This is a genomic window from Pseudomonas sp. G(2018) (genome assembly GCF_005502415.1).
Taxonomy (GTDB): domain Bacteria; phylum Pseudomonadota; class Gammaproteobacteria; order Pseudomonadales; family Pseudomonadaceae; genus Aquipseudomonas.
In genome coordinates, this window is the sequence record NZ_SCOO01000010.1 from 1 (window position 1) to 56053 (window position 56053).

The 56053-nt window shown below is 59.0% G+C and carries 57 protein-coding genes and 1 pseudogene (1 of these 58 cut by a window edge); 35 read left to right on the top strand and 23 right to left on the bottom strand.

Features of this window, described 5'->3' with window-relative positions; translation table 11 throughout:
- The first annotated feature begins 280 nt into the window (after nt 1-280).
- The gene (locus tag FFS64_RS12520; RefSeq protein WP_137805645.1) at nt 281-517 is read left to right on the top strand and encodes a hypothetical protein; all 237 of its coding nucleotides are present in this window, start codon (nt 281-283) and stop codon (nt 515-517) included.
- Between the two features lie 58 nt (nt 518-575).
- Here FFS64_RS12520 and FFS64_RS12525 read toward each other — a convergent pair whose 3' ends face one another.
- Both FFS64_RS12525 and FFS64_RS12530 read right to left on the bottom strand, forming a co-directional pair.
- Nucleotides 576-1964: an MBL fold metallo-hydrolase RNA specificity domain-containing protein gene (locus FFS64_RS12525; protein WP_256660446.1), complete on the bottom strand. Its 1389-nt coding sequence runs from the start codon at nt 1962-1964 to the stop codon at nt 576-578.
- 97 nt (nt 1965-2061) lie between these two features.
- The gene (locus FFS64_RS12530; protein WP_137805647.1) at nt 2062-2982 is read right to left on the bottom strand and encodes a universal stress protein; all 921 of its coding nucleotides are present in this window, start codon (nt 2980-2982) and stop codon (nt 2062-2064) included.
- A 574-nt stretch (nt 2983-3556) separates the two neighbouring features.
- Here FFS64_RS12530 and FFS64_RS12540 point away from each other — a divergent pair.
- Nucleotides 3557-3982, top strand: a complete 426-nt coding sequence (locus tag FFS64_RS12540; RefSeq protein ID WP_137805648.1) for a potassium channel family protein — start codon at nt 3557-3559, stop codon at nt 3980-3982.
- A 50-nt stretch (nt 3983-4032) separates the two neighbouring features.
- Here the strand turns inward: FFS64_RS12540 and FFS64_RS12545 are convergent, their stop codons facing one another.
- Complete coding sequence (locus FFS64_RS12545) at nt 4033-4917, bottom strand: universal stress protein (protein ID WP_137805649.1); 885 nt, start codon at nt 4915-4917, stop codon at nt 4033-4035.
- Nucleotides 4918-5318: 401 nt separating this feature from the next.
- Here FFS64_RS12545 and fnr point away from each other — a divergent pair, with 401 nt between their 5' ends.
- Together fnr and FFS64_RS12560 are read left to right on the top strand one after the other, a co-directional pair.
- Complete coding sequence (gene fnr / locus FFS64_RS12555) at nt 5319-6077, top strand: fumarate/nitrate reduction transcriptional regulator Fnr (protein ID WP_372242172.1); 759 nt, start codon at nt 5319-5321, stop codon at nt 6075-6077.
- A 23-nt stretch (nt 6078-6100) separates the two neighbouring features.
- A complete protein-coding gene (locus tag FFS64_RS12560; protein WP_137805652.1) occupies nt 6101-7084 on the top strand; it encodes a zinc-dependent alcohol dehydrogenase family protein in 984 nt (327 codons plus the stop codon).
- Here the strand turns inward: FFS64_RS12560 and FFS64_RS12565 are convergent.
- Entirely contained in the window at nt 7074-7988 is a 915-nt protein-coding gene (locus FFS64_RS12565; protein ID WP_137805653.1) for a universal stress protein, read from the bottom strand. The genes FFS64_RS12560 and FFS64_RS12565 overlap by 11 nt on opposite strands.
- A 223-nt stretch (nt 7989-8211) precedes the next feature.
- Here FFS64_RS12565 and FFS64_RS12570 point away from each other — a divergent pair, with 223 nt between their 5' ends.
- Nucleotides 8212-8775, top strand: coding sequence for a GNAT family N-acetyltransferase (locus tag FFS64_RS12570; protein ID WP_137805654.1), 564 nt, complete (start codon nt 8212-8214; stop codon nt 8773-8775).
- A 54-nt stretch (nt 8776-8829) separates the two neighbouring features.
- On the opposite strand, the gene FFS64_RS12575 is transcribed toward FFS64_RS12570, so the two are convergent.
- The 4 genes from FFS64_RS12575 to FFS64_RS12590 all read right to left on the bottom strand — a co-directional run bounded on the left by FFS64_RS12575 (nt 8830) and on the right by FFS64_RS12590 (nt 12494).
- The gene (locus FFS64_RS12575; RefSeq protein ID WP_137805655.1) at nt 8830-9753 is read right to left on the bottom strand and encodes a universal stress protein; all 924 of its coding nucleotides are present in this window, start codon (nt 9751-9753) and stop codon (nt 8830-8832) included.
- A 100-nt stretch (nt 9754-9853) separates the two neighbouring features.
- Nucleotides 9854-11092 (bottom strand): DUF4010 domain-containing protein, encoded by a 1239-nt coding sequence (locus FFS64_RS12580; RefSeq protein ID WP_137805656.1) that lies wholly within the window; start codon nt 11090-11092, stop codon nt 9854-9856.
- Nucleotides 11093-11137: 45 nt separating this feature from the next.
- The gene (locus FFS64_RS12585; RefSeq protein ID WP_137805657.1) at nt 11138-11380 is read right to left on the bottom strand and encodes a hypothetical protein; all 243 of its coding nucleotides are present in this window, start codon (nt 11378-11380) and stop codon (nt 11138-11140) included.
- A gap of 40 nt (nt 11381-11420) precedes the next feature.
- Nucleotides 11421-12494, bottom strand: coding sequence for an NAD(P)-dependent alcohol dehydrogenase (locus tag FFS64_RS12590; RefSeq protein WP_137805658.1), 1074 nt, complete (start codon nt 12492-12494; stop codon nt 11421-11423).
- Nucleotides 12495-12767: 273 nt separating this feature from the next.
- On the opposite strand from FFS64_RS12590, the gene FFS64_RS12595 reads away from it, so the two are divergent.
- The gene (locus FFS64_RS12595) at nt 12768-13688 is read left to right on the top strand and encodes a universal stress protein (protein WP_137805659.1); all 921 of its coding nucleotides are present in this window, start codon (nt 12768-12770) and stop codon (nt 13686-13688) included.
- Between the two features lie 486 nt (nt 13689-14174).
- On the opposite strand, the gene FFS64_RS12605 is transcribed toward FFS64_RS12595, so the two are convergent.
- Nucleotides 14175-15380 (bottom strand): epoxide hydrolase family protein, encoded by a 1206-nt coding sequence (locus tag FFS64_RS12605; RefSeq protein ID WP_218571082.1) that lies wholly within the window; start codon nt 15378-15380, stop codon nt 14175-14177.
- 273 nt (nt 15381-15653) lie between these two features.
- On the bottom strand, nt 15654-16106 hold the full coding sequence (locus tag FFS64_RS12610) for an Ohr family peroxiredoxin (protein WP_137805662.1): 453 nt from the start codon (nt 16104-16106) through the stop codon (nt 15654-15656).
- A gap of 360 nt (nt 16107-16466) precedes the next feature.
- Between FFS64_RS12610 and FFS64_RS12615 the strand changes: the two genes are divergently transcribed.
- Both FFS64_RS12615 and FFS64_RS12620 read left to right on the top strand, forming a co-directional pair.
- Nucleotides 16467-17384, top strand: a complete 918-nt coding sequence (locus tag FFS64_RS12615; RefSeq protein ID WP_137805663.1) for a LysR substrate-binding domain-containing protein — start codon at nt 16467-16469, stop codon at nt 17382-17384.
- 104 nt (nt 17385-17488) lie between these two features.
- Complete coding sequence (locus FFS64_RS12620; protein WP_137805664.1) at nt 17489-17941, top strand: hypothetical protein; 453 nt, start codon at nt 17489-17491, stop codon at nt 17939-17941.
- 14 nt (nt 17942-17955) lie between these two features.
- Here the strand turns inward: FFS64_RS12620 and FFS64_RS12625 are convergent, their stop codons facing one another.
- Entirely contained in the window at nt 17956-18924 is a 969-nt protein-coding gene (locus FFS64_RS12625; protein ID WP_171017082.1) for a DMT family transporter, read from the bottom strand.
- On the opposite strand from FFS64_RS12625, the gene FFS64_RS12630 reads away from it, so the two are divergent.
- On the top strand, nt 18914-19945 hold the full coding sequence (locus FFS64_RS12630) for a LysR family transcriptional regulator (RefSeq protein ID WP_171017083.1): 1032 nt from the start codon (nt 18914-18916) through the stop codon (nt 19943-19945). The two genes, FFS64_RS12625 and FFS64_RS12630, sit on opposite strands and share 11 nt — an antisense overlap.
- A 49-nt stretch (nt 19946-19994) precedes the next feature.
- Here FFS64_RS12630 and FFS64_RS12635 read toward each other — a convergent pair whose 3' ends face one another.
- The 3 genes from FFS64_RS12635 to FFS64_RS12645 form a co-directional block, all read right to left on the bottom strand.
- Entirely contained in the window at nt 19995-20870 is an 876-nt protein-coding gene (locus tag FFS64_RS12635) for a hypothetical protein (protein WP_137805667.1), read from the bottom strand.
- Between the two features lie 54 nt (nt 20871-20924).
- Entirely contained in the window at nt 20925-22868 is a 1944-nt protein-coding gene (locus tag FFS64_RS12640) for a hypothetical protein (RefSeq protein WP_137805668.1), read from the bottom strand.
- Between the two features lie 187 nt (nt 22869-23055).
- A complete protein-coding gene (locus FFS64_RS12645; RefSeq protein ID WP_137805669.1) occupies nt 23056-24729 on the bottom strand; it encodes a tetratricopeptide repeat protein in 1674 nt (557 codons plus the stop codon).
- A 233-nt stretch (nt 24730-24962) separates the two neighbouring features.
- Here FFS64_RS12645 and FFS64_RS12650 point away from each other — a divergent pair, with 233 nt between their 5' ends.
- The gene (locus FFS64_RS12650) at nt 24963-25364 is read left to right on the top strand and encodes a hypothetical protein (RefSeq protein ID WP_137805670.1); all 402 of its coding nucleotides are present in this window, start codon (nt 24963-24965) and stop codon (nt 25362-25364) included.
- 119 nt (nt 25365-25483) lie between these two features.
- Nucleotides 25484-25774 carry a hypothetical protein gene (locus tag FFS64_RS12655; RefSeq protein WP_137805671.1) on the top strand — a complete coding sequence of 97 codons (291 nt, stop codon included), beginning with the start codon at nt 25484-25486 and terminating at the stop codon, nt 25772-25774.
- Nucleotides 25775-25783: 9 nt separating this feature from the next.
- Here the strand turns inward: FFS64_RS12655 and solA are convergent, their stop codons facing one another.
- Entirely contained in the window at nt 25784-26962 is a 1179-nt protein-coding gene (gene solA / locus FFS64_RS12660; RefSeq protein WP_137805672.1) for an N-methyl-L-tryptophan oxidase, read from the bottom strand.
- A 149-nt stretch (nt 26963-27111) separates the two neighbouring features.
- Between solA and FFS64_RS12665 the strand changes: the two genes are divergently transcribed.
- From FFS64_RS12665 to FFS64_RS12690, 6 genes are all read left to right on the top strand, one after another.
- Nucleotides 27112-27681 carry a chorismate mutase gene (locus FFS64_RS12665; RefSeq protein WP_137805673.1) on the top strand — a complete coding sequence of 190 codons (570 nt, stop codon included), beginning with the start codon at nt 27112-27114 and terminating at the stop codon, nt 27679-27681.
- Nucleotides 27682-27890: 209 nt separating this feature from the next.
- On the top strand, nt 27891-28295 hold the full coding sequence (locus FFS64_RS12670) for a hypothetical protein (protein ID WP_137805674.1): 405 nt from the start codon (nt 27891-27893) through the stop codon (nt 28293-28295).
- A 307-nt stretch (nt 28296-28602) separates the two neighbouring features.
- On the top strand, nt 28603-28893 hold the full coding sequence (locus FFS64_RS12675) for a type II toxin-antitoxin system RelB/DinJ family antitoxin (protein WP_137805675.1): 291 nt from the start codon (nt 28603-28605) through the stop codon (nt 28891-28893).
- Nucleotides 28859-29173, top strand: coding sequence for a type II toxin-antitoxin system YafQ family toxin (locus FFS64_RS12680; protein ID WP_137805676.1), 315 nt, complete (start codon nt 28859-28861; stop codon nt 29171-29173). The genes FFS64_RS12675 and FFS64_RS12680 overlap by 35 nt, the downstream gene beginning before the upstream one ends.
- 147 nt (nt 29174-29320) lie before the next feature.
- Nucleotides 29321-30052, top strand: coding sequence for an SGNH/GDSL hydrolase family protein (locus FFS64_RS12685; protein ID WP_137805677.1), 732 nt, complete (start codon nt 29321-29323; stop codon nt 30050-30052).
- 26 nt (nt 30053-30078) lie between these two features.
- The gene (locus tag FFS64_RS12690; RefSeq protein ID WP_137805678.1) at nt 30079-30507 is read left to right on the top strand and encodes a nuclear transport factor 2 family protein; all 429 of its coding nucleotides are present in this window, start codon (nt 30079-30081) and stop codon (nt 30505-30507) included.
- Here FFS64_RS12690 and FFS64_RS12695 read toward each other — a convergent pair.
- Nucleotides 30483-31056, bottom strand: a pseudogene (locus FFS64_RS12695) (LysR substrate-binding domain-containing protein). The gene FFS64_RS12690 and the pseudogene FFS64_RS12695 sit on opposite strands and share 25 nt — an antisense overlap.
- A gap of 431 nt (nt 31057-31487) precedes the next feature.
- Here FFS64_RS12695 and FFS64_RS12700 point away from each other — a divergent pair.
- The 7 genes from FFS64_RS12700 (at nt 31488) to FFS64_RS12730 (ending at nt 38488) form a co-directional block, all read left to right on the top strand.
- Nucleotides 31488-32942 carry a sensor histidine kinase gene (locus FFS64_RS12700; RefSeq protein WP_256660448.1) on the top strand — a complete coding sequence of 485 codons (1455 nt, stop codon included), beginning with the start codon at nt 31488-31490 and terminating at the stop codon, nt 32940-32942.
- 146 nt (nt 32943-33088) lie between these two features.
- Nucleotides 33089-33742, top strand: a complete 654-nt coding sequence (locus FFS64_RS12705; RefSeq protein ID WP_137805680.1) for a response regulator transcription factor — start codon at nt 33089-33091, stop codon at nt 33740-33742.
- A 98-nt stretch (nt 33743-33840) separates the two neighbouring features.
- Entirely contained in the window at nt 33841-34215 is a 375-nt protein-coding gene (locus FFS64_RS12710) for a response regulator transcription factor (RefSeq protein ID WP_137805681.1), read from the top strand.
- Between the two features lie 236 nt (nt 34216-34451).
- A complete protein-coding gene (locus FFS64_RS12715; protein WP_137805682.1) occupies nt 34452-35651 on the top strand; it encodes an NAD(P)/FAD-dependent oxidoreductase in 1200 nt (399 codons plus the stop codon).
- 97 nt (nt 35652-35748) lie between these two features.
- Nucleotides 35749-36009, top strand: a complete 261-nt coding sequence (locus FFS64_RS12720) for a transmembrane sensor/regulator PpyR (protein WP_137805683.1) — start codon at nt 35749-35751, stop codon at nt 36007-36009.
- Between the two features lie 268 nt (nt 36010-36277).
- A complete protein-coding gene (locus FFS64_RS12725) occupies nt 36278-37729 on the top strand; it encodes a sensor histidine kinase (protein ID WP_137805684.1) in 1452 nt (483 codons plus the stop codon).
- A gap of 48 nt (nt 37730-37777) precedes the next feature.
- Nucleotides 37778-38488 (top strand): AraC family transcriptional regulator, encoded by a 711-nt coding sequence (locus tag FFS64_RS12730; RefSeq protein ID WP_305955731.1) that lies wholly within the window; start codon nt 37778-37780, stop codon nt 38486-38488.
- A gap of 142 nt (nt 38489-38630) precedes the next feature.
- Here the strand turns inward: FFS64_RS12730 and FFS64_RS12735 are convergent, their stop codons facing one another.
- Nucleotides 38631-40064 (bottom strand): mechanosensitive ion channel family protein, encoded by a 1434-nt coding sequence (locus tag FFS64_RS12735; RefSeq protein ID WP_137805685.1) that lies wholly within the window; start codon nt 40062-40064, stop codon nt 38631-38633.
- Here FFS64_RS12735 and FFS64_RS12740 point away from each other — a divergent pair.
- The 5 genes from FFS64_RS12740 (at nt 40063) to FFS64_RS12760 (ending at nt 44137) form a co-directional block, all read left to right on the top strand.
- Entirely contained in the window at nt 40063-40551 is a 489-nt protein-coding gene (locus FFS64_RS12740) for a hypothetical protein (RefSeq protein WP_137805686.1), read from the top strand. The two genes, FFS64_RS12735 and FFS64_RS12740, sit on opposite strands and share 2 nt — an antisense overlap.
- A gap of 117 nt (nt 40552-40668) precedes the next feature.
- Nucleotides 40669-41043, top strand: a complete 375-nt coding sequence (locus FFS64_RS12745) for a response regulator transcription factor (protein WP_137805687.1) — start codon at nt 40669-40671, stop codon at nt 41041-41043.
- A 347-nt stretch (nt 41044-41390) separates the two neighbouring features.
- Nucleotides 41391-42428, top strand: a complete 1038-nt coding sequence (locus FFS64_RS12750; protein ID WP_137805688.1) for an iron ABC transporter permease — start codon at nt 41391-41393, stop codon at nt 42426-42428.
- Entirely contained in the window at nt 42428-43195 is a 768-nt protein-coding gene (locus tag FFS64_RS12755) for a heme ABC transporter ATP-binding protein (protein WP_137805689.1), read from the top strand. Before FFS64_RS12750 ends, FFS64_RS12755 begins: the two co-directional genes overlap by 1 nt.
- A gap of 57 nt (nt 43196-43252) precedes the next feature.
- Nucleotides 43253-44137, top strand: a complete 885-nt coding sequence (locus tag FFS64_RS12760) for a ChaN family lipoprotein (protein ID WP_137805690.1) — start codon at nt 43253-43255, stop codon at nt 44135-44137.
- Nucleotides 44138-44492: 355 nt separating this feature from the next.
- On the opposite strand, the gene FFS64_RS12770 is transcribed toward FFS64_RS12760, so the two are convergent.
- Genes FFS64_RS12770 through vgrG form a run of 3 tightly spaced genes read right to left on the bottom strand, consistent with a single transcriptional unit; the run spans nt 44493 to nt 48983 of the window.
- The gene (locus FFS64_RS12770; protein WP_137805692.1) at nt 44493-45131 is read right to left on the bottom strand and encodes a DUF2931 family protein; all 639 of its coding nucleotides are present in this window, start codon (nt 45129-45131) and stop codon (nt 44493-44495) included.
- A complete protein-coding gene (locus FFS64_RS12775) occupies nt 45128-45934 on the bottom strand; it encodes a hypothetical protein (RefSeq protein WP_137805693.1) in 807 nt (268 codons plus the stop codon). Before FFS64_RS12775 ends, FFS64_RS12770 begins: the two co-directional genes overlap by 4 nt.
- Nucleotides 45921-48983, bottom strand: coding sequence for a type VI secretion system tip protein VgrG (gene vgrG, locus FFS64_RS12780; RefSeq protein WP_256660449.1), 3063 nt, complete (start codon nt 48981-48983; stop codon nt 45921-45923). The genes FFS64_RS12775 and vgrG overlap by 14 nt, the downstream gene beginning before the upstream one ends.
- A 592-nt stretch (nt 48984-49575) precedes the next feature.
- Here vgrG and FFS64_RS12785 point away from each other — a divergent pair.
- Entirely contained in the window at nt 49576-49938 is a 363-nt protein-coding gene (locus tag FFS64_RS12785) for a DUF6124 family protein (RefSeq protein WP_137805695.1), read from the top strand.
- Between the two features lie 145 nt (nt 49939-50083).
- Here FFS64_RS12785 and FFS64_RS12790 read toward each other — a convergent pair whose 3' ends face one another.
- Nucleotides 50084-50473 carry a cytochrome c family protein gene (locus FFS64_RS12790; RefSeq protein WP_137805696.1) on the bottom strand — a complete coding sequence of 130 codons (390 nt, stop codon included), beginning with the start codon at nt 50471-50473 and terminating at the stop codon, nt 50084-50086.
- Between the two features lie 247 nt (nt 50474-50720).
- Between FFS64_RS12790 and FFS64_RS12795 the strand changes: the two genes are divergently transcribed.
- The 3 genes from FFS64_RS12795 (at nt 50721) to FFS64_RS12805 (ending at nt 52830) form a co-directional block, all read left to right on the top strand.
- Nucleotides 50721-51473, top strand: a complete 753-nt coding sequence (locus FFS64_RS12795; protein ID WP_137805697.1) for an SDR family oxidoreductase — start codon at nt 50721-50723, stop codon at nt 51471-51473.
- Between the two features lie 57 nt (nt 51474-51530).
- Nucleotides 51531-51935, top strand: a complete 405-nt coding sequence (locus tag FFS64_RS12800; protein WP_137805698.1) for a cupin domain-containing protein — start codon at nt 51531-51533, stop codon at nt 51933-51935.
- Nucleotides 51936-52188: 253 nt separating this feature from the next.
- Nucleotides 52189-52830, top strand: coding sequence for a phage infection protein (locus FFS64_RS12805; protein WP_305955732.1), 642 nt, complete (start codon nt 52189-52191; stop codon nt 52828-52830).
- A 107-nt stretch (nt 52831-52937) separates the two neighbouring features.
- Here FFS64_RS12805 and FFS64_RS12810 read toward each other — a convergent pair whose 3' ends face one another.
- The gene (locus FFS64_RS12810; RefSeq protein ID WP_137805699.1) at nt 52938-53768 is read right to left on the bottom strand and encodes an oxidoreductase; all 831 of its coding nucleotides are present in this window, start codon (nt 53766-53768) and stop codon (nt 52938-52940) included.
- Nucleotides 53769-53898: 130 nt separating this feature from the next.
- On the opposite strand from FFS64_RS12810, the gene FFS64_RS12815 reads away from it, so the two are divergent.
- A complete protein-coding gene (locus FFS64_RS12815; protein ID WP_137805700.1) occupies nt 53899-54804 on the top strand; it encodes a LysR family transcriptional regulator in 906 nt (301 codons plus the stop codon).
- A 105-nt stretch (nt 54805-54909) separates the two neighbouring features.
- Complete coding sequence (locus FFS64_RS12820) at nt 54910-55836, top strand: LysR family transcriptional regulator (RefSeq protein WP_137805701.1); 927 nt, start codon at nt 54910-54912, stop codon at nt 55834-55836.
- A 6-nt stretch (nt 55837-55842) separates the two neighbouring features.
- Here the strand turns inward: FFS64_RS12820 and FFS64_RS12825 are convergent, their stop codons facing one another.
- Nucleotides 55843-56053: the 3' end of a molybdopterin cofactor-binding domain-containing protein gene (locus FFS64_RS12825; RefSeq protein WP_137805702.1), read on the bottom strand. 1952 nt of this gene lie beyond the right edge of the window; 211 of the gene's 2163 nt are visible here — the last part of the coding sequence; its start codon lies off the right edge, out of view; it ends in the stop codon at nt 55843-55845.

Sequence of the window (56053 nt, forward strand, 5' to 3'; positions counted from 1 at the left end):
CCCCCCCCCCCCTTCAATGCCGACCTTTTTTCAGCGCGACGGGCGACTGTCGACACATGATTGCGCATTGACCCAGGTCAATCCGCACCGCTCGAAATCGAGTCCAAATAAACCTTGTCATCCCGGCGTATAGCGAAAAAAAGGAAAAAGCCGGGCACGCCAGTGAGCGCATCCGGAATCGGGATGAGCAGTACCAGGCCAGGATATGTTCAATGCCCAATTTTGCAGAATGCCAGAAGACCGGATAGACACTTCTGTGCTTTCAGAGGGAAAAAAAATAATGGAGAACATCGACACGCAAACAACCGAACAGCCCAACCATCGGCCAACGATCAACGCTTGCGCCGAGCTGTTCTTCGAGGCCGACCGGTTGAACGAGCGAGCCTACGCCATGTTGCGCGAGCCTGTTTCAACGCTGTCCATTCATGAGTTTTCCGAAGCGAAAAAGCGCGCGGAAGAAAAGTACCAACAAGCCTGGCAGCAGTGGTTATGCACCCAGGATACGAAGGATCGATAATCACTCGATGGCTGGCCGATCAGCCCCCGTCTCGACACTGGCCGGGGGCTGCTTTTTTTCAGCGTAGCGAGTTTTCAGGGGCGTTGATTGGGGTGAGGTCGACGCTATCGCGATACTCCGGCACCGAAACCGACCACCCAAGCTCCAGGCTGATACGACGGCGCAGCACATCCGATGCGTTTGGCTCGCCATGCACCACAAATGTGTGTTTGGGTGCTCGCTTGAACCCACGCAACCACTGCATGATTTCATCGGCGTCAGCATGCGCCGACAGGGTTTGCATCGGCACCACCTCAGCGTTTATCGGCACGTCCCTGCCATGGATGCGAACGGATGGACTGCCGGCAATAATTTGTGCCCCACGGGTGCCACCGGCCTGAAAACCCGGCATCAGCAGCGTATTGACGGGATTGGGGGCCAGCGCCTTGAGGTGATGGACCACCCGCCCTCCAGTCGCCATGCCGCTGGCGGCGATAATCACCGCCGGTGTGCGTTGCTGATCGAGTGCTCTGGAGTCCTGTACGGTTCGCACGAATTGCGCCACATGGCACATACCTTCGCAGTCCTCCAGGGACAATCTGTGCTCGCTGCGAAATCGCTGATACAGACACGTGACATCAGTGGCCATCGGGCTGTTCAGGTAGATGGGAATATCGGGAATCGCTCCTTTTCGTTTCAACTGATACAGGTGATGCATCAACAGCTGGGCACGTCCCACCGCGAACGACGGCACCAGCGTAATGCCTCGGCGCAACGCGGTACGGGTGATGACCTCAGCCAATTGCTCCTGTGGCGACTCGACTGGATGTTTACGGTCACCGTAAGTCGACTCCACCAGCAGGTAGTCCGCCTGCTCGACGGTTTCCGGAGCGAACATCAAAGGATCGTCAGGCCGCCCCAGATCCCCGGAAAACACCAGGTCCATGCCATTGGCGCTCACTTGCACCGTTGCCGCACCCAGGATATGCCCGGCGCATCGAAACTCGATGGCCATGTCCGGGACAATATTAACCTTGTGGTGCAACTGCACTGGCCGCAACAGTTTCAGGGCTTGCTCGGCATCTTGCTCGGTGTAAAGCGGCAGCGCCGGGCTATGTTTTGAAAAGCCATGCCGGTTGGCGAACTCAGCCTCTTCTTCCTGCAACCGGCCACTGTCCAGCAGCAGGATTTTCACCAGCTCACAGGTCGCCGGCGTGGCATAAACCGGGCCGCGATAACCATTGCGCACCAGTACGGGCAGATAGCCGCTGTGATCAAGATGGGCATGGGTCAGCACAATCGCATCCAGGTCGCTGACCGGAAGCTGGAACGGGTCGCGGTTGTGCAATCGCAGTTGCTTGTAGCCCTGGAACAGACCGCAATCGATCAGCACATGTTGGTCACGATGCTCCAGCAAGTACTTGCTGCCCGTGACCGTGCCCGCGGCACCCAGAAATGTGATTCGCATGGCCGTTTCCTTGATCATTCAGGGGAGCGCTATTGATTGCGCCTTTTGGCGCAAGGCCAGTTGATTTTTATCAACTGCAAGCTCGACAGTGTCCCTTTCAATCAGGTGGAGGCGAAGGTTTTACGATCATCAAACTGCACGGTGCCCGGTTCAACACACTCTCGACGGTACTGCCGATAAACCCGTTTTTCCCATCGGGATACCTCGTCCCCAACACCACCATGTCAAAGGCATTTTGTTGAGCAAAAAGGCCGATAACCTTATGGGGGGTGCCGGCCAGTGAATGTCGGCATGAAGCCTGGATGCAATAGCGTTCAGCAAGTACATCGAAGGCTTCTTGCTGGGCATCCTCAATCGCGTCCCTCAAACTGTTGGCCAGACTGCCTGTCGGCACGCTTCTGGACGCATCGTTCATCACTGACCAACGACTGACATTGAGCAGGTGCAGCGCGGCACCGCAACTGGCCGCCAGCGTGGAAGCAAGGTCGAGTATTCGGTCATTCACCCCCTGAGTCAGTTCTTCCAAATGGGACAGATCGATCGTCGCGAGAATTTTCAACGGCTTGGGGTGCGCGGCGCTGGTCACCAGGTGCAAATGCGCCGGACATTTGTGCAGCAAATGCCAGTCCAGGGGGCGATGAAAGGCCCGGTCGAGTGCCGGCACGTAATGAGTGTCCTTGATCACCAGATCCGGATGAAAGTCATTCACGTACTCAAGCACGTGCGTCACGCTCGATCGGGCCCAGACCACTTCAGTAGTCACCTGCAGGCCGATGCAACGTTTAAAGCGGGCTTGCTGTTCCAGCCAGTGCCGATGCACCTGTAAATACCCCTCCCGCGCCTGGGCCATTGCATCATGGTCAAGCAGACCCGCCACCGCCAGAGCCGGGACATAATCGAACGCGACAATATGCAAAAACGCACCGGTTGCACAGGCCAGTGCATACGCACGTTCAAACGCCGGAGTAAGGGTCATTTCGCCAGGGGCTATCAATAAAATGCGTTTGAGTTTGAGCATCACGTGCCTCTCCCTGAAACGGTTACCTGGAGTCCTGTCGGGGGCTTTCTGCAACGGACAAGCACCTGTCCATGATTTCCCCTTGGCGTAATCGCCGCTGGAAACGCTGTTGTTCAAGTATCTGGCGCTCACCGGTGGGCGCACTGATTTTTATCAACTAAATCAGTGGCAGTACGACCCATTTGCGTGTTCATAGGGACATTGTTGATTTACCTCAACGACTTTCCTGTGCCCAGGCGTAGAAAAATACTGACCGGCAATCACCGTTCGCCCTACCCGTCGGATTTCAAAGGGGACTTCATCATGAGCGACTTGAACCTGCGCACTATCTGGTCAATACCACGACACAGAGCCACGTCCAGCCAGGGACGTCGACCTGGGTAGTCGTGCCTTGATCGATGAAGCCTATGGGCGGGCCAAGGTTTGGCTCGAAAGTCGTCGGGCCGATCTGGACGCCGAGGCACATCTTTTGCTTGGAAAAGAACCCCTGACAGCCGAAGATTTTCCAGCGCTCATACTTATGCAGCGCGACCCCGATTCATCGTAAACACCCCTTGGAAGATGGAGTATGGCCATGCTGGCAGTCACGCTGATCAATACGCTGGTAGTCATCATCGCCGTAGTGATCCATTACGAATGTCTGTTACGCCTGAACGATTGGCTGCCCCGACTCAAACTATGGAGCCGCTTCAGAATTGTCGTCGGGGTATTCGGTGCCCTACTGGCCCACGCGATAGAAGTCTGGTGCTTCGCAGTGGTTTATTACCTGATGGTGCACGCCGGCAAATGGGGCGGCCTGACGGGCAACTTCGACGGTACGCTGATGGACTGCGTTTACTTTTCCTTCACGACCTACACGACGATCGGCTTCGGCGATATTTCACCGGTGGGCAACCTCAAATATTTGACCGGCCTGCAAGCCCTGACCGGGCTGGTATTGATCACGTGGACCGCATCTTTTCTGTTTCTTGAAATGCAGAAGTACTGGAAGCGCAAGTAAGCCTTTTTGCGCTCACGTAGGACTTAACTGTCACCAAGCCGCGACAGGCTCTAGACCGCTAGAACGCAGCAAGGCACCTGATAGAGGATGTGCTCGGTCGTACTGCCCAGGAGCTTGCCCATTCCATGGGACTGGACTTTTCCCATCACGATGACATCCACTTGATGTTCATTGGCAAACTCACTCAATACCCTGACCGGATGACCCTCGATGAGATGTCGACGATCGGAGGGCACGCCGTACCGACCGGCCAGCCTCAGGAAAGATTTTTCCAGATCCCTGCGAAGCGATTGGGTGAGTTCAGCGAGTGTGAGCCCCCCAAAGTCCGCCAGATAAGCGGCTGAGATATCACAGGCATACAGCAGATGCAGTTCGGCGTTGCATTGCATGGCAAGGCCGCGTGCCTGTTTGATGATCAGGTCGTTCAATTCGTTGTCGGCTGGCTCTATCTCCGATACTTCGACCGCTGCCACCACCTTGCGTGGCAGCACGAAGCTGCTGCCGCCCACCAGATAGACTGGTATCGGGCAGTGGCGCAGCAAGTACCAGTCAAGCGCGGTGAGAAAAGCCCGCTTGAGTGTTGACTCATGCTGGATCTGCTTGATCAACAGGTCGGGCTGCATGTCCGTGACATGATCGATGATGTCTTGTTTCATATCTTCGGCCCAGGTCACCTCCGTGGTCACCTCGATCCCTCTGTCACGCAGATTATCAGCCTGCCCCTGAAGCCAGTCGCGATGGTCCAGCAGGTAGTGCTTGCTAACCTGCTCGCGGGCGCCTTCTTCAAGCATCGAAAGGCCTTTGATCGGGGGAATCAACGCCGCAATATGCAAACTCGCGCCACTGGCCCTGGCCAGCGCTGCTGCATGGTTGATTGCTTGGGAGTGGCGCAGGGCCGGGTTAATCATCAGTAACAACCGTTGATACTGGCTCATGACTGGCCTCCAGTCAGGTGACTGTTCAATGCCGCCGCCCCGCCGGGCTCAGCGGCCCGCTCCTGGCGTCCATTTCCGGATTAGTACTTCGGGCATGTCCTGTCCATGCTCGATGAGGTAGAGCGTGTGTGTTTCCATGGTCGACCGATAACCCGAGCGCGCGGCCGGCAGCTGATCGTGCAACCGGATTTCACCGATCAATGTGAGTTGATTGTGTGAGTCTGGAAGCGTTGGAACTTGATTTACCTCAAGTTTCAACGCAGCGACTACCGAGCTATTCAAATCCCTTCAGATACTGATCCGGAACGGACCCAAGTGAGGATCCACTCGTCGAATCCCTCAGTTTATGAAGCGCTCACCCCCGTCGATAGTGATCGAGAAACTATGCTTTATTAGCTGATATGGAGGGCTTCCATGTGAATGAAACGCGATCGTATCGCGACCAGCATCTCAAAACTGCCTGTTCCAGTTGCAGCGTGCTGGAGTTGTGCTTGCCGCTAGGCTTGACCAGTGTCGAAATCGAGCGCCTGGACACGCTGATCATGCAACGGCTCAAGGTCAAAAAAGGCTCGGCACTCTACCGCGCAGGCGACCCATTGCGATCGCTTTATGCCGTCCGGCTGGGTTCATTCAAGACCAGCGTGCTTTCGATCGATGGTCGCGAGCAAGTGACCGGGTTCCAGATTTCGGGTGAAATGCTCGGCCTGGACGCCATCAGCACGGATCAACACACCTGCGATGCGGTTGCCCTGGAGGACAGCGAGGTCTGCCCCATCCATTTTGCTCATCTGGAAAAACTGGCCCGAGAGCTGCCTTCACTGCAGCACAACCTGAACAAAATCCTCAGCCGGGAAATCGTTCGCGATCACGACATGCTGATGATGCTGGGCAACATGAACTCGGATGAACGCCTGGCCGCTTTCTTGCTGAATATGTCGCAACGCTTGAACTCCCGCGGTTATTCGTCCCGCAACTTCGTGCTGAAAATGCGTCGGGAGGAAATAGGCTCTTACCTGGGCCTGCGCCTCGAAACCATCTGTCGGGGCATCGCGCACCTGCGTGACCAAGGTTTGGTGGAAATAACCGGTCGCGACGTCAACATTCAAAACATGGATGGGCTCAAGCAACTGATCGTGGGCTGCCATCGTCACCTGAGGTGACACCTGCCGTCTGGAGTGTCTTCATGCGTGCCATGGTCCTGCATCGCCCCGGCCAGCCGTTACAAATGGAAGAGCGTGCCATTCCCACGCCTGGCTCACAGCAACTGTTGATCAAAGTCCTGGCCTGCGGCGTGTGCCGTACCGATCTGCACCTGGTGGATGGCGAGTTGCCCCAAGCGCGGCTGCCACGGGTGCCGGGGCATGAAATTGTCGGCGAAGTCTCAGCCGTCGGTGCCGACGTCGCGTCCGAATGGATGGGTCGCCGAGTGGGCGTGCCCTGGCTGGGTTGGACCTGTGGCCACTGCGTGTTCTGCCGCTCGGGCCGAGAGAACCTCTGCGATAAAGCCCGGTTCACCGGTTGCCATCTGGACGGGGGTTATGCCGAGTACACGGTAGCCGACGCACGTTTCTGCTTTCCGATCCCCGAGGCACTGTCCGACACCCAGGCCGCTCCGCTGCTGTGTGCCGGGCTGATCGGTTTTCGGGCCCTGCAAATGGCCAAGGGCGCCCACCATCTGGGCCTCTATGGGTTTGGCGCGGCGGCACATTTGGCCATCCAGGTCGCCCGTGGACGCAAACAGAAGGTGTATGCCTTCACCCGTCCAGACGACAGCGAGGGCCAGGCTTATGCCCGATCGCTGGGCGCCGAATGGGCCGGGCCTTCGGATCAGCCTCCGCCGCACCTGCTCGACGCCAGTCTGATTTTCGCTCCGGTCGGGGCGCTGGTGCCGCTGGCACTGGCTGTCACCGTCAAGGGTGGCTGCGTGATTTGCGCCGGCATTCACATGAGTGACATTCCAGCCTTTCCCTATCAACTCTTGTGGGGCGAGCGCAGCGTTCGATCGGTGGCTAACCTGACCCGCGACGATGCCACAGCGTTTTTCGAGGAGTTGCAGCACACGCCTATACACTGCGACGTCACCCGCTTTGCCCTCGACGATGCCAATCAGGCGCTGGAACGGCTGCGGACCGGGCAGTTCAACGGCGCAATCGTACTCATTCCCTGACACGCTGCCTCACCGCCAGAATGCTCCCTGGCACCGTATACAGTGCGCGCTCCGTATTGCTGCCGATCAGCCGGTCGATCCCCATTCGATGCACAGCACCCATGACCACCACATCGGCCAAATACTCCTCGACGAACCCACTGATCACCGGTACCGGCAGCCCCATAACGAAATGGCGTCGTTCAGGTGGCACGCCGTAGCGCTCCGCCAGTGTAATAAACGCCTCATGCAAGGATTGACGCAGCTCCTCGATAAAGTCCACGCCCCAACCGCCCCCAGCCAGTGGCGCATCGCTGTTGAAGATAGGCGACAAGTCATAGGCGTACAGCAGGTGTAACGGTGCATCGCATTGCAGCGCCAAGGCGTTGGCAGTCTGGATGATGGTGTCGTTCAAACCACTGATCTGTGTCGACGGATCGAACGGATCCACTGCCGCCACGATCCGGTGTGGCAAGCTGTAACGGACCTCGTTGACCAAGTGCATGGGAATTGGGCATTCACGCAACAAGTGACAATCCAGCGGGGTAATGAACACTCGCTTCAGCGCGGGTTCAAGGGTTACATCCTTGATCAGCAGGTCGGGTTTCAGATCTTCGACCGTCTTCAAAATGTCCAGCAACGGATGGGTGGTGAAGACAGCTTTGACCGTGACCTCCAACCCCAGGTCGCAGAGCCGATCAAGCTCTTCGGCCTCCCAGCGGCGGTAACGACGCAAATAGCGCTGCTGTTCTACATCGTCAACTTTTTCATCCCACAAATGCACCACAGGCGCCGGTTCGACAAAAGCCCGTACATCAAGAAATGCGCCGGCAGTCTTGGCCAGCGCGACGGCACGCTGCACGGCGGGAGACTGCTGCAGGCTTTGATCGACGATCAGCAGCAACCGTTGATATTGACTACTCATCACACACCTCCGTTCGGACCCCGGTCATCACTTGCCGGCATGCGTCAACACTGCGCCCTGATACCCCGTGCGGGTTGATTTACATCAAACACGCGCGAATTGACGCCCCTGACACCAGTGTCTGATCCAGATCAAACTCCAGCGCGCACAGCGGTGTAGAAAGGGCTTAAACGCTTTTTTTTGCCGCCCGCCTACCTTCAAAACCGCACTGGAGGAAAACCCCATGCTCACCGTCAAAGACCACAATGATCGGGCCGCGGCCGCCTACGCCGCCGTCGACGGCCAATACTGGGTCGAAGCGCTCAGGGACGGCCGCCACGTGCTGATCCGGCCCCTGGCGGAAAAGGATCGCGACCGTGAATATGCCTTCATCAAACGACTGTCTCCCGAATCCCGGCACATGCGTTTTCTCGCACAGATCAATGAGCCCGGTACGGCGATGCTCAACCAATTGATGGACACCGACAATAAACAGCGCGTGGCCTACATCGCCCTGGTCCACGACAATGGTCGACTGATCGAGATCGGCATCAGTCGCTACGCAGCCACCGGCGCACATGAATGCGAGTGCGCGGTCACGGTTGCCGATGAATGGACGCATCTGGGCCTGGGCACACTGCTGATGGAGCATTTGATCAAGGCCGCCCGCCACAACGGTTATCGCCAGATGTATTCCGTGGACGCGGCCAGCAATACCCCCATGCGCGACCTGGCCAAGGCATTGGGTTTCGAAACGCACAACGATCCCGACGACTCCCGCCAGGTCATCCATCGCCTCTACCTGTAAACCATCGTCCCCGCGATGTTCCGGCCAACGGTCCATCGCGGGGCGATCCAGCCCTCAGGATTGCAGCATTCGTCCCGGTTTGATCGCCAGCACACTGCATGGCGCCCGATGCAAGAGTTGCTCAGCCGTGGTCCCTAGAAGCTTTTTCAAACCCTTGTGCTGCACAGTCCCCATGACGATAACATCGGTATTGTGGTCCGAGACGAACTCACAAATGCGCGGCACAGGTGCCCCCTCGTAAAAGTGACGACGCTCCGCAGGCACGCCATGGCGTTCAGCGATGGCCGCAAACGCGTCATGCTGAGCCGTCCCCAACATTTCATAGAGGCCGGTGGCCAGCGGTAAGGCGGCAAAGCCCATGTCCTGAGCGTATACAACCGTCCAGTCATACACATGCAGCAGTTCAAGGCTGGCCTCACAGACAGCCGCCAGTTTCGCCGCGGCGTCGATAATCTGGTCATTGAACACAGGGGCCTGATCTTCATCACGCGACAAATCGATGATGGCCAGTATGTTACGCGGACGGGGGTTCAGAGGCGTGGTCACCAGATGCACCGGCACCGGACAATCACGCAGCAGCTGCCAATCCAGCGGCGTGAAAAACACCCGTTTCAACGCCGATTCTTCCTGGGCGTCCTTGATGATCAGCGTCAGCGGCATCTCGTTGATGAAGTGCAGGATCTCGGCATAAGGATCCTGTACCCATACCACCTCGCTGGTGACCTCGACGCCATGCTTGCTTATCAAGCCGGCCTGTTCCGCGAGCCATTGCCGATGGGTTTGCAGATAGCCGTCCCGAGCCCGGTCGAACTGTTCCGGGGCGAACAGTCCGGCTACCGCCAGGGCCTGTGAATAGTCGAACGCCACGATGTGCAATGGCAAATGCATCGCCAGCGCCAAGGCCGCGGCACGGTCGAACGCCGGGGTACGGGTCATGGCGGAGGGAGCGATCAAGAGTAAGCGTTGAGTCTGCGACATGGGGTACCTCGGCACGCGCCATTTCAATCCAGTAGAGCTACAGATTGATTGCTCACTGTTCTGACCACTTGATTTTTGTCAGTTACCCGCGCGATGTCTGTCAGGACACCCCCATGCCCGCCCACATCGCCAGCGTCATCAACACCTGGCCCGGAATCACGTAGGCGGCGAACCGTCGTCCACCGCTGACCCACGCCACCACGCACTTGCTGATGGAGTTGCTGCTGATTGCAATCAGCACGGGGCCGACAATGGCATCGAACGGCAACTGACCGGATTTGGCCAACGTGGCAATCGACGCCGTCGAGGCATGCACATCCGCAAGACCGGCGAACGTGGCCGTCAACATGACCCCCACCTGGCCGAAATGGCTGAGCATCATGGACGAAACAAAGGTGATTGCGGTCATGGCCAACGTGACGATCAGGGCCAGTTTGAGGTTGAACGCACCACCGACCTTAATTGGCTGGTTGGCGCCGGTCGCCTGCCTGGGGAACATTAGACACACGCCATATAGCGCTGCCGCGACGGCGCCGGCTATCAGAGCCCCCCACATGTGGCGCAACAAGCCAGCGTCAACCGCCCCCAGGATCATCCCCACCTGAATGATGGTGGCCATGTTCGACAGGATCGCGGCCGCGCTCAGGACCTTCATGTTGTCGAGCTGCCGTGCGACGAGATGGCCCATGACGGCGATCGTCACAGTACTGGAGGCAAACCCGGAGGCAATCGCGCTGATGGCATAACCATAACGGGGACCGAGGGTACGAACAGCAATATGCCCAATCGCCCCCACTGCCATCAGCAACACCGTCAGGGTGCAAATGGTGCGCAAATTGATGCCACCGTAGGGACCAATAAAGCGGTCCGGCGCCAGGGGAAGCACGACCAGCGCGGCAGTCAACAGGATCAGGCCGTCACCCAGCTCGGCATCGGTCAATTGACTGCGGGCGAAGTAGTGCAGCTTCTGTCGATAGGCCAGCAGCCCCGCGATCGCTACGCCGATGGCAATCGCCAACGCAGGCCTCGAGCCACACAGCCCTCCCAGCACCAAGACACTGAGCAACGCCACTTCACTGGTCACACCGGGGTCATCGCCCAGGCTCCGCCAGTACGCTACGGTGACCAGCACCCCCAGGATGATCGCGACGATGCTGATCAGCAGGTTGCCACCGAGCTGCATCGCCACATAACCCAACAATGCCGTGATCGCGTACGTCCGCAAACCGGCACAAGCACGGGTCTCCTCCTGTCCCTTGTGTCGTTCGCGTTCAAGGCCGATGAGCATGCCAATCCCCAGCGCAGCCGCTGCACCCGCCATCCCGAAGGTTTCGTTCATTGGGCTGTCATCCGCCTGAACCTCGTCCGGTGCCGACCCAACGCGTTACTCCACGAGGTCGGCGCGAACCTCTTCGCCCTTGGGGCTGGCCGTTCGAGGAGCGGACATCGGTCTGGCAAAGGCTGCCGAACCAAAGGGTATGGGCCAGGCATGCGGTGCATCGATTCGTGCCTTGAGCTGACCAACGAAAGCCTGTGCCTGGCCCAGGCTATTGAAATTCACTTCCAAAGCATCCATGCGCACGACCCAACAATGGCTTGTTGGTTTCTCCGTGATATCAATGATCATAGATACCTCCGTTCGACATCGAGATTCGCCCCGCCTACCGTCACGGCGTAATGGCGACCTTCATTACACCGTCCCGTTGGTGAGCAAACAACTCATAAGCCGCCTCGATATCATCAAGTTTGAAACGGTGAGTCACCAGCGGCGACAGGTCCACACCACCGCCCTGCACCACCGCCATCAAGCGACGCATGCGCTCTTTTCCACCGGGGCACAGTGTGGTGACGATGCTGTAGTCACCCAACCCTGCGGCAAAGGCGTCGAGGGGAATATGCAGATCGCTGGAGTAAACGCCGAGGCTGGACAGTCGACCACCCGGACGCAGTACCCGCAGTGCGGATTCGAATGTCCCCTGGGTTCCCAGTGCCTCGATGGACACATCGACACCCCGACCGTCGGTGAGGGCCATGATCTGCTCGACCACGTTACCGTCCTTGAAGTTGACGACATGGGTCGCGCCCAATTGTCGCGCGACGTCCATCCGCTCAGCCACGGCATCGACGCCAATAATCGTCGTCGCGCCTTTAAGTCGTGCACCCGCCACCGCACAGAGGCCTATTGGCCCAAGGGCAAACACGGCAACCGTATCGCCAATGGTCACTTCGCCGCGCTCTGCCCCGGAAAACCCGGTGGACATGATGTCAGGGCACATCAACACCTGCTCGTCACTGAGCCCGTCGGGAATCGGGCACAAATTGGCAATGGCATCCGGTACCAGCACGTACTCGGCCTGGCAGCCGTCGATTATGTTGCCAAACTTCCAGCCCCCGATGGCACGGAAACCATGACGGGTGTCCGGACCGTCCTGTGAGCCGCAACCACACAGGCAGGCATAACTCTGTCCGCTGGGCGTGATAGCACCGGCAATCACCCGCTGGCCTTCGACAAAACCTCGCACCTGCGAACCCAGCCGCTCAATGATGCCCACCGGCTCGTGGCCCACGGTCAGGCCTTTGGCCACTGGATATTCACCGCGCAGGATGTGCACGTCGGTGCCACAAATGGTCGTGGTGGTGATACGGATCAATGCATCCAGCGGTCCGACTTCAGGGATGGGCTTGTCTTCCAGCACGATCCGGTTTCGTTCGACGAACACAGCCGCTTTCATGGTTGCCATTGTGTTCCCTCTTTTGTCTTGCGTAAGCCAACGTTCAGCACGAACCCAAAGACTGCGCCAGCGTGGCGAACGAAGGATTGATAATGGTCAACTATTTCGTCACTGGACGAGACTTGGGCAACCGCACGTCGGGCGACATCGTCCTTCCCCATCTCAGTTGACAAAGATCAAACCCGCCGTTCCGGCCAGCAGCAGGATAAGTGCAAAGCGTTACTGCCCAACGCCCCAGCCATGGGTGCAGCCCATTGCGCGAATACCTACCGGAGATCTGTCATGTCTGATCAATCACGTTTCATGCTGATCGTTTCACCGTTGATGGAAAACAGCCCTGCCTTCGACCGGGCTGCCGCTCTGGCCAAGGCTTCGGATGCGGCACTGCACATCGTGGCGTTCGATTACCTCGAAGGGCTTGCGACGGCTGGAATGGTCAACGAACAAGCGCTGGAACAGATGCGGCTGGGCTATGTCGAGCGTCATCGCCAATGGCTTGAAGGCCAGGCCAGGCCGTTGCGTAAAATCGGGGTTCACGTCACCACTGAAGTGGTGTGGGTGGAGCGGCCATTGCAAGAAATCCTCATTCATCTGAAAGAACAGCAAATGGCCGTTGTGATCAAGGCGCTGGAACACGAATCCCTGCTGTCACGCCTGATGTTTACTCCACTGGATATCCATCTGCTGCGCGAATGCCCGGTACCGCTGCATTTTGTCAGCCATATGCACCACGCTTTGCCGCGCAAAATCGTCGCCGCCGTCGACCCTTTTCATCGTGATGACCAATATGAAGGCTTCAACGACAGGATCTTGCGCGAGGCGTCGAAACTGGCCACTACCTGCAACGCCGAGCTCGACGTGATCTACGCCCATGATCTCTCATCCATCAGCGCAGATGAATTCGGCTTCAGTAATGGTTCGGCATTTTTTTCTTCGAGCAAAGCCAAGACACTTTTCGATGCGCAGGCTGACGCGTTCCGCGAGCTTTCGGAGCGCAACGGCATTGCGCCGGAGCACCAGCACATGATCATGGGCAATCCGGCCAAGGTGCTTTCCAGCTATGCCGAGGCTTATGACACTGATGTCATTGTCATGGGGCGCGTAGGCCACCGCGCCATGGAGCGATTGGTCGGCAGCACCGTGGAACATCTGCTGTACAAGATGCCATGCAGCGTGTGGGTGGTTTCGCCAGAAATAATTTGAAGATGGACAGTTGCCAATCAAAAGAAACCCGTGACGGGAGAGTGAGCAATGAGCGCAAAATTGAACAAGGCCATCGACCTGCTTCTTGCCTGCTCAATTGGGCGAAGAAATCAGTACCGTCAGTACTGGAAAAGTCGACATTCTCTGCACACCGACACCTGCAACACTCCTTCTGCTTACACAGAATTTAGTTGTGTTGCATCGACCGGTTGAGTCCACAGTCGAAAGCAGCCCTTCCCAACTGACGGAAATCGATCTGAAAAATGGGGTAACGTGTTAGTAAAGACGGCCCGCACAAGCATAAAGAAGGGATTAAAAGTGACCTCCATACACGCCTTTCGGGTCGTGCTGGCGCAGCTTTCAACTTCTTCAGGATCGGCACCCGCACGATTCGGACCACTTTCACGCCTAACGCTCAACGATCCGAACCGAGCCTCCTGATCAATACACAACAAATCAGGTCTTAGATGCCTATAGGCGTGTCGCTCACCTCAGCGACTTGAATCCAGCCCGGACTTCCTGCGAGAAAAGCGCCGGTTGCTCCCACGCGGCAAAGTGCCCGCCCTTGGGAAGCTTGTTGTAGTGCACCAGTTCGGGATAGGCCTTCTGCGACCAGCTTTTCGGCGCCGCATACAGTTCATCGGGAAACACGCTGACCGCCACCGGGATGTTGACGCCTTTGACGGCGAAGAATGTCGATTTGTTTTCCCAATAGAGCCGCCCCGAGGAAACGGCGGTGTTGGTGAGCCAGAACAGTGTGATGTTGTCGAGGACATCATCGGGTGTGAGGCCTTCCGGTTGGCCGTCGATGGAACGCGCAATCATCTCGTAGCTTTTGGGATCGTGATCAAGCATGAAGGCGGCCAGACCGACCGGTGAATCTGCGAGACCTGTCAGCGATTGCGGCCTGTCACCCATCATGATGGCGTAGCCAATGTGCTTGTAGGTGTTGGCGAGTTGATCCGCCGCGAGCTGCTCTTCCTCGGACAGACCAGCGGGAACCGGCTCGCCGCGAAACAAGGCTGCATCAATGTCAGGCGGGATGACGCCAGGCATGTTCGAATGAATACCGATCAAGCCAGGCGGCGCCTTCACAGCCATCAGATCGACGACGATAGAGCCCCAGTCACCTCCTTGCGCCCCATACCGGGTGTACCCAAGACGCTTCATCAACTCGATGTATGCATCAGCGATACGCACGGGATTCCAGCCGGCCACTTTCGGTTTCTCCGAGAAGCCGTAACCCGGCATCGATGGAATCACCAGGCTGAACGCATCGGAAGCATTGCCGCCATACGCCGTTGGATCGGTAAGTGGCCCAATGACTTTCATCAACTCGATCACCGACCCGGGCCATCCGTGCGCCATCAATAGTGGCAGCGCATTCTCGTGTTTAGAGCGGACATGGATGAAATGGATATCCAGACCATCAATGTTGGTGATGAAGTTAGGAACGGCGTTTATTTTCGATTCAATAACTCGCCAGTCGTACTGAGTTGCCCAATGTTTGGCTAATTTCTGGATGGTCGCCAGTTGTACACCTTGAGAGGAGTCTTTGACTAATTCCTTATCTGGCCATCTCGTCGCTATTATACGTCTGCGCAACTCTGAAAGTTCCGACTCTTTAGCGCTGAAATGAAAGGGACGTATTGCAGTGGAAACATTCTCTGTCTTATTTGAAGTATTCGTCATAGCGTCAGTCCTGATTGAGAAACCGAGTAAACCCAAGGGTGCAGCCGCGCATGTCACCGCGGCGACGCCGCAAAACCTGCGTCTGCTCAGGGAAGTTTGTTTGATGTTTTTTGGCATGCAGATTCCCAAGACGCAACGTCACGCCGAGTCCGTTTTCGATTGAAAATGCTCTCGACCAACTTGCTGTTCGTTATATTTTTACTGGGAAGTATCGATAAACAGGTATTCAGGCTGGCATTTCAACACGCCTGGATAGTGATTTTTTTATATCAATCACGACGTCTGGACATTCAAGGCCACGTCGATGTTGCCGCGCGTTGCTTTCGAGTAGGGGCACATTTGATCGGCGGCATGTGCGACAGCGGACGCGACCTCATGCGTCAGACCTGGCAGTCGTAGATTCAACCGGGCTTGAAGGAAGTAAGCGTTGCCGGTTTGACCTAGGTCGATCTCGATATCGACGGATACGTCGGCTGGAACAGTCACCTTCAAGGCTTTGGCCGCAAGGCCGACTGCTGCGATGTAACAGGCCGACCATGCGCCGGCAAACAACTGCTCGGCCGTCGGGTGCGGTTGGGTGGTGGCGAATACGTGGGCCGGTTCGGCACTCCCGGGGATCGAGAGTTCGATGTCGAGGTTGCCATTATGTCCGCGCGAGGTGCTGCCGGAGCTGCTCAGAGTGGTGTGGGTTTTGCCGGTGACCAGGACTTTTTCGATGTTGCTCATCGGTGATTCCTTCAAGTTTTTTATGAGAATCAAATAGCCAAGAAGACACGTAACTATCTGACAGCATTGATTTTATAGGCACATCAAAGGTACCGAACAGAACGGAAAAACCGATCATCTTCGGCTTTTCCGCCCATCCCCCTGCTCCACCGCCCGTCGCCAGGACGCAAGATTAGTTTTGACATCACCCGGTCATTGGTTGAGTATAAATACATCGCATGCGATCAAATCGTTAGCGCCATACATCTTAGCCCCTACCCTCGGAGACTCGGCCATGAACACCGGAAGCAGCCAAACACTCTTCACCTCTATCGCGCACGCTTACTGTGGCCACAACGGCAATAACTGGATCACTGCTTCATGAAGCTGATCCAGCTTCGCGCCTTCTGCTCGGTTGTCGACATGGGCAGCTTTCGTTCGGCGGCACGAGAACTGGACGCTGCCCAGAGTACATTGACCGAGTCGATTCGAAGCCTGGAAAGAGAACTGGGGGTCACCTTGTTGGTGCGCTCCAATCAGGGCATCAGCCTGTCCGTGGCCGGCAAGGTGTTCCTGACCCGGGCGCGCTCGATCATTCTGGATTGCGATCGCGCGGTACAAGACGTCCGACAGTGCAATGGCATGCCTGAAGGTCAGATCGCATTGGGTGTCACAGCGGAACCCCTGGCGGCGTGCTTGATGCCGGTCTTCAGCAGCTTTACCCATCGATTTCCCAACGTGCGGTTACACGTCGCCAGTGGCAAGACGAAGATGCTGATCGAGATGATTCGCGCTGGCCGACTCGACTTCGTGATGTGTCCACTAAGCGCCGACGTCAGCGATACCGATCTGCACATTGAACGGCTTTACAGCTCGAAAGCCAGCGTCATTGCGCGCAAGGGCCACCCCTTGGCGGATGCTCGCTCTGTGCGCGACCTGGCCGATTGCCAATGGATCAGCGTCCGGCCTGCCGGGGTGGTCGGTAGTGCCGAGAACCATCTGGTCGAGCTGTTCAGAGCCGAAGGCTTGCCAGCCCCAAAGATCGCGATCACGACCGAATCGTTGCTGGAGATCCTGCATATCGTCTCCGAGACGGATTACCTGACCATCGAGCCCAGCCTGCTTCCCGGCATGAAGCTGTTTTCCTCGTCGCTGACCAGCATCGCGATACGCGAGCCATTGGAATCGCGGGAGGTGTGCCTGATCAGCCGTCGCGTCTCCCCCTTCACCCCAGTCACACAAGAACTGACCAGCATGCTGATTTCCTACTCGCGCCTGCGTCACCGGGCCAAGGCGTGAGCCCGCGCCCTCACGATGAATTCACATCGGCACCGCCCGGGACGTGATGAATGAGCGATACCCGCTAATCTCCTATGGCACGTCTTCAACACAGGAGTTTGGCAATGAATCCCGGACAATCATTAGCAGCTCTGATCATCACCGCAAGCCTCTTCGGCTGCACCTCTTCATCAAACCATGGCGTGAACGTCCCTCTGGAGGCCACCCGGCAGAACCCGGGGCAGATCGGCAATGTGACCTTGACCGACTGGGACAAGCAAACCGGACTCAGTTTCTTCATCAGCGGTGTCCCAAGCGGCGCTGTTCTACCCTTGCGCCTTTATTCCTTTATCAATAAAGGCAGTTGCCAACAACCCGGCCCCGTCGCCTATGCCATGAATGACAAGGTCAACACCGAACGCCAACCCGTGCGCGGATGGTCTTTCTCAAGAAGCGCACCTGTCGCCCTGCCGGTTTTGCTGTCCGGTGGATACTCCATTGTCGTGCGATCGGCAGCGACCGATGGCAACGCCGATATTTTTTGTGGGGATATAAAGCAAGGAGACTCGGTGAAATAGCGTTTGCAGCCTCATCAAACAGCCACGACAGCCTTGACGCGATGGCCATGAAACACAGTAACGGCTTTGACGACTCCCATGACGATCAGGCCGATGCCAATCGCTTCCGGCGCGGACGGCCACCGGTAGTAAAACAGCAGGCCAAGGCAGGTGGCGAAGACCATCTCCAATGACAGCAACTGACTGGCCAGTGTCATGGGCAGGCGCTGGGAAGCGATGGTCCAGGCCCAAGCCCCGCCAATCGAAGCGACGGCTGCCAGTACCAAGGCTGGAAGGTACAGGTGGCTGATCGCGCCGTGCCCGAAACCGAGCGTGGGCGCCTGGAAGAGATCCATGGCAGCCCCCGCCGGAATGAACATGAGCGTTTGCAGGCTACCGCCAATCATCATCAACGCGGTCCAGACCCAGGCATTCATGCCAGGCCTTTTCATCAGCGCTTTTTGATTCGCCAGGCCAAACCAGACCCACAGTGCAACCGCCGCCATTGACGCACCGACTCCAATGGCCAGCGCGGTGTGTGATTGCCCCTCGAACTGCGTGATGTTCTGGCCATTGACCAGCAGCAAACCAAGCACCGCCAGGCCAATTGGCACTTGAAGCCGCCGCCAGGAAATCCCACCGTGGACATTCGCGCTGATGGCCAGCACAACCGGCACCAACCCCAAAAAGGCCGGCGCGACGACGGGGCCTGCGTACTTAGCGGCGATGACGACAGCAAGGAAATAGCCCACGTAACCGATGAATCCAAGCCCCGCCGTGACGAGCCAATCGCTGAGGGTCAAGTGACGCCAGGCTTTGATATTGGCCAGCAGGATCAGGATGCCGATCAGCCCGCAGATGAGGAATCGGCAGGCGGCCAGGTCAAAAATCGAATACTCGCCAATGACCAGCGGGGCAACAAAGTTCATCGACCAGGTCAAGGACGCCACAACCGCTGCGATGAGGCCGGTAATGGACAGGTGCTGACTGTTTGTGTCTTTCATCAACGGCCTCTGGGGGATTCGTGTCAGGGTTGAGGCCCAGTCTCCAGCATGGAAAAACAAAAGGGAATTCGTTGCTTTTGACCAACACCTGTTCCATAACGGAACAAAAGAGGATGCGTTGATGGATCGGTACAGCGATATGGCGATCTTCATCGCCGTGATTGATGCAGGCGGCTTTTCGCCCGCCGCCCGCAAACTCAAGATGACTCACTCCGCCATGAGCAAAAGAGTTCAGCGCCTGGAGGATCGGCTCGGCATGCAGCTGCTGTTGCGCACCACGCGGACGATGACACTGACGCAAGCCGGCGAACGTTACGTGCAATCCGCCCGACCGATTCTCGCGGATATTCAGGCGCTGGAAGCTGCCGTAATGCATGACGCGGATGCGCCAAGGGGCATCTTGAAGGTGTCTGCGCCCAATGCCCTTGGCCAGCACCATGTGGTGCCCGCTTTGATCGACTTCATGCGGCGCTACCCCGAGATAAAGATCGACTTGACCCTGACCGATGCCATCATCGATATCAGGCACGCAGGCATCGACGTGGCGATCCGCAGCGGCGAGCTGTCCGACCCAAGTCTTGTCGCGCATAAATTGAGTGCCAATGAACGACTTGTGTGCGCGTCCCCGGCTTATCTCGACGCCCATGGGGTGCCTGGCGAACCGGGCGAACTCGCGGGCCATTCGTGCTTGAAACTCAATTTTGAAAGCCGCTTCAACGACTGGGAGTTTCGTGCCCCCAACAGTCGGGCGATTCCGATCGCGGGAGATTTCACCTGCAACAGCCTCGACGCGATCCGCACGCTGTGCCTGGCGGGCATGGGCATCGCGCGCCTGCCCAAATACATGGTGAACGGGGATATCCAGGCCGGTCGATTGATACCGCTGTTGCAGGCGTTTTCATCGCCCGCCACCTCGGCCATTTATGCGCTGAGGGCGGCGGGCGATTATGTTCCGGCCAGGACTCGGGTGTTCATCGCGTTTCTGACAGAGCGCCTTTCGACAGCGTGCTTGAATGACTAGCCTTGTCTCTTGACGTCTCGGCACTCATCCAGCTTCGCTCGCTCACTGATCAGGGAATCGCTTGGGCGATAGCCTTCGCAATGCGCGGATCGCTGAGGTAACCGATGATGGAATGAGGGTCCTCATGCCCACTTTCGATATCAGGATAGTTCTCGATGCCTGAACCGAAATTGCCATTGGTGAGCTCGGAGCGCAGCGCGACGAAATCTTCCGGATCAGCGCCGTTGACCCAGCGTTGCACGTTGTCGGGTCTGACGCGTGGTTTGGAAAAGCCCTTGCGGACACTGTCGATGCCCAGCGGAGAACCCAGGGTTACGAGCAGCGGAGACTGGCGCGGCCGGCCGTTACTGGCGAATTCGCGCAACAGTGAGTAAGCAACGATGGTGCCCAACGAATGTGAAACGACGATTGCCGGCTCATCATCCTCGAACAGCGGACGCACCAGTTTGTTGACCTCATCGTGTACATGCTGATTGCGGATATAGGCGTGCGCTTGCCCCAGCACACGCAAGGCCAATGTGCCTCGCAACGGGGAAACGGTTTCGATTGCCCGGGCAACCGCCTTGACCCACTTCTTGTGAATACCGGCGCCCTGAGGTACCACCGTTACCAACTCTTCGGCTTGAATTTTTGCCGGGGTCACCCCCATGCGTAATGCCATTTCCTCGAGCGCATCGACAGCAAACTCATCAAAGTCACTGGTCGCCTCCTCCGCACCCAGCGCAATCGCCTGGTCTTTGACCTTGACTGAACTGAGCTCGTCGAGCTTGTCGCCGTAGTACGCTGCTTCGATGCGCGATAACCTGCCCAGCGGGTCGGGACCGTGCAAGGCATAGGTAGCCCGAAGTCTCTCAAGCCACGATTCGAGAATTTTCTGCGAGCTTTTGCCTTGCTGGTTAATGCCGTGGACAAGAATCATGCGCATGGTCTTTTCTCCGCGTCAGTTGATTACTGGGGTCAGTACGGAATTGTGCTTGTCTTAGATGTCCCTGATACCGGCAAGCTTGAGCAACGCCTTGCGACCGCTGGGCTTGGCGATGGTAAATAGTCCGGGGCCGAGGTTCTTCATGGCGGCCAGTGCCTGCTTGCGCCACGGCTCGGCACTGGCATCGCAGCGGGCGGTTGCGACAGCGCCCCAGGCCTGGCGCATCCAGGGTATCCGGCCGGCAATTGGATGATCCTTGTAAGCAGGTGTCGGGCTACGAGTGAAGCTCTGCTCCCACTCTTTCTCAGTACGCGGCTCGCGGGCAGCCACGGCCGGAATATCGGCGTACAAGCGCCCCCCGGATTCACGCAGGCTACCGCCACCATAAAGAATGATATCCAGGGGTACCGGCTGCCGGCGCTGCGCATAGAAAGCTGCCATCGAACGCAGGCTGTCAATGTCGCGAATCGCGTCGTAGAACTGCGCGGCAATGCAACCGAGCGTGATGATCCGATGCTTCCCGTAGCGCATCGTGGTCGCGGTATCGATGATTGCCTGTCGACTCAGCAGACCGGCATGCGCCTGGGCCAACAGTCTGATCGTCTCCTGACCTTCGTATTCGGAGGCGCCGAGCGGGCGCAGGAACAGGCTCAGCGACGTCGCGTCGATGATATGCAACGCCGCGACAAAGCCATCGACCACGCAGACCGGGACGATACGACCGTCAGCCAGGGTGACCAGCGCGTCGCTCCAGTCAAGGCTGTCGGCACTGACTGATTGCAGTTGGATACGGAACCAGTTCGGCTGGTCATCGAGGGCAGACACCGCGCCGAACGAGGCTTGTACCTTGGCGACGTCAGCGCCGCTGACGCAGATGCCGCAGCCGGTTTCGAAATGATCGCGTACCGTGGCGTTGCTGACTGAATTGACGAACGCTTCGCGGCTGGCCGTACGAGCCATTTCAAGTGCCTGAGTCTGCGCGTCAAACTTCGCTTTGGGTGATTTGGGCTTTATCAGCCTGGCCTTATCGACCGAACGCGAGTACGGCTCGACCGTTGGTGTCAGCTCCACATGTAACCATGAGTCGGCACCCGCGTCAGACGAGTCGCCATGCCATGAATCGGCATCCTCACCCGCTTCGGCCAGAGGTTCGGAAGGTTCAGAAAAATCGACCTCACTATCTAAGGCGATAGATTTAAAAACCGTTACCTCAGGCGGTCCCGGTATCGTCACGTAGTTTCGATCGGTATAGAAACCTGGCTTGGGTCGCGGGATCATTCGCACCCCGTACTTGCCGGCCTCCTTCGCAACAGTACTATCGAGGTAGCGGGCAAGTGACTGACTGGTTACCAACTTGTCTGCTCCACTGGCCTCGAAATATGCACCTTGCGCATCGCCCTCCAGGGCATCCAGCAAGACTTCGGTGAACAGGCAAAAATCACCCTGCTCACCCTGGGCCTTGATCATGAACGCCTGCATGCCGACATCGACGGCAAAGAACTGGTCCAATTCATAGGGACGCGGCTCCTCTTCAGGCCTGAAGAGCACCGCATTGCCAACAAGGTCAAGGAACTGGGCGGAGAACTCCTGGCAGGCGTCACCGATGACCGAGACCTGCCTGGGTCCGTAATACTCGAGCATCCGCTGCAACGCCGAAACCTTGATAGCCTGGCTCGAGTCCTTTTTCCAATGGGTCAGTATCCAGTATTGGTCACCGATGGCCTGCGCCGCGCCATGACCGGCAAAGAAGATCACCAACCGCTTGAGCTCGGTCCGATCGGTGACTTCATTGATGGCGGCGGTAATCTCATCGCGCAGCAACTCGATGGTGATTTCCGGATGTTCGCCATCGTGGAGAAGCAGTGTCTTGTAGTTTTGGGCGTCCGCCCATGCGGCCATCCGCTTTGCTGCCCTGATGGCGCCTGGCAGCGGGTCGAGCCCTCCTTCCGGCTTGGAAACCGCAATGGAAACGAATATTCGGTCGCTTGCGTCTGCCATGACCCATCTCCGATTAGACGTTGACCCCCACAGGCTGAATCGCCGTACTTCAGCGTCGCTCGGGAGCCAATCGACCGGAGTTTAGACTACAAATTGCAAACCTCCCTCTTTACTCAACATGGGGTGACGCAGCTTCCGGCCACAGGCAAAAATCGGCCGCGAGCATCCGTTTCAATGCCAGATGACCTTACTGACAACACCCCTTCCCAACCCGGCAGAAGCATGACGCGGTGATCTCCACATCCGCCCGCGCCTTGGCCAGGTCCAGACGGATTTTCGCAGCAGCTGCTTCAGGATCTCGCCCCAGTCGTTTCAGGCATTCAACGTAGCCGTGCAAACTCCACACGTTGTCCAGGTGCCAGGATGCGCGGCTGAGGGTGTTGTCCAGGCCGAGATCGGCGCGGTAGGCCTGCAGGGCTTCTTCCACCCGCCCCTGTTCCAGCAGCAGCGCGCCCAGGGCGTGCCGCACCGGTTGCATCCAGCCCCAGGGCTCGTCGTACGGCAGGTTGTCGTCCAGTTCTTGTGCCTGACGCAAGTGATCGAAAGCGCAATCGAAGTTGCCTTTGCGGTATTCGATTTCCCCGTTGAGCATGGCGCCGGCCACGGCCAGGATGTCGACGCACTGGTTGTTGAACAGGTAGCGGGTTTCCGGCACGCGGGCCCAGGCTTCGAGGAATAGGTGCTGTTCGGTTTCGGCGGCGGCGACCTGGCCGGTAGCAGCGTAGGCCACGCCTTTGGCGTAGTGCAGCATCGCGGTGGTCACGCAGTACAGCGCCTGATCGACGGGCAGTTCTGTGGCGAGGATGTCTTGCCATTTGCCGAAGCGGATCTGCACGTGGACCTTCATCGACACGAAGCTTTCCAGCCAGTCGGCCATGGGGGGTTGTTCCACCCGCAGCAGTTCCTCCTTGATGGTCGAGGCCAGTTGGTCGGCGGCCTCCAGGGCTGGATGGTACTGACCAAGGAACATCGCCGAGTAAAGTTTGAAGTGGTAGTTGTGACTGCGGTACAGGGTGTAGAAGTTGATCGGTCCTTCCTGTTCCAGGTATTTGCGATCGGCCTGGATCGCCCGGTGATTGGTGATCATGGCCCCGCGATAATCGCCGCAGAGCACGTCGATGTGCGACGGCATATGGCGCAAGTGCCCGGCGTCCGGCACCAGGTCGCGCAGGACATCGCCGGCACGCAGTGCCCGTTCGGGATACGGTGACATTTCCATGGTATGGACGTACATGTGCAGCACGCCGGGATGCGGCGTATCGCCGTGTTGCTCCATGCGTTGCAGGGCTTTTTCCAGCACGGCGACGGCTTCCAGGGTGTCGGCGCCCGCAGCCGGTTGAGCGGTTTTCAAGTCCCACAACTGCCAGGGCGTGCGGTCGATCAGCGCTTCGGCAAACAGCGCTACCACGTCGGGGTCGTCGGGAAAGGATCTGTAGACATCGCGCATGGACGCCGCGTAGGCATCGTTCCAACTGAAGAGTTGCTCGACGCTCTCCGCCTGATCGGCCTGGTAGCGTTGCTCCAACGCGCGGATCAGCCCTTGCTCCACCGGTGATGCACGGTCGAGGTGCGTCAATGCGGTTTGCGTCGCCCGGCGAGCCTCGGCCACGGCCTCTTTCAACTCCTGCTCGATGAAGGCGTCCCAGCGTTTGTTGTAGTTGGGACCCGAGGCGTAGGCGATGCCCCACCAGGCCATGGCGCAATCGCGGTCGTGTTCGAGGGCCTTGTGGAAGCAACGGATGGATTCATCGTGGTTGTAGCCGTAGCACCACACCAGGCCACGGTCGAACCAGAGCTGGGCCTGCGACGAGTTCGTCGTCACCGGGCGGCTGTAGGTGCCCAAATCGTAATAGTCGTGCATCGGTTTACCCTCTCGATCAGAGCGTGGAACTGCGGAGATCCAGCATACCCCCGTGGCTTGGAGGGGGCAGCACAGCCGACGACAGGCTGTGCTGCATCATCATGCTAAAGAGGGGTATGCCGCTCGCCCTATCAATGGCATCGATGTTCACCATCACGTCAATGAAGTTCTCTTAAAAATCCTGCGGCGTAACATCTGCTCCATACCAACCAAACACCCCGGAGTACACGATCATGAAACGCCAAACCCTCCTCAGCATCGCTTTTTCGATCTTCGCAGTGAACGCTTTCGCCGCTACCTCTGCTCAACCTGTAGTCGCTGAAGGCGGCTCGGATCGTCTGATCGAAAGCCGTGTGGCGGAAGGTGGTTCTGATCGCCTGCTGGAGAAACGTGTGGCTGCCGATGGTTCGGATCGTTTGAAAGGCAACTCTATTGCCGCTGATGGCTCTGACCGCCTGAAAGGCAACACCATCGCCGCTGATGGCTCCGATCGCCTGAAAGGCAACACCATTGCCGCTGATGGCTCGGATCGCCTGAAAGGCAACACCATTGCTGCTGATGGTTCGGATCGCCTGAAAGGCAACACCATTGCCGCTGATGGCTCGGATCGCCTCAATGGCAACCGCGTCGCATAAGCAACTCGCCAGACCGCAACATCCGAAAAGCCCGGCCTGATCAGCCGGGCTTTTTCGTGTTCTCTATCAATCAGCCCATCGTCTATCCTGTGTCCCCCGCAAAGTTACCGGAGACACCCGTGCCGCCCCTGACTGCTCGTGAGGTTTACCAGCCATTACGCGACGCCGCCCTCGGCCTTCGTCCGCTCAAGCGCGTCGGTGAACAGCCCGAAACCGGACCGGTGCGGGTCGACATCGAAGGCTGGCGTCTGACCCTCGATGTCGACGGTGGACACCTGCACCACTGCCTGCATTGCCAGAGCCCGGACGACCGGGTCTTCGACGGCGGGCAGCGCTACGGCACAAACCCGGTGAGTTTGCTCAGCACCTGGGAACTGGCGCAGGTCGAGCGTTTGCTCGCCGCTGGCTGAGCCGGCTGTTCAATCCTGCAACCTGTCAAAGCGTTTCAGTGAAAACGCTGAAAGATCCAGCTCGCTGCGCCCCCGCATGCACCACTGCGCCAGCGCCTCGCCCAATGCCGCCGAGTGCTTGAAACCATGGCCCGAGCAGGCGGACACCACGAGGGTATTTTTCAGGGTCGGGTGTTCGTCGATGATGAAATGGCTGTCCGGGGTGACGGTGTAGGCACACACCGCCGACTTGACCAGCCGTGAACTGACGCCCGCGATTTTGCCGCGTACGTGGGTGTCGAACATGTCCCAGGCTTCGGCTGCGCTGATGGTTCTGTCCAGTGTGTCCGGCGAGGATTCTTCGCTGTATTGCTCGGTGGCGACTTTCAGGCTGCCCTCACCCGGCAGCGGTGGAAAACCATAGTTCGAGTCATCATCACCTGAGCCGTGGTAGTAGATGAAGGTAGGCGACACCGGGGCAAAACAGGCACCTTCTTCCAGTTCAAACCAGAACAGCTTTTGCCGGCAGACCCGGAGCAAACGGTCGAAGGGTTGGCCGAGCAATGCCCTGGACCACATGCCGGCGCTGATCACCACTTTATCGGCGTAAATCGTGCGCTGGTCGGTGATGACGGTGACACCCTGCTCGTCGGAGGTGATCTGCGTGACGGTTTCGCCCTTGAGCAGCGTGGCACCACGTTCCTCGGCGAGTTGCAGTTGCACCGCGATGCAGCGTTCCGGGCGGACATAGCCGCCACTGGGTTCGAAATAGCCGACGGCGGTATCCAACACCGGCGAGAACTGCGCAAAACGCTGGCGGATCTGTTCCGCCGACAGCGCTTCATGTGCGATGCCATTGGCTTTTGCCAGGTGCAGGGTGCGCTGGGTGAAGTCGGTTGGATCGTTCGCGTCATCGTCAGGGCGCGAGGTCATGACCAACACGCCGCACTGCTCGAACAGCGACTCACCGGACAAGGCTTCGAGCTCGCGCCAGATCCGGTGCGAGTTGCGGACGATGGGCAGGTATTGCGCGCCCTCGCCCACCGAGAGCCGGGTGATCCGCGTGTCGCCATGGCTTGAGCCCTGGTCGTGCGGAGGATGATGGCGGTCGATGCCGATCACTTTGCTTCCCGCCTTCGCCAGTTGATAAAGGGTGGCGGCGCCCATCGCGCCCATCCCCAGCACCGCTACGTCATACCGGTCTTCCATCTACCTGCGCCTCCCTTGGCGAAAACGACAAGGTTGTAGCCTGCACCAGAGTCGGTCCTGTGCGAAAGAGCCCGTTGAACTATCGTTCATCTGGCTCAGCTGTGTTACATAGGGGCCTGCTGTGCATCCCGAGCCCAAGAGGTTTGCCTATGTTCCACTGCCCCCGCTTGCCGCAACTGCTGACCTGCGCGCTTTTCGGATTACTCGCCAGCGGCGCTCACGCCGCCACGCCTTCCACGGCGCCCGATGCCTTGCAACCGTTGCTGGCAACCATCAACGAGCGTCTGAACATTGCCGAACAGGTGGCGCTGACCAAGTGGGACAGTGGCAAACCGATCCAGGATACCGCCCGGGAAGCGTCGGTAATCGCTAACGCCAGAAAGCAGGCCGCCGAAAGCAGGCTGGACCCGGATGATGCCGCCGAACTGATCGCCGCGCAGATCGAAGCCAACAAACTGGTGCAGTACGGGTTGATCGCGCAATGGCAAGCGGCGCACAAGGCACCCGACCTGCCACGTCCGGACCTCAACCAACTGCGACCAAAACTGGATGAGCTGCAGACCCGTCTGTTGCAGCAATATGCGGACTTCGTGCCCTATCGCGTCGACCCGGAATGCCCGAACTGGTTGGCCGAGCAGCGCTCCAGCCTGATCAAGGATGCCCTGCATGGCCAGGCCCTGATTCGGGCCACGGGGGAGTTGTGTCTCACGGATCAGTGATGGGGGTCTGAAACCGGATCCGGTGTACACAGATCATCTGAGCGCCAGAGATGCACTGTGGGAGCGAGCCTGTTCGCTCCCACAGGGATCTCGACACAACCAACCATTGACTGCGTCAATAGTCACCATTAATTCAATGAAGTTCTCTTAAAAACTGTGCGGCGTAACATCTGCTCCATACCAACCAAACACCCCCGGAGCACACGATCATGAAACGCCAAACCATCCTCAGCATCGCTTTCTCGATCTTCGCAGCGAACGCTTTCGCCGCTACCTCTGCTCAACCCGTGGTCGCTGAAGGCGGCTCGGATCGTCTGATCGAAAGCCGTGTGGCTGAAGGTGGTTCGGATCGTCTGCTCCAGAATCGTGTGGCTGAAGGTGGCGCTGATCGCCTGCTCGAAAAACGCGCTGTGGCTGCCGATGGTTCGGATCGTTTGAAAGGCAACACCATTGCCGCCGATGGTTCTGATCGCCTGAAAGGCAACACCATTGCCGCCGATGGCTCCGACCGCCTGAAAGGCAATACCATTGCCGCCGATGGCTCTGATCGCCTGAAAGGCAACACCATCGCTGCTGATGGTTCTGACCGCCTCAAAGGCAACACCATCGCCTAAACAAATCCCCAGACCGCATCACCCGAAAAGCCCGGCCTGATCAGCCGGGCTTTTTCGTGGGACTTGAATTAGCGTTCAACGCCATCGGCTATTTCCTGCATTGGGTCAGGCCCCTTCCCAAGTACGAACAGGAACAGGCTGATATTCATGGCATGTCTAATCGATTCAAATATCGGCCGAGAAAATTCAGTTGCCTGGCCGGTTCTGGAGCCGGCCATCACACTGAAGTTGACCCCAAAGCCCCCACTCAACCAGAATGATTGAGGTAGCGCCAATGTAGCTACAAATTAACAATGAGGTGATAACCATGGGTGCACTACTAAAAACTACAGAAGTGCGTTGCCGCATCGATGAGGAGTTGAAAGCGCGTGCCACTGAAGTTTTGAGTGCTTGCGGCCTGAGCATCAGTGACGCCATGCGACTTTTTCTTCGTCAGGTTGTAGCGACTCACGGCCTCCCGTTTGAGGTACGCGTCCCTTCGGAGAAAACGGCCCGCGCCATGATGGAAGCAAAAGACATTCGTCAGCGGTTCGACTCGATAGACGAAATGCTGGGGGATGTGGATGGCGAAACCGGAGAAAAAGCAAAAACGCGCTGAGCTGCCCAAGCAATGCGCGCAGACCTCGGAGTTCAAGAAATCGTGGGAACGTTACAAACGCGCCGGGCGCCGTGACATGAATGAAGTTCGCCAGGTGATGGTCATGCTTTTTCTGGGAGAACCATTGCCGGCGCAGTACCTGGATCATGCTTTGAAAGGAGATTGGACTGGTTTTCGAGAGTGTCACATAGGTGGCGATTTTCTGATGATTTACGAACACACACGTTCTGATCTACTTACGTTTGTCGACCTTGGAAGTCATTCAGAACTGTTCAAGTAGCGCTGTATACCGATCCGACAAAAAGCCCGGCCTGATCAGCCGGGCTTTTTTTGCTCCATTTTCGGCTGATATGACCCGTGACGCGGTAGAAGTGAATCTGGCAGCCTTGCTGTATGAGTTGCGACCTCCCCTCTCAGGAACCTCAGCATGAGCAAGACCGAAACCCTGGCCAAAATCATGCTCGGCCCCCTGTTGCTGATGCAGGGCGCCTACACGCGCCGCATCACGCCGAAACTGCCGGAGGCCGAGGGCGAGCGCGAAGGTCTGGCCGGCCAGGGTCAAGCCCTGCGTCTGTTGATTCTCGGCGACAGCGCCGCGGCGGGTGTCGGGGCGTTGAGCCAGACCGATGCGCTGAGTGGCCAGTTGGTCAGCCGATTGGCCAAGGCTTATCAGGTTTGCTGGAAGCTCTGGGCCCAGTCCGGCCTGGACTCGCAAGCGCTACTGGATCGCCTCGACCAGCACGCGCCAGAACCCTTCGATGTGGCGTTGCTGTCCATCGGCGTCAATGATGTCACCGGCATGCTGACGGCGGATCAGTGGATCGCCCGGCAACAGCAGTTGATGAAGGTGCTGGTCGACAAGTTCTCAGTCAGGTTGATCGTCATCTCTCCTCTTCCGCCGATGCACTTGTTTCCCGCATTGCCGCAACCGCTACGCTGGTATCTGGGCAATCGGGCGGCGCGATTCAACCAGCGCCTTGCCGAACTGGCGCAGCGCACGGATCGCTGTACGCTACTGACGACCCGACTGGCCCCCGTGGCCGGCGCAATGGCACGGGACGGTTTCCATCCGGGGCCGGCCATCTACAGTCTCTGGGCAGAAGACGCCGCGCAGGCCATTGCCCGCCACGGGGCTAAAAGCCCATCAGACACGCTTTGAACAACAACAAAAAACAGGAGTTGAATATGTCTGAACTGCAACTGCATCCCAAAGCCGCAGAGTCCTTGAGCCTGTGGCACGCGATGATCCGCAACGGTGACCTGAAGGCCTTGCCGGATTTGCTCGACCCGCAAGCGGTATTCCGCTCGCCGATGGCGCATACACCGTATCCGGGGGCGCCGGTGGTGTCGATGATCCTCAATACGGTGTCCAAGGTGTTCGAGGACTTTGCCTACCACCGTGAACTGGCGACCGCCGACGGCTTGAACGTCATCCTTGAATTCAGCGCCAGGGTCGGCGAGAAACAGCTCAAGGGCATCGACATGATCCGCTTCAACGAGCAGGGAAAAATCGTCGACTTCGAAGTCATGGTCCGGCCCATGAGTGGTCTGCAGGCCCTGGGCGAGGAAATGGGCAAGCGCCTCGGCGCTTACCTGGCCGCCAGCAAGGCCTGATCGTGGTGCAAGGCCGGTCGGGACTTGGGTACCACCTGCAACTCGACCGGCTCACAGAGAAACGCGCAACAACGTGAGCGCAACCAGCGCTGGCCGGGGTCGTTGTGCGCCGCTGCACGCCAGACCATGGAAAGCTCCTGTATCGGCAGTTGCAGAGGTGCCGGCTCGGCCCTCATCCCCGCCACCGACGTCATCGCCTTGGCCACGTAATCCGGGACGATGGCCAGCATATCGCTTTGCGCCAGCAACACCGGCAACGCACTGAATTGCGGTACGGTCAGCACGACTTTGCGCTGGCGGCCCAACAAATTCAGGGCGTGATCCGTTTCATCCGTGGCATTGCCCATCGACGACACCACGGCATGGAGGCGTCGGCAAAATGCCTCCAACCCCAGCGGGCCAGGTCGGGCATCGGCCCAGGGCACCGCTGATGGTGGGTTGCCCCAGGAACAGCTTTTCGCCGACGCGGCTGACATTTCGCTCATGCATCATTGTCTCGAAAACCATCAACAGGTTGATGTCGGCACGACGCAGGTCATTTCGGTTCATGAGGTTCGCCACCCCGCACGAAGCCATTGAGTTCGACAGTGTGTGAACAGGTTATGGCCATCGCTGGAAAACGTCTGTTGTACATGGGGACATACAGATCATGCGTTCGGTGCGCACATTGATACCTGGGTATGACGACAGGCGAAAAACCTCAATGCAATAAATCACTTACATGACCCGCAGGACCTTTGCCCAATTCGCGCCACTGGCAGGAATTTCGGGTTTTTTGTCCTAACCAAATGAGAACCGCTACTCCTAGGATAGCGATGCGATTCTGCGCCAAGCCCGAATGAAAAGACGAGGCGTGCATGATCGATTCGAAATCAGACAAGCCTGCTGATGCACGCAGTGCGCACTCAATATTGCCGTGCGCATTGAAGGGAGCTTTCAGCAAGATGCTGCCAAACCCAGGCCAAAGGACGACTCGCCCCTTGATCCCTATTAGCCTCAAACCCTTTGAAAACATTCTGGTCTGGCTGATGGGTCTGATCGTGGTCTGCGGGATCATCATCAACACCGAAACCCGCACCGATCTCCCCACCGCGGCGTTGTGCATTGCGGTGTTGTTGATGGCGATCAATCTGTTTTCGATCAGCGCGGTGATCGTGGTCGCCCTGTTCGGCATGCTGGTGCTGACGACGGCATTCCTCTACCACGGCGGATTTGACCGCTGGGAATCGACGGCGGATTTTTACCGCGACCTGACCGCTCTGGCGGCGGTCACTTTGCTGGCGCTGCGCTGCAAAAAAATGTGCGATGGCCTGAATCATAAGGTCGTCTACTTCTCCGGCTCGCAACAGCTGAGCCAGACCGGCTGCCTGGGCTTTCGCAGTGGACGCGAGCAACTCTCCTGGTCGGACCAGTCGGCACGGATCTACGAGTATCCGGTGGGCGTCATGCCGACGGTGTCGATGATTCTGGCGCGCACCCATCCTGCCGATGTCAACCTGGTGCAGGCGGGCTTTGAAAAGGCTGCGCGTCGTGAAGGCCTGATCGAGATCAAACACCGCTTGTTGATGCCTGACGGACGCATCAAGCACGTGCACATGACCGCCACCCCGCTCCACACCCGCCTCGGCTACATTGATTACCTTGGTGCCCTGCGCGACGTGACCGCCAGCAAGCAGGCCGAGCAAGCGCTGTGCCGTGCCCAGACCCAACTGGCCCACGTTTCCCGCGTGACCTCCCTGGGCGAACTGGCGGCGTCCATCGCCCATGAAGTCAATCAACCGCTGGCGGCGATCACCAGCAGCGGCGAAGCCTGTCGCAACTGGCTGAGCCGCCCGGAGCCCGACCTGGTCGAAGCACGCCAGTCACTGGACCGGATCATCGCCAGTTCCAATCGGGCCAGCGAGATCACACGCCGCGTCAGGGCTTTGTCGCGCAAGTGCGACCCGCTGCGCCAGAACGAATCGCTCAACGACATTGTCGGCGAGACCCTGAGCCTGGTCCGCCATGAACTGGCTCATCACAAGATCAATCCGATCATCGAACTGACCGCTTTCGGTGGCCAGGTCAATGCCGACCGTGTGCAACTGCAACAGGTGATCATCAATCTGATCATCAATGCATGCCAGGCCATGGACGCGGTCGACCCTGGCGAGCGATCCCTGAGCGTGCGCACTTGGGTGAAGGACAACGAGGCGGTGCTGGAAGTGGCCGATCACGGACCGGGCATCCCCCCCGACGTCTTGCCGCAATTGTTCATGCCGTTCTTCACCACCAAGGAAAACGGCCTGGGCATGGGGCTTTCCATTTGCCGCTCGATCATCGAATTCCATGAAGGACGGATCTGGGCCACCAATGCCAACGGCCAGGGCAGCGCATTTTTGTTTGCCCTGCCGATACGGGTGGTCAACGACTCGGGTTACGCAGCGGCCCTTTAATACAAAGGTATGGCGCCGGCAAGCCAAGGTATTGAACCACTACCCGCAGGTATGAATGCCGTAAGCCGCGCATGCACTTAATGTAGCGCCCTTCGCAAGGAACACAGCGCAGGGCGGATGCACGTCCACCCCCTTGGGAACAAGCAATGAACGAACAACATCCCATTAATAAAAACAACCTGAGTGAATCCATGGTTTTCGTCGTTGACGACGATGCGCCGCTGCGTGAATCCCTCGGCAGTCTGTTGCGCTCCATTGGCCTGCGGGTCGAATTGTTCGGTTCGGTCGCCGAATTCATGAAGTACAAACGCCCGGATACGGCCAGTTGCCTGGTATTGGATGTGAGGCTGCAAGGCAGCAGCGGCCTGGACTTTCAAAACGAACTGGCCGCCGCCGGCATCAACGTACCCATCGTGTTCATCACCGGGCACGGCGACATCGCCATGACGGTGCGGGCGATGAAAGCCGGGGCGGTGGATTTCCTGACCAAGCCCTTTCGCGAACAGGATCTGATCGACGCGGTGTGCGCCGCCCATGCCCGGGACAAACAGCGCCGCGAATCCGAGCGGCATGCCGATGAGTTGTGTGCGCGACACCAGACCCTGACCGCACGGGAGCAAACGGTGATGGCGTTGGCGGCCTCCGGTTTGATGAACAAACAGATTGCCGGGGAAATCGGCCTGAGCGAGATCACCGTGAAGATCCATCGCGGCCAGGCCATGCGCAAAATGGGTGCGCGTTCATTTGCCGATCTGGTGCGCATGGCCGAGGTGATCTCGGCGCAACCGGCAATCCGGTGACTATACCCACGTATACTGTGCGTCCTTTCAAGACGGCGTATCTTGCAATGATGGCGGACAGCCTCTAAGTGCTCTCCGCTACCAGGCAGGACACAACTATGCGCAATAAGGCAATGATTGCCGTCGTCGATAACGACGAATCCGTTCGAATGGCGCTGGACAGTTTATTGCGATCCAGCGGATATACAGTACGAACCTATGCGGGAGCCCACGAGTTCCTGTTTTCCAATGGACCTGGTGTTACGTCCTGTTTGATCTCTGATATACAAATGCCGGAAATGGACGGCATCAGAATGTATGAAGAACTGGCGGCGATGGGCATTCATATCCCGGTAATTTTCATCACCGGAAACCCCGACGCACAGCGCCCGCCGGGCATCGTCACCCGAGAACCGATCACCTTTCTCCCCAAGCCCTTTGCGACCGACAAGTTGCTCGCCAGTATCGAAACCGCTCTCGAGCGACACAACTAACGCCGGCCAATTCGACCCCGCTAATACCTTGGTATACCCCGATAATACTTAGTCATACTTCGTCTGACCCTATGTAGCAGTGTCAGAAACAAGACCCTCGAATAACATCTGTTTCAGATCAAGCCGAACCCTGTCTATTGGCGTTGTTTAGACACATCGCCACAACTGGCCATGGTGTTCGCGCTGACTTCGCAATACTTTTTTCACGCCCTCGATTGTTCTTCAGGAGCTAAACAATGAAACAGCAGATTTTGATTATCGGTGCAGGGTTCGGTGGAGTCTGGAGCGCATTGAGCGCCGCCCGTCTGCTGGACAAGCATGATCGCAATGACGTCGAGATCACCGTTTTGGCTCCTCAAGCCGAGCTGCGCATTCGTCCGCGTTTCTACGAGCCCAATGTGCACAACATGAAAGCGCCGTTGAACGACTTGTTCGACGCCGTGGGCGTGAAATTCGTCCAGGGTTCGGCTGAAGTGATCGACGAGAAAAACAAGCAGGTCGGCTACACCAAGGTGACTGGCGAACAAGGCCAGCTGAGCTACGACCGCCTGGTGCTGGCCGCCGGCAGCCACCTGATGCGCCCACCGGTCGAGGGGCTCGACCACGCCTTCGATGTCGATACCATCGAATCCGCCACGCGCCTGGAAGCCCACATCCATGCGCTCAAGGACGTGCCGACCAGTGCGGCCCGCAACACCGTGGTGGTGGCCGGCGGTGGTTTCACCGGTATCGAAACCGCCACCGAAATGCCGGCGCGCCTGCGTGCCGTGCTGGGTGACAACGCCGACATCCGCGTGATTGTGGTCGACCTCGCCCCGCAAATCGCCGCGACCCTGGGCGATGGCATTCGTCCATCGATTATCGAAGCGTCGGAGCATCTGGGCATCGAGTGGATTGTCGGCACCAGCGTCGCCTCGATCGATGCTGGTGGTGTCACCCTCGCCAATGGCCAGCGCATCGAGTCCAGCACCGCGATCTGGACCGTCGGTTTCCGCGCAAGCCCCTTGACCGAGCAAGTGCAAGGTACCCGTGATCGCCAGGGCCGCTTGCATGTCGACCAGAACCTGAAAGTGCGCGGTCACGCCGATGTGTACGCCACCGGCGACGTGGCTTACGCCGCGACCGATGAGCTGGGCAACTTTGCAGCGATGTCCTGCCAGCATGCCATTGCCCTGGGCCGCCATGCTGGCAACAACGTCGCCGCCGAACTGCTGGGCGTGGAACCGATTGCCTACAGCCAGCCCAAGTACGTCACCTGCCTGGACCTGGGCGCCTGGGGCGCGGTGTTCACCGAGGGTTGGGATCGCCAGGTCAAACTGGTCAAGCACGAAGCCAAGGAACTCAAGACCCAGATCAACACGGTATGGATCTATCCGCCGGCGGCTGATCGTGCTGCAGCGCTGGCCGCGGCCGACCCGCTGATTCCGGTGGCCTGACGGCCATTGATCGGCAGGGGTTGTCGGGCATTGAACCGCCAGCCCCTATCGCAGCGACCAGTCAGGACGCTTCAAGACGCTTACGCAGGTAATCGATATGTATGATTTTTTCGAGCATCCATCTCGGGTATTGAAGTTGTCCCACGCCCTGCTGATCGGCGGGCTGGTCGCCTTGGTTGTCGGCGCCGTCCTGGCCTATGGCCTGGATCAGTACCTGTCGTTGCCCAGCGTGGTGGTGGCGCACGCCATGACGATTCTCGGCCCGACCGCCATCAAACTCGGCTATGTGATGCGCTTGCTGACGCTCAATCGTCTGCGGCGCCACCCGGCCATTGCCCTGCCTGGCCTTGCCAGCTGATGTGACGTCAACACCCGGATCCCGACCCAGCCCACTCCTTGCTGGACCGGGACATTTCCCAAACGCCCGCCACTCGTTTTTTTGGCGGGCGTTTTTTCTCACGTCCGATCAAGCACAAACCCCGGTCATCCATTGGCTCAGCAAAAGGAATGAACAGCCAATTTCAGTCGTTCTGTAGCACAACAAAAACAAACGCCCTCACAAAGAGTTTGCCCGGCATCACCCGTGCCGAGCGAGTTGCCGTTCGATAGCGAACCCGGAAGAACAAATGTCTATCATCAAACGTTGCAAGAAACTTTTTATTTCAGACGCAATGGCCTGGCCGGCCGCCATTGCTGTTGGCAGCATGATCTTTATCACCAACTCGTTGCTCAACATGGACGTCGCACCGACGCTGCTCTACATCACCCTGGTGTTCATGTCGGCGAACATCTTTTCCGTTCCCATGTTCATCACCGTCGCGGTCAGTTGCATAGGCTTCCTGACCGTCAGTTTCATTGTCGACGAAGGCTATCGTGACCAGAAGCTGATCGCCGGATTCGTGCGCTGCCTGATCGCGCTGACCACCATCACCCTGCTGGCGTTGAGGAGCAAACGGGCGAGCGACAGCTTGCGGCGCAAAGAGGCGTTTTTTCTGGGGGCACAAAAACTCAGCCATACCGGCAGCATCGGTCTCATCGTCGATGATCACAGCGTGTCGTGGTCGGAAGAGTCCGCGCGCATCTTCGAATATCCGCTGGACGTCACACCGACCCTGGCCCTGATCAGGGCACGCACGCATCCCGATGACTGGCCGATTGTCGAAAGTGTTTTCGAAAAGGCCGCCCTTCGGGAAAACCTCATCGAAGTGGAACATCGGTTGGTGATGCCGGACGGACGAATCAAGCACGTACAGATGATCGCCAATCCGTTGTTCAACCCTCACGGGCGCATTGAGTATGTCGGCGCCTTGATGGACGTGACCGCCTCCAGGCAGTCGGAAGAAGCGCTGTTTCACTCTCAGGCAAAACTGGCGCACGTCACGCGGGTGACCTCCATGGGCGAACTGGCCGCATCCATTGCCCATGAAATCAATCAACCGCTGGCCGCGGTGATCACCAGCGGTGAATCCTGCAAGCGCTGGATCAATCGTGCGGAACCGAACCTCGAAGAAGCACGTCGCTCACTGGACCGGATCATCCAAAATTCTTGCCGGGCCTCGGAAGTCATCGCCTGCATCAGGGCGCTATCGCGCCAGAGCGATGTGCAGCGCAAGACCGAAGTGTTCGATGAAATCGTCAGTGACTCATTGACCCTCATGCAGCATGACACCTCCAACCACCAGGTGCGCCCGCACCTGCACTTGGGCGCTCCGGGGGCTCTGGTCAAAGGTGACCGGGTTCAGCTGCAACAAGTGATCATCAACCTGATCATCAATGCCTGCCAGGCCATGGCCAATGTGCATGATCGGCCGCGAACGCTGCGGATTCTCACCTCGGTGCAGGGCAACAAGGCTGTACTCGAAGTCGCCGATGCCGGCACCGGTATTGCCGAAGACATCCTGGCGTCGCTGTTCGATCCGTTCTTCACCACCAAGCACAATGGCCTGGGCATGGGACTCTCGATCTGCCGTTCCATCATTGAATTCCATGGCGGTCGCATCTGGGTCAGCAGCACGGTGGGGGTCGGCACGCAGTTCCTGTTCGCGATTCCGTTGACCACCCTGGCACACGATGAATAACCCTCACTCCCCCCTGACGACGCCATGCGGCGACTTGGAGACCCAGCAGTGTCCATCAATGAAATGAGCAACAACCTTGAACCCACCAACACCGAGCAGACAGCCCCGCGCACCGTCGTATTCGTGGCCTACCCGCAAATGGGCCTGCTGGACCTGACCGGGGCGCAGACTGTCTTCTATGCCGCAAACCGGGGCCTGGTCGAACGCGGTTTGCCAGGTTACGCCCTGCACACGGCCAGCATCGAAGGCGGACCGGTCCCGACTGCCGAGGGCCTGGTGGTGCAGACCCGGCGTCTGAACGAGCTTGCCGATAGTCCGATCGATTCGGTGATTGTCCCCGGCTCCCCGCAGATTCTTCAGGCCATGGCCGACAACCTGGCACTGGTGGACTGGCTACGCGTTGCCCCCGCCACGGCCAGACGTATGGCGTCGGTGTGCAGCGGCACCTTCTTGCTGGCCCAGGCGGGTTTGCTCGATGGTTTGCGCGTGGCTACACACTGGGTGATGGCCGATGTGTTCGAGCAATTGTTCCCGCAGATCGAGCTCGACCGCGAGGCGATTTTCGTGCAGCAGCAGTCGGTGTGGACCTCGGCGGGTATCAGTGCCGGGATTGATCTGGCGTTGGCACTGGTCGAGGCCGATTGCGGTCGTGACGTGGCGATGCAGGTCGCCCGGCGAATGGTGGTCTACTACCGGCGCCCGGACAATCAGGATCAATGGAGCCCGTTGTTGCAATCGCAGTACCCAGCGGGTGCCTGACCGAAAGTGATGATTACCTGTGGCGAGGAAACTTGTCTGTGGGAGCGAGCCTGCTCGCGAAGAAGTCACCTCGGTTTTGAGTGGTGCGGCGGATGACGGTTTCGCGAGCAGGCTCGCTCCCACAGGGGGCCTGTGAAAAGTATTACCTGCGCTGCATCAACCACTGCAACAAACCGCTTTTCTTGATCTCGACAGGTTTTTGCATGACCACGGTTTCGCGGATTTCCTGTCGCTGATCCTGCAGGTTGCTCAAGGCGGTTTTCAGTTCGCCGAGGTGTTCCAGCTGGTTGCCGAACAGGTTTTTTTCAATACGGAACAGCCGGCCGCTGGTGATGCTGCGGAACTCGCCCCGGGACGGTTTATCGGCCAGTATCCCCTCCTCGCCCAAGACTTCACCCGGCCCCATGCGCCCGGCTTCGATGAGTTTTTCGCCGTCGTGAATCGACACCGATACCACCCCGGTGCTGATGATCATCAGGCAATCGGCAACCTCGCCGAACGCCAGGATCACCTCGTCGGCCTGATAGTCCACCGGGGTCATTTCGTCAGCCAGGCTGTCGCGCTCATCGTTGCTCAGCGAGCGGAAGATCCGGACGTCTTCCAGCAGCTGCCGTTGACGGCTCCAGCGCTGTTCTTCCTGGCCATAACCCCAAATGACTCCCGCGGCTTCGAGGTGACGATGGGCGAGGTCGAACATCAGATTGCACACTTCATTCTTGTTCCTGGCCGACGCGATAAAGCCCTTGAGTTCGTACTCGGTGTATTCCAGGTGGGAGCTTTTGACCGATACCTTGGCCGAGCGCGACGGCAACAGCGCCCGGGTCCCGCGCAAGGTTTTTTCCAAAGCATCGATGGCCCGGCGCGGACGCACGCTGCTGGGCACGGCAATGGTCACGCTGATGCCGTTGACATCGCCGGGACGACTGAAATTGATGATCCGCGCTTTCGCCGCCACCGAATTGGGTACCACCGCGATACCGCCCATGTCGGTCAGCAGATGGGTCGTGCGCCAATCGATCTCCACCACCTTGCCCGAGGTGCCATCGATGGAGATCCGGTCATCGAGTTGGTAAGGCTTGGTGGTGTTGAGTACGATCCCGGAAAACACATCGCTCAAGGTGCTTTGCAGGGCCAGGCCGACCACAATCGCCATCGCCCCGGACGTCGCCAGCAAGCCCTTGACCGGCAACTGCAGGACATACGCCGCGGCGCCGACAATGGCGATCAGGAAAATCACCGCCCCCATCAGGTCGTAGAGCAGGCGCGCGCTGTGGCCGGCACGGGACGTCAGGCCATAGCCGAGGATGATGGCCACGGTTCTGGCCGCGAACATCCACCAGCCGATGCCCAGCACCGTGCCCATCAGGTTGAGAATCGGGTCATCCGGCCACAGGGGCGGTTGCAGCGGACTGATGCCGGCGGCGGTCATGACCCAGCTGAATGCCACGAAAATGCCGATGCGCACGCTCAGGCGCAGGTTGTGCCGCGAGGCACCGATCAACTGCCAGGACGCCAGGTCGATGAGGATCAGAATGACACCGCAGATCAACGGATGAGCCTGCAGGAACGTGAACATGGATGATTTCTCCACAACCTTTGATGCAGATGCCCTTTGTACAAACAGAAATCCGCGTGCAATCGCCGTCAGTAAACAGAGTAGCGTTGATGGGAGAAACGCCGCGCCAGAACCGATGCAACGGCTGGCGATCCTGCGTATCGAATCGACCCCGCACTGTAAGTCGCCCATTCACACCGGGCACTCCTACCTCAGTGCTAACCGCTCATACCCGGGTATGAACGACCTGGGTGGCTACGCCGAAACCGCCGCGCTCTATCGACTCAAAGATACTCGCGAGCCACAGTGTTTTGCCGATTGCCTGGCGAGCATTCATCACGGGATACGTCGACTGCGGGCCGCCGACGCCTTGCTGCGTGATTACCGCGAAAGCGCCCTCGCCAACAAGGACAACGCCAGCAAACGCTTCTTTGAAGAATGCATGCGACACAACGCGCACTTCCTCATGCTGATCGAGGACAACCTGGCCGATGAGCAGCCGTGGTAATTAACGCAAAAAACGACTAAACATACCCAAGTATACTATTCCGCTTTTTTGGAGCGCGTATCTTGCAAGTATGGCGGGCGCCACTTAGCGCCACTCGCAATGACGCAAGGTTTTTACATGCTTAACGCACCTATTATTTCAGTTGTTGATGATGACGAATTCATTCTTATCTCACTGGACAGCTTATTGCGTTCTTACGGTTACACAGTAAAAACCTACAACAGTGCCTATGCGTTTCTTCAATCCAGCGGTCCCGAGCAGACCGATTGCCTGATTTCGGATATCCAGATGCCCGGCATGTGCGGGGTCACAATGTACGAAGCGCTGGCGGAAAGAAACACCCATATCCCCACGCTGTTCATCACTGGAAAGTCCGGGCTGCCGCCGAAATTCAGCGATAAGGTGCGAAAACCTGAAGGCTATTTCGCCAAACCCTTCAACACAAATGCACTGCTGGCCTGCATTGAAGCGATATTGAAACGCCGGGCTTAATACTGACCATTCAATCAATTATTCTTTAATACTCTGGTTTAGCCGCCTCAGACTCAGGCATGCACACATTTACCTTTCGCAGAGATGCGCCACGTTTCTTGAACAAATAATATTTTTATCAGTGACTGATTAGTTCAGGACTTTCACTCTTTCTGTGCAACTAAAAACCTCAACGGGTGAAGCACATCCCCTGCAGCTCCCACAAGGTTCATCGGCACCCTCGCCCCATACTCAATCGAGGTCCTGCCCGGCAACAACGGCTGCATCCATGGCATCATCAACGTTCTGATCGACCAAGGAACTCTGCTGATGCTGATGAACTCAACGCTGCGCCGTGAGATCGGCTTATGACGGCTATCGTTCGGCCACGGCCGATGCTGATCACGTTGGGTCTGTTGTTGGTACTGGTGTTCTGGCTGTCCCTGGCCCTCGGGCCGGTCAGCCTGCCGCTGGGCGATACCCTGCTTGCCGGGCTGCGTCTGCTCGGGCTGCCGGTTGACGGCGGCGACACGCAACAGGCGGAGTTGATCCTCGGCCAGATCCGCATGCCGCGCAGTTTACTGGGCATTGCGGTCGGTTCGGTACTCGCACTGTCCGGCGTAGCCATGCAGGGATTGTTTCGCAACCCACTGGCGGATCCGGGACTGGTCGGGGTGTCCGGTGGCGCGGCGCTGGGTGCTGCCATCGCCATTGTCGGCGGCAGCCTGGTCGGCGGTTTGCCGCCGTCCATCGAACCCTATCTGCTGTCGGTTTGCGCTTTTGCCGGTGGCCTGATCGTCACGGCTGTGGTGTATCGCTTCGGCCGCAGCAATGGCCAGACCAACGTCGCCACCATGCTCTTGGCAGGCGTGGCGATGACGGCCATGGCGGGTGCCGGCGTCGGCCTGTTCACCTACCTGGCCGATGACGCCACGCTGCGCACCCTGACCTTCTGGAACCTGGGCAGCCTCAACGGCGCCAGCTACCCGCGCCTGTGGCCGTTGTTGATCGTGACAATTGGCGTGGCGTTGTGGTTGCCGCGTCGCGCGGCGGCGCTCAATGCGATGCTGCTGGGTGAATCCGAAGCGCGGCACCTGGGCTTCAATGTCGAGCGGATCAAGCTGGAACTGGTGTTGTGCACGGCGCTGGGTGTGGGTGCCGCCGTGGCGGCAGCGGGCCTGATCGGGTTTATCGGTCTGGTGGTGCCGCACCTGATGCGGCTGCTGGTCGGTCCGGATCATCGGGTGTTGCTGCCGGCGTCCTTGCTCGCCGGTGCCAGCCTGTTGTTGCTGGCTGACCTGGTCGCCCGCCTGCTGCTGGCGCCGGCCGAGTTGCCAATCGGTATCGTCACCGCGCTCATCGGTGCACCCTTCTTCCTTTATCTGCTGGTACGGGGGCGCTCCTGATGCTGCGCGCTGACAACTTGCTGGTCCGGCGCGGCAGTCGCACCGTGCTGGCGGACATCGATATCGAGTTGCGACCGGGGGAAGTCCTCGGCGTGCTGGGCCCCAACGGCGCCGGTAAAAGTACCCTGCTTGCCGCCTTGTGCGATGAGCTGCCGGCCAGCGAAGGTACGGTCAGCCTCGACGAGCGCAAGCTCGCCGATTGGCCCGGTCAGGAGCGGGCCAAACGCCTGGCGGTATTGCCTCAGAGTTCAAGCCTGAACTTCGCCTTTTCGGTCAATGAAGTGGTGGGCATGGGCCGCTTGCCCCATGCCAGCGGTCGTGTGCGCGATGCCGAAATCGTTGCCCAGGCGCTGGGTGCCGCCGACGCCTTGCACCTGGCCGGGCGCAGTTATCTGGCCTTGTCCGGTGGCGAACGCCAACGCGTACACCTGGCGCGGGTACTCGCTCAGCTGTGGCCGGGCGCCGAGGGGCAGACCTTGCTGCTCGACGAACCGACTTCGATGCTCGATCCATTGCACCAGCACACCATTCTGCAAGCGGTTCGCGATTTCGCCGGGCGCGGTGCGGCAGTGCTGGTGATCCTGCACGACCTCAACCTTGCCGCGCGTTATTGCGATCACCTGCTGCTGTTGCAGGACGGTCGCCCCCACGCCTACGGTACTCCGGACGAGGTCCTGACCGCCGAAGCGCTGGAAGCGGTGTACGGGTTGCAGGTACTGATTCACCAGCACCCGGAACGCGGCCACCCGTTGATTATCGCGCGCTGATACCCGCCCCCTCCCGCCGTGGCGAGCGAGGGGGCCAACGTCTAACAAGGAAAACCGATGCGCATTCTGCTGTTATGCCTGTTCAGCCTGCTGGTGGCCTGCCAAACCCATCACGTCACGCCACCTCCGGCACCGATCGCCCCGCAAGGTCGGGATCATGCCGATCTCGGCGTGATCCGAGAACTCGCCACCGGACGCACCCTGACGCCGCAAGAACTGGTCGAGCGCCTGGCCGTCGCGCCACGGGTACTGGTCGGTGAACAACACGACAACCCCGATCACCATGGCCTGCAACTGTGGCTGCTGCGCGAATTGGCGCAGCAACGTGCGCAAGGCAGCCTGCTGATGGAAATGCTCAACCCCGACCAGCAGGCCAAAGTCGATGCGGCACAGGCCGCCACCCGAGCCGGTCAACCGCCGGCCGATCCTTACCAGGCACTGTCCTGGCAAGCCAATTGGGATTGGAGCGTCTACGGCGCACTGGTCACCTATGCGCTGCGCCAACCCTACCCGCTGCTGTCGGCCAACCTGGACCGGGCGCAGATCAAGCAGATCTACAAACAGCGCCCGACCCTCAGTGGCGAAGCCTCCACCACCCGGCAAGTCCAGACGACCTTGCAGGAAGACATTCGCGAATCCCACTGCGGTTTGCTGCCTGAGGCGCAAATGCCGGCGATGCTCGCCGTGCAGCAGCAACGTGACCGACGCATGGCCGAGCGCCTGATGACGGCACCGACCCCCGCGGTGTTGTTGGCCGGGGCGTTCCATGTGCGCAAGGATCTGGGCGTGCCATTGCACCTGAAAGACCTGGGTGCAGACCAGGGTAATGCGGTGCTTGTATTGGCCGAGGTGGGCAAAACGGTGACGGCCCAAAGCGCGGATTATGTGTGGTATACGGCAGCGCAACCGGAGCAGGATCACTGCGCTAAATTGCGTCGTTAAAAAGCGAAAGATCGCAGCCTTCGGCAGCTCCAGGTCCAATATTCGCCGCGTTTTTGCACGGTGAACACCATTCCTTGCAGGAGCTGCCGCAGGCTGCGATTTTTTGATCGTTACCTAGCTTGGCTTGCGAGAGTAACCAGCCACTATCCCCAAACACTTAAAAAACAGCCCGCCCACGCTGATCGAGTACATCGACAGTTTCGACCCATACTTCCATGAAACGTGGCGCAACGAGGCCGATATACCAACTGCGATAGGGAGCTTGGGCGGCGTATAAGGCTTGAGCCCGTTGGCACAAGCGCACAGACTTAACAGCAGGCCGACAGATAGGCTCAGGTGCTCCATCAGGCTGCATTTACCATGAGCCATAAGGAATACCGTGCTGGTCGATGTAAGCCTGCGCTTCGGGATTCGGTGCTCGGTAATAAATGCCGTTGCCGTTCCTGTGAGGACCCAGCGGTTCGATCTCAGCCTGAAAGCGGCCGACTTCCTTAAAGCCCAGACAGGCCCCGCCCACCCAGACCTTGACGATGCCGCCGGGCGCCATGCCCAAGGTGATCATTTTCCGATAGTCATTCCTCCATTCTTTTGAACCTTCACAGAAAACCCGCTCTGGTTTGACCATCTCTTCGCGTACCCACTGCGGGATCGGGATTCTGATCTTGTAGGCCTGCGGCTCTACCAGCGATTGCCAGCGCAGGAAGAGCCGTTCCGGCAAGTCGACGTTGTTTACTGGCTTCATTGCCCCCCCACCTTTGTGCCAGCCCTCTACCTTTCCGGTGTAACTGGCTACTCCTCCAAAAACATGGAAGAACGGCAACCCACGTTGGTCGAGCACATCCACGGTCTCGACCCACACCTCCATGTGACGCGGTGCGGCCAAACCAACATACCAACTGTCGTAGGGCAACTTGGGAGAGGTCGGTGGTTTGGGTCCGCTGGCACAAGCGCACAGGCTAAACAACAACCCGAGGAGCAAGATAAAACGCTTCATTGTGGGTAGCCTTTCTGTGGCAGGTTGTCGTAAACGCTACGTTTGTTTTTCTCCGCCGGTTTGCTGATGAGAATGCCTAGACTGGGTATCCAGTGCGCGGACTGATGGATGTAACGGCTGCGCAACAAGCGCTCCTCATCAGGATCGAGGCTGATCTCGTTGCCCCCCTGCACTTGATCAAGAATGCGGGCGGCGATGGGCTGCAACTCCTCAGGCAGTCTGAAGCGCTGCTCTTGATCGTCGATGACGTCGAACGGCACACCATGACGAACACCCAACTCGCGCATGACACGCAGGGCTATCAGCGACAACTCCCCCCGCACCGTGCGCTCGAGTTCGAGGGTCAGCATGTGATCCTGATAGAGGGGTTCCAGCTTGCCGCGCGGCGCCAGCTCTATTGGCCAGGTCTTGATCCCGATCTTGCCATCGCCGGCCAGGCCACTGGCGAGCAGGGTTTGCACCTTGGTCTGGGCTCGTTTCCATGCCCCGGTTGACTCCACTGTCCAGGATCGTTCCACGGTGAATCGTTCCGGCTGGGTCAACCAGAGGAGCTCTCGGCCCCGAGGCAAGTAGCCGCCGCCAATAAGGTTGTGCGCCTGTTCAACCCGAGCCACAACTCCGGTCTCCCCCTGGCCCATATCCATTCCGAAGAGTGAATCCTCGCCACGACTGCGGGTACCGATGCCTTCCAGATAAACCTTGAGATAACCGTTCTCCGAAAAGGGGGTTACAGGAGTCGCCGTATTCTCTGGATACAGCTCACGCAGATACACCACATTACTCGGCGCATTACCAGGTGCCATAGGGAACTCCATGCTTGTCGATGTAAGCCTGCGCTTCGGGATTCGGTGCCCGGTAATAAATGCCGTTGCCGTTCCTATGAGGACCCAGCGGTTCGATCTCAGCCTGAAAGCGGCCAACTTCCTTGTAGTCCAGACAGGCCCCGCCCACCCAGACCTTGACGATGCCACCGGGGGCCATGCCCAAAGTGATGGAGTCTCGATAGTCGGTCTTCCATTTTTGGGAACCTGGGCAATACACCCGCTCTGGCTTGACCATCTCCTCGCGTACCCACTGCGGGATCGGGATTCGGATCCTGTAACTGTTATCCGGCGCGCTGTTGAAGGCATCGCCATCGAACTCACCGTACCCATACCCTTTGCAATGCTCGATGATGCTCGACAGTTCGCTTTTATCGAACAACTTCAGGTCCTCGCGCCGGCATTCCTCGGTCTCCGCAACGTTGGCCTGGTTGTTACCGGTCCCATCAAAAAACAGCCCCAGCCGCAAGGTGATCCCTTCCAGTTCTTCCTCTTCCTCTTCCTCTTCTTCGATGTCATAGACCAGCGACAACTCTTCGGGCTCGGCGGTGTAGACGCGTTCGGTAAAGCCCTGGCTGTCGGTGGTGCCTTTCCAGGCCTTGCCGGAGGCGCTGGTGATTTTGTAGGGCACGCTGGCCCAGGGCTGTTCGCCATCGCTCCTGAAGATCCGGAATTGCTCGTGGAACTCGAGCGGCGGATCGATAACTTTCGGTAACCCGACGAGTTGCCCCGGCTGGGTGGCTTTGGCCGGGGTGTACCGGTAGTCCACCGCCTTGACCTCGTACCCCCCCGCCGTGCCCGCCTCGATACCGCACTGTTCCAGGCTGAAGTAGCTGCCGCCACCATTGAGGGTGATTTTCTTCTTGGCGGTGATGCGGATTTCGTCCTCGGTGCTGGTGATGTCCAGTCCGTGGCGGGCGAACAGTTCAAGCTTGTCGTTCTGCGCCTGTATCTGCACCGGTCCCTGATTGGCGATCAGCTTGATCCCCAGCTTGCGCACGAACAGGCTCAAGCCTTGCCCCACGCCGATGAACAGACGTTTGACCACGCTGATATCGGCCTCGGCCCCGGCGTTGAGCATCAGGTTGTGCTGCGCCGCCAGTTGCAGGTGGTTGCCGCTGGTGAGGGCAATGCCCTGCGGTGCGCTGAGCAGCAGCACCGAGGATTTGAGTTGCTCTATGTCCTGGCGCAGCAGTCGCAGTTGCGCGGGCACGTCCGCCGGGTCGGCGTTGGCGGCCTGCGCATCGACCGAAAGCTTTTGCAGCTGTTCGCCGGCTTGTTGCAGGCGGTTCACGGCAGTGCTCATGTCGAGGACGGGGCCTTGGGCCTTGGCCTGGCCGTCGGCGCTGATGAACACGCCTTTGCCGCCGCGAATACTCCCCCAATCATCCGTCCTCAGCTCAAAGCCTTCCCCACGCTTCTGCTTCTGCGCATCCACCAGATGCCCCAGATTCAACTGGCTCTTGCCGCCATACTCGGTGCTGAGTTTGACGTGTTCCTGCCCGCGCCAATCTTCCATGCGCAGTTTGTTGTTGGCCGGGGTGCGCAGCACGTTGCGGGTGTAGTCGCGCTTGGCCAGGGTGACGTGGTCCGGGTGTTCGCTGTCGTGCAGGGCGTGGGCGATGTAGGGGCGGTCGGGGTCGCCGTGTTCGAAGGCGATGGCCACTTCGGTGCCGCAGATCAGCGGCAGGTGCAGGCCGTAGGTGTCGCCGGCGTAGGGCCGGGCCAGGCGCAGCCACAGGCTTTCTTCGCCGAGCTTCCAGTCGTCGCGGTCGAACAGGAAGTTGACCTTGTAGCGGCCCTCCTTATCGATCTCGGCGTATTTGTCGTGGGCCTGGCCGCTGGTGACCCGGGCCGGGACGGTGCCGGCCATGTTCGGCTTGGGCAGCAACGGCGGGCGGAAGCAGATGGTTTCGGCGTAGGGGATGGCCTCGAAGCTGCATTCAAAGCTGGCATCGCGGGCGGCGCGGGTGGTCAGGTGGGTGATGACCGCGCGGGGGGCGAAGGCCTGGGGGGCGCCGCCGCTGATACTCAGGACCTGGCCCGGTGCGAGGGTGGCGCTGCTGCTGGTGCCGCTCAGCAGGGTCTGGGCGTTGAGGTAACGCTCGTGACGCAGGCGGGCGTAGAAGTAGCCGCTTTCGCTTTGCAGGTCTTCGTCCTGCTGATAGCGATCGCCGAGTACGGTGTAGGGTTCGGCGTAGTGGTAGGCCTCGCCGTAGGTGGTTTTCGCGCCACGGGTCTGATCGACGTCGCTCTGCAGCCAGGCGTTGGCGTTACGCGGGTCGTAGGCGCGCAGGTGCAGGTTTTTCTCCACGACCCGATGGCTCGATTGCAGTTGCCAGACGCCGTCTTCGCCGCTGCTCAGTCCGGCGGGCGGACGGTACGGCAGCTCGATATCGAACTGGTAGCCGCGCTGGTCGTCGCAAAATTCCACGACATCGATGTTCAGCCGTTCGTGGCGGGTGAAGCGGTACCAGATGCCGACCTCGGCCAGCAGCCGGGCGATGAACGCCAGGTCGCTTTCGCCGTATTGCATCACCTGTTCGCGCCGGGGGTATTCGCGCACCAGCCTGAACAGGAAGTCCTGGTATTCGAATTCGTGGCGGCTGCGCAGGATGTGCTCGACGATCTGCGGCACCGACTGATGCTGGTAGATGCGGTATTGCCGACCGCGGTCGAGCAGGGCCAGACGCGGTTGCAGGGTGAGTTCGTAGCGGGCTTCGTCGACGGAGGCAGACAGGCGTTTGAAGGCGGTGATCACGCCGTTCAGGGTGCGCAGCGGTTTGACCTCCGGTGTTTCCCAAGGCACCACCGGTTTGGGGAGGGCGTGCAGGCTGAAACGGGCGGCCTGGCCGAGCAGGTGTTCGGCGGCGATATCCTGTTCGGGGCTGGTGAATTCCACCGTGTAGGTGAAGGGTTGGCTGAGGCGTTCCTGGCCGTGGAAGGCGAGGACGTCGAGGGGCGCCTCGAGGTTGCGGACCCAGAGTTTGTGGCGGCTGTGGTCGAAGAAGACGGGCAGAATAGTGTTCAAGTACGGACCTCCTTGGGGTATTCGAGGAGGCGTCATTTCCACCCTCGTGCAAGCGCTCGACAGCTTTCTGGAAGGTGACGACAGTAGCTATAGGACGGTTCTCGAAAGCGTGTAGGACGCATCCCGATATTGATCCGCACGACTGTAGGATTTCTTACGATCTTGACGGTTCGAGGATTTCTGAACGCAGTAAAAACCTCGAAGCGAACCTGGATTGGCCGCGATTCAGAACTTTTTACGATCAGATTTCTGCCTGTTTAAAAGTCGGCAAAGTTACTTCAGGAAAGCCACAGCACCTTGCGTCGTTGCCTACGGTTACGCCAGAATCCGCCGGCTTGTGCGCCTTGGGGCTGGGTTTTATCGTTTGCCGGTCGCTGAAAAAAACACCGATCGGGTTTGGTAGCCCGGGACATAAGGTGCAGCATCGTCATTTGCAGCGATTTTTCTTCCCTGCTTTATGGTGGTCATGCACAGGGCGCCTTCGGGTGCGCCGGTTTCTCCTTGTGTCCCGGTCTACCAACCTGCGTATGGCCACCACCCTTCGTTTGGTAGCGAGGGTGATGGCTCCTCAATGACATAAGGAGCTTCATCTATGTTCAAACCAACACCTAATCCCCCTGAAACCGATCCAGCCTCCCCCTACCAAAGCCCCGATTCCAAGCAATTCCACGAAGCCGCCGAACGCGCGCTCAATCACTACCTCAACCCGGCCGCCAATATCATGGCCACGCCGCGCTCACCCAGCACCATGTTCACCATCAACCCGGAACTCGACACCGAAACCTTGCTGGTGCATGCCTGCGAGTCACTGGCCTCGGCCAATGTCATGGCCAGTGATCTGGCGGGGTTTCTGGAGGGGACGCATCGCAATACCCTGCTGGGCATTGCTCAGGTCATCATGCTGGGGGAACTGGCGGTGAATCGGGCGCTGGATCGGATTGATCCGCCTGAGTAACGATCAATCCATGGATTTTTGGCAGGGCAACAATCGCTTTCGCGAGCAGGCTCGCTCCCACAGAAGATCGCCTATCCCTTGTGGGAGCGAGCCTGCTCGCGAAGGCGACATCACTGTGAACGATCCTGGCCCTGACTCACCCTGATCACTGGGCCTGAAATGTTACCAGATAAGCCAGCACATCATCGATCTTCTCCTGATCGCTGATCCCCCAGAAAATCATCCGTGTGCCCGATACCACGGCCTTCGGATCCTCGATGTACGCCGCGAGTTTTTCCCGCGTCCAGACAATGCCCGATGATTTCATGGCATCAGAGTACTGATAGTCCGTGGTGCTGCCCGCCACGCGTCCGAACACATCGTTGAGTTGCGGGCCGAAGAATGCGCGCGCGCTCTCCCCAACCTGATGACAGCCGCCACACACCCGCTTGAACAGTTTCCCGCCCGCCTCGGCATCACCCTGCGCGTTCGCTTGCACGGCGAACAGACCTGTACCGAGACTCAGGATGAGGGTCATCACGGCTGCTTTGTTCATTTACCGCTCCAGATCAGGCGTTGCCTACCGCAAAAAAATGGCCGCCATTTGATCATGACTTGACCGTTTTCCCGAAGCACTTCAAGCGCATGACACCAAAGCCTGCCGTCCATCCCGCCAACGCAGCGCACAGCCGTTGCCCGCCTAGACTAGCCTATCAATGCGTCTCAACTGCAAGGCGCATCGACTCACCCGGTGAGTGGCATGCGCACCCTGCCACCGCATTCCAATCAAGGGAGGCACAAACATGAAAATTGTCGTCATTGGCGGTACAGGCCTGATCGGAACGCAACTCTGCAAAATCCTGCGCGAAAGTGGACATGATGTTGTGCCCGCCACGCCCAGTACCGGTGTCAACGCTGTAACCGGGGAAGGATTGCAGGCAGCGTTGCAAGGCGCCGAGGTGGTGGTCGATGTCGCCAACTCACCCTCGTTTGAAGATGCCGCCGTACTCGAATTCTTTGAAAAGTCCGGGCGCAACCTCGCCGCTGCCGAGAAGACCGCGGGGGTCAAGCACCACGTTGCGCTCTCGGTGGTCGGTACGGAGCGGATGCTCGAAAGCGGTTACTTCCGCGCCAAAATGGCCCAGGAGGAATTGATCAAAAAATCCGGGGTGCCCTTTACGATCCTGCGCGCCACGCAGTTTTTCGAATTCCTCGGCGCCATTGCGCAATCCGGTGCTCAAGCAGACGGCACCATTCGCCTGACTTCGGCCGCCCTGCAGCCGATTGCCTCGGCCGATGTTGCGGCGGCACTGGCCACGATTGCCGTGGCCGCCCCCACCGGCAAGACCGAGGAAGTGGCCGGCCCCGACAAGCAGCCCCTGGTCTCGTTCGCCAAAACCTACCTGCAGCACACTCAGGATCAGCGTGACGTGATTACGGACGATAAGGCCGGGTACTACGGCGCGATCATCAATGACCAGTCGCTGACCCCAGGCGCCAACCCCATCCTCGGCAAGATTCACTTCGATCAATGGCTCAAGAGCACCAGCGCCTAGCGCTGACTAATCGGGGCGTGCGATTCGCCCCCCCTTCAACCTCATCAGGAGCGTCCCATGCGAACCCCCGTTATCCTCGCCCTGTTTGCCCTGTCGTTCACCGCCACCACGCCGGCCCTGGCTGCCGACGCGCCACACCCGGACGTCAAGGAGGTGTCGGTCACGGCACTTCCCGATTACCCCGGCAAGGAAGTGTTGATGCTCACCGTCGAGTACCCGCCAGGAGGGGCCGACCCGGTTCATCGGCACGACGCCCATGGTTTCATCTATGTACTCGAAGGCTCCATTGTCATGGGAGTCAAGGGTGGCAAGGAGGTCACGCTGATGCCCGGACAAAGCTTCCACGAAGGCCCCAATGACATCCACACCGTGGGCCGCAATGCCAGTCAGGACAAACCCGCCAAATTCGTCGTGTTTCTGTTGAAGGACCAAGGCAAGCCACCGGTCATCCCGGTCCCTTGAACCCGTCGCTTTGCTACTGCTGCCGACTCATTGCCCTGCGCAAATAACCGGGTCGGCAGCCTGCGGCCCCACTCTCCCCCCATACCCGCGTATGACGCGTTCATACCAAGATATCCAGCTGCACAACCTATGCATAAGTGACGTGATTTCTGGGCCAATTAAGATGCATGCATCGAATGTCCGGGCTGAAACGGCCTGCATTCATGCCTGCCAGGTTATTGCTTGAATAACCCCCCTGACCCAGAAGGTGAACATGATGAACACCCCTCGTTATGCATTAGGGATTGCCCTGTTTTCGACCCTTGGATTGATCGCAACAAACCTTCACGCCGCTGAGACCGGTACCGGAACAGCCAGTATCAGCACCGCCGCGCACAACGCTGCCGAAGGCGGCACCGACCGCATCAAGGAAAGGCAACTGGCCTCGGACGGTGCAGATCGTCTCAAGGGCAATCAGGTTGCAGAAGGGGGTGCTGACCGTCTGAGAGAACGGCAACTCAAACAGAATCAGGTCGCCGAAGGCGGCGCCGATCGCCTGAAGGAACGCCAGCTTGCCGAGGGTGGTGCCGATCGCCTGAGGGAACGCCAACTCGCCGAAGGTGGCGCTGATCGCCTGAAGGAACGCCAGCTTGCCGAAGGTGGCGCTGATCGCCTGAAGGAACGCCAACTTGCCGAGGGCGGTGCCGATCGACTGAGGGAACGCCAACTGGCGGCGGACGGTTCCGAGCGCCTGAAACAAAACAGTGTTGCAGCGGGCGGCTACAACTCGATGCGCGGGACACGGGTGGCGGAAGGCGGCTCCGACCGACTGCTGCAGAATCATTACGCCGACGGCAGCAACGGCTACGATGCCAGCTCCGACGTCATGCCCTACTTCTGCCTGGAATGCCGCTGACCGGTAATCGAGTCGGAGAAAAATTCCGGAACCACTCCGGTCCTTGTGGGAGCGAGCAAGCTCGCTCCCACAGGTTTCGTGAACTCACAGCAGTTTGTCGCCTGGTATCAGTTCTTGAAATCGGTCGACAGCGCCAGCTCACTCCACTCGGCCAGTTCCTGGGCGACGAAGCGGTTTTTCGCTTCGATCCGCGCAATGGTGTCGCTGCCCAGTGCCAGACGTTGCGGCGGGTTCGACGCATTGACCAGCGCCAGCATGGCCTCGGCAAATTTCACCGGATCACCGGGTTGGGCATGGTTGGCGGCCTCGGCATGCTTGCGCATGGCACCGACCGTTTCGTCGTAATCCGGCAACTCCAGCGCGGTCTTCACCAGTGACTGCTCGTCAAGGAAGTCAGTGCGGAAGAAGCCCGGTTCCACCACCGTGGCGTGGATGCCCAGCGGCGCCAGTTCCTGATGCAGCGCCTCGGTGATGCCTTCGACCGCAAACTTGGTCGAACCGTAGACCCCCCAGCCCATGTAGGCCTGGTAACCGCCGATGGAGGAAATGTTGATCACATGTCCGGAGCGCTGGCGACGCATGTGCGGCAGTACCGCGCGGGTCACGTTGAGTACGCCGAAGACGTTAGTGGCGAACAGACGCTCGGTCTCGCTGGCGCTGGTTTCCTCTACTGCACCCAACACACCGAAGCCGGCATTGTTGATCAGCACATCGATCCGGCCGAAACGCTTGATGCCTTCTGCCACAGCCTGATGCGCTTCTTCTTCGCGGGTCACGTCCAGACGCACGGCCAGCAGGTTTGGATGATCACCCAGTTTGGCAGTGATTTCTTCGGGTTTGCGGGCCGTGGCAATCACCGCGTCGCCAGCACGCAGAGCATGTTCTGCGATCAGAGTGCCAAAACCACGGGAAGCACCAGTAATGAGCCAAGTACGCATATCAACTCCTCCTGTCAGCGACCCAAGCGTGATTGCCGGGCCTTCTTGATGAGTTGACGCAACTTTAAAACTCCACTACTGATGTGATAATCCCAATAATTTTGCATGACTTTGTGAAAGGTATTCACATATGAAAGCACCTTCAGCGGCGGATCTCTCGATCTTCCTGTGCGTGGCCAGTCACCTGAACTTCAGCCGGGCAGCGGTCGAGCTGGGCGTGACGCCTTCAGCGCTTAGCCATTCGGTGCGCACCCTGGAGAACCGGCTCGGCGTCAGGCTGTTCAACCGCACCACCCGCAGCGTCGGGCTGACCGAGGCAGGTGAACGACTCTGCGCACGATTGAAACCGGCCTTCCGGGATATCGACGATGCCCTGGAAGACCTCAATAACTTCCGCGACAAACCCTCCGGCAGCCTGCGCATCACGGCCGGTCGCCAGGCCGCGGAATTGGTGCTGCTGCCGCTGGCCAGCCGGTTCCTGGAGGTCTATCCGGACGTGAAGCTGGAGATCGTGGCCGATGATGGCCTGGTCGATGTGGTCTCCGCCGGTTTCGATGCCGGCGTGCGTTTCGGCGCGCGCCTGGAGGCCGACATGGTGTCCTTGCCGATCGGCGCCTACATGCGCTCGGTGGTGGTGGGCTCGCCGGCGTTCTTTGCCCGGCACCCGGTTCCGCACAAACCCGAAGACATTCACGGCCTGCCGTGCATCCGCCATCGTTTTCCGAGCGGTTCGCTGTATCGCTGGGAGTTCGAACGTGGCGGTATCGCCCAGGAAATCGAAGTCGACGGCCCCCTGACCCTGGGCGATGTGAGCCTGATGGTCGGCCCCGCGCTACAGGGCGTCGGCATCGCCTACCTCTTCGAAGACATGGTCAAGGCGCAGGTGGCCGACGGCAGCCTGATCCAGGTGCTGGGCGACTGGTGCCCCTTCTACCCGGGACTGCACCTCTATTACCCGAGCCGGCGCCATGTGCCCGCGACACTCAAGGCCTTCATCGAGTTTGCCCGTGCGGCCCGGGAGCAGAATCCCCGTTGACCCTTGTCAGGCAACATTCAGTAATCATGTCATTGGCGGCGATCTGTACAACGCATCGGACGCAGTGTTACAGATGATTTCTTCAGCCGCCGACGGAGACAAACCATGCGTCAGGACCATCTGGACGGGTTGGTGACCTTCATCGCTGTCGCCGAAGAAAAAGGCTTCTCTAACGCGGCCGTCAGACTTGGCATTTCGCCGTCCGCGGTCAGTCAGAGCATCCGCGGACTCGAGGAACGCCTGGGCCTGGTGCTGTTCAACCGCACCACCCGCAGCGTGTGCCTGACCGAGATCGGCGAACGTTACCTGGAGCGCGTGCAACCCGCTCTGGAACAACTGACCTCGGCTTCCCGCGAACTCGGGCGCGAAGCCAGCCATCCCACCGGCCTGCTGCGCATCAATGTGCCGCGCGCCGCCTACCTGATCGTGCTGCAACCGATGTTGCGCCACTTCATGGCCGCCTACCCGGAAATCAATCTGGAGATCCGCGTGGAAAACCTGCTGGAGGATATTGTCAGCCAGGGCTTCGACGCCGGCATCCGCTTTGGAGATGCGGTGGACAAGGACATGGTCGCGTTGCCCATCGGCCCGGACATGCAAGCACAAGTGATCGCCGCGCCCGACTACCTGGACCGCCATGGTCTACCGGAACACCCCCGGGACTTGCTGAGGCACGACTGCATCGGCTTTCGTCACAGCACCAGCGGGCAAATCGAACGCTGGGCATTCGAAAATGCCGACGAGAAATTCGAGCTGCCGGTCAAGGGGCGGTTGATCGTCAACGACTCGGAAATACTGGTGCGCTCGGCACTGGACGGCCTGGGCATCGCCTACATGATCAACGGCTACATCGAGCCCTTTATCGAGCAGGGTCGGCTGATCCGGCTGCTGCCGGACTGGAGCCCGACCTTCCCTTCCCTGCATTTGTACTACCCGGATCGGCGCCGGGTGCCGGCCAAGCTGCGGGCGCTCATCGACTTCCTGCGCAATGAACGCCACAGCCTGGGGCCAACCGAAGAACTCATCATCTAACGTTTGTCAGGCCTGACGAAGCGCCTGCGGGTCCACCGGCAGACTGCGCAGACGCTTGCCGGTGACGGCGAAAATGGCATTCACCACCGCCGGCGCGATCGTCACGGTCGACACTTCACCCAATCCCCCCGGCGACTCGCCGCTCTCGACCCGGAACGTCTCGATCTGCGGCGTCTCGTTGATCCGCAAGACCCGATAGGTGTCGAAGTTGCCCTGC

What these genes read in the sequence shown, in the direction of transcription:
- FFS64_RS12805 (WP_305955732.1), top strand. Translation starts at nt 52,189, where the DNA reads ATGATGAACACCCCTCGTTATGCATTAGGGATTGCCCTGTTTTCGACC.
- FFS64_RS12610 (WP_137805662.1), bottom strand. Translation starts at nt 16,106, where the DNA reads ATGAGCAACATCGAAAAAGTCCTGGTCACCGGCAAAACCCACACCACT.
- FFS64_RS12775 (WP_137805693.1), bottom strand. Translation starts at nt 45,934, where the DNA reads ATGGCACCTGGTAATGCGCCGAGTAATGTGGTGTATCTGCGTGAGCTG.
- FFS64_RS12625 (WP_171017082.1), bottom strand. Translation starts at nt 18,924, where the DNA reads ATGAAAGACACAAACAGTCAGCACCTGTCCATTACCGGCCTCATCGCA.
- FFS64_RS12645 (WP_137805669.1), bottom strand. Translation starts at nt 24,729, where the DNA reads ATGCACGACTATTACGATTTGGGCACCTACAGCCGCCCGGTGACGACG.
- FFS64_RS12750 (WP_137805688.1), top strand. Translation starts at nt 41,391, where the DNA reads ATGACGGCTATCGTTCGGCCACGGCCGATGCTGATCACGTTGGGTCTG.
- FFS64_RS12705 (WP_137805680.1), top strand. Translation starts at nt 33,089, where the DNA reads ATGAACGAACAACATCCCATTAATAAAAACAACCTGAGTGAATCCATG.
- FFS64_RS12545 (WP_137805649.1), bottom strand. Translation starts at nt 4,917, where the DNA reads ATGAGCCAGTATCAACGGTTGTTACTGATGATTAACCCGGCCCTGCGC.
- FFS64_RS12675 (WP_137805675.1), top strand. Translation starts at nt 28,603, where the DNA reads ATGGGTGCACTACTAAAAACTACAGAAGTGCGTTGCCGCATCGATGAG.
- FFS64_RS12745 (WP_137805687.1), top strand. Translation starts at nt 40,669, where the DNA reads ATGCTTAACGCACCTATTATTTCAGTTGTTGATGATGACGAATTCATT.
- FFS64_RS12710 (WP_137805681.1), top strand. Translation starts at nt 33,841, where the DNA reads ATGCGCAATAAGGCAATGATTGCCGTCGTCGATAACGACGAATCCGTT.
- FFS64_RS12800 (WP_137805698.1), top strand. Translation starts at nt 51,531, where the DNA reads ATGCGAACCCCCGTTATCCTCGCCCTGTTTGCCCTGTCGTTCACCGCC.
- FFS64_RS12605 (WP_218571082.1), bottom strand. Translation starts at nt 15,380, where the DNA reads ATGACGAATACTTCAAATAAGACAGAGAATGTTTCCACTGCAATACGT.
- FFS64_RS12755 (WP_137805689.1), top strand. Translation starts at nt 42,428, where the DNA reads ATGCTGCGCGCTGACAACTTGCTGGTCCGGCGCGGCAGTCGCACCGTG.
- FFS64_RS12785 (WP_137805695.1), top strand. Translation starts at nt 49,576, where the DNA reads ATGTTCAAACCAACACCTAATCCCCCTGAAACCGATCCAGCCTCCCCC.
- FFS64_RS12690 (WP_137805678.1), top strand. Translation starts at nt 30,079, where the DNA reads ATGTCTGAACTGCAACTGCATCCCAAAGCCGCAGAGTCCTTGAGCCTG.
- FFS64_RS12820 (WP_137805701.1), top strand. Translation starts at nt 54,910, where the DNA reads ATGCGTCAGGACCATCTGGACGGGTTGGTGACCTTCATCGCTGTCGCC.
- FFS64_RS12565 (WP_137805653.1), bottom strand. Translation starts at nt 7,988, where the DNA reads ATGAGTAGTCAATATCAACGGTTGCTGCTGATCGTCGATCAAAGCCTG.
- FFS64_RS12685 (WP_137805677.1), top strand. Translation starts at nt 29,321, where the DNA reads ATGAGCAAGACCGAAACCCTGGCCAAAATCATGCTCGGCCCCCTGTTG.
- FFS64_RS12635 (WP_137805667.1), bottom strand. Translation starts at nt 20,870, where the DNA reads ATGCGCATGATTCTTGTCCACGGCATTAACCAGCAAGGCAAAAGCTCG.
- FFS64_RS12585 (WP_137805657.1), bottom strand. Translation starts at nt 11,380, where the DNA reads ATGATCATTGATATCACGGAGAAACCAACAAGCCATTGTTGGGTCGTG.
- FFS64_RS12540 (WP_137805648.1), top strand. Translation starts at nt 3,557, where the DNA reads ATGCTGGCAGTCACGCTGATCAATACGCTGGTAGTCATCATCGCCGTA.
- FFS64_RS12620 (WP_137805664.1), top strand. Translation starts at nt 17,489, where the DNA reads ATGAATCCCGGACAATCATTAGCAGCTCTGATCATCACCGCAAGCCTC.
- FFS64_RS12525 (WP_256660446.1), bottom strand. Translation starts at nt 1,964, where the DNA reads ATGCGAATCACATTTCTGGGTGCCGCGGGCACGGTCACGGGCAGCAAG.
- FFS64_RS12740 (WP_137805686.1), top strand. Translation starts at nt 40,063, where the DNA reads ATGGATGATTTCTCCACAACCTTTGATGCAGATGCCCTTTGTACAAAC.
- FFS64_RS12760 (WP_137805690.1), top strand. Translation starts at nt 43,253, where the DNA reads ATGCGCATTCTGCTGTTATGCCTGTTCAGCCTGCTGGTGGCCTGCCAA.
- FFS64_RS12680 (WP_137805676.1), top strand. Translation starts at nt 28,859, where the DNA reads ATGGCGAAACCGGAGAAAAAGCAAAAACGCGCTGAGCTGCCCAAGCAA.
- fnr (WP_372242172.1), top strand. Translation starts at nt 5,319, where the DNA reads ATGGAGGGCTTCCATGTGAATGAAACGCGATCGTATCGCGACCAGCAT.
- FFS64_RS12520 (WP_137805645.1), top strand. Translation starts at nt 281, where the DNA reads ATGGAGAACATCGACACGCAAACAACCGAACAGCCCAACCATCGGCCA.
- FFS64_RS12595 (WP_137805659.1), top strand. Translation starts at nt 12,768, where the DNA reads ATGTCTGATCAATCACGTTTCATGCTGATCGTTTCACCGTTGATGGAA.
- FFS64_RS12770 (WP_137805692.1), bottom strand. Translation starts at nt 45,131, where the DNA reads ATGAAGCGTTTTATCTTGCTCCTCGGGTTGTTGTTTAGCCTGTGCGCT.
- FFS64_RS12725 (WP_137805684.1), top strand. Translation starts at nt 36,278, where the DNA reads ATGTCTATCATCAAACGTTGCAAGAAACTTTTTATTTCAGACGCAATG.
- FFS64_RS12650 (WP_137805670.1), top strand. Translation starts at nt 24,963, where the DNA reads ATGAAACGCCAAACCCTCCTCAGCATCGCTTTTTCGATCTTCGCAGTG.
- FFS64_RS12615 (WP_137805663.1), top strand. Translation starts at nt 16,467, where the DNA reads ATGAAGCTGATCCAGCTTCGCGCCTTCTGCTCGGTTGTCGACATGGGC.
- FFS64_RS12735 (WP_137805685.1), bottom strand. Translation starts at nt 40,064, where the DNA reads ATGTTCACGTTCCTGCAGGCTCATCCGTTGATCTGCGGTGTCATTCTG.
- FFS64_RS12580 (WP_137805656.1), bottom strand. Translation starts at nt 11,092, where the DNA reads ATGAACGAAACCTTCGGGATGGCGGGTGCAGCGGCTGCGCTGGGGATT.
- FFS64_RS12570 (WP_137805654.1), top strand. Translation starts at nt 8,212, where the DNA reads ATGCTCACCGTCAAAGACCACAATGATCGGGCCGCGGCCGCCTACGCC.
- FFS64_RS12560 (WP_137805652.1), top strand. Translation starts at nt 6,101, where the DNA reads ATGCGTGCCATGGTCCTGCATCGCCCCGGCCAGCCGTTACAAATGGAA.
- FFS64_RS12810 (WP_137805699.1), bottom strand. Translation starts at nt 53,768, where the DNA reads ATGCGTACTTGGCTCATTACTGGTGCTTCCCGTGGTTTTGGCACTCTG.
- FFS64_RS12670 (WP_137805674.1), top strand. Translation starts at nt 27,891, where the DNA reads ATGAAACGCCAAACCATCCTCAGCATCGCTTTCTCGATCTTCGCAGCG.
- FFS64_RS12575 (WP_137805655.1), bottom strand. Translation starts at nt 9,753, where the DNA reads ATGTCGCAGACTCAACGCTTACTCTTGATCGCTCCCTCCGCCATGACC.
- FFS64_RS12640 (WP_137805668.1), bottom strand. Translation starts at nt 22,868, where the DNA reads ATGGCAGACGCAAGCGACCGAATATTCGTTTCCATTGCGGTTTCCAAG.
- FFS64_RS12590 (WP_137805658.1), bottom strand. Translation starts at nt 12,494, where the DNA reads ATGGCAACCATGAAAGCGGCTGTGTTCGTCGAACGAAACCGGATCGTG.
- FFS64_RS12665 (WP_137805673.1), top strand. Translation starts at nt 27,112, where the DNA reads ATGTTCCACTGCCCCCGCTTGCCGCAACTGCTGACCTGCGCGCTTTTC.
- solA (WP_137805672.1), bottom strand. Translation starts at nt 26,962, where the DNA reads ATGGAAGACCGGTATGACGTAGCGGTGCTGGGGATGGGCGCGATGGGC.
- FFS64_RS12815 (WP_137805700.1), top strand. Translation starts at nt 53,899, where the DNA reads ATGAAAGCACCTTCAGCGGCGGATCTCTCGATCTTCCTGTGCGTGGCC.
- FFS64_RS12795 (WP_137805697.1), top strand. Translation starts at nt 50,721, where the DNA reads ATGAAAATTGTCGTCATTGGCGGTACAGGCCTGATCGGAACGCAACTC.
- FFS64_RS12715 (WP_137805682.1), top strand. Translation starts at nt 34,452, where the DNA reads ATGAAACAGCAGATTTTGATTATCGGTGCAGGGTTCGGTGGAGTCTGG.
- FFS64_RS12790 (WP_137805696.1), bottom strand. Translation starts at nt 50,473, where the DNA reads ATGAACAAAGCAGCCGTGATGACCCTCATCCTGAGTCTCGGTACAGGT.
- FFS64_RS12720 (WP_137805683.1), top strand. Translation starts at nt 35,749, where the DNA reads ATGTATGATTTTTTCGAGCATCCATCTCGGGTATTGAAGTTGTCCCAC.
- FFS64_RS12530 (WP_137805647.1), bottom strand. Translation starts at nt 2,982, where the DNA reads ATGCTCAAACTCAAACGCATTTTATTGATAGCCCCTGGCGAAATGACC.